The sequence below is a fragment of the Pseudomonas sp. SK genome, assembly GCF_012975065.1.
In the GTDB taxonomy this organism is placed as follows: domain Bacteria; phylum Pseudomonadota; class Gammaproteobacteria; order Pseudomonadales; family Pseudomonadaceae; genus Aquipseudomonas; species Aquipseudomonas anuradhapurensis.
In genome coordinates this window covers 631,505-688,461 of record NZ_CP051857.1, presented here as the reverse complement: position 1 = coordinate 688,461, position 56,957 = coordinate 631,505, and the positions used below count along the sequence as shown (strand labels likewise).

The following is a 56,957-nucleotide window of genomic DNA, read 5'->3' as shown; positions in this document are numbered from 1 at the left end:
CCCGGTGTCACGCGTGAGCTGTGACCCGGATCGCGCGAATGACTGGCCCGACCGTTACACTGTGGCCATTCGTCGCAGCGGCCCCTGATTGAACAAGGACTCCAATGTCGCAACTGAGCACCGATTGGCGCCATCGTCCCACCCATCACAAGGTCTGGGCACTGGCTGCGCCGATGATCCTGTCCAATGTCTCCGTCCCGCTGGTAGCGCTGGTCGACAGCACGGTCATCGGCCACCTGCCCCATGCTCACCAGCTCGGCGCTGTGGCCGTAGGCGCCACGCTGTTCACCTTCATGGTCGGCCTGATGGGGTTCCTGCGCATGGGTTCCACCGGCTTCGCCGCCCAGGCCGCCGGGCGTGCCGACGGCGCGGCGCTGCGCCAGGTGCTGGTGCAGGGCCTGCTACTGGCGGTGGCCTTTGCCCTGCTGATCGGCCTGCTCGCCCTGCCCTTCAGCCAGCTGGCGCTGCACGCCATGCAGCCAAGCGAGGCGTTGCAGCAATCCACCGAAGACTTCTTCCACACCCGCTTGCTCGGCCTGCCGGCAGCGCTGGCCAGTTATGCGCTGGTCGGCTGGTTCCTCGGCACCCAGAACGCGCGGGCGCCGCTAGCGATTCTGCTGACCACCAACCTGCTGAACATCGCTCTCAACCTGTGGTTCGTGCTGGGCCTGAACTGGGGCGTGCTGGGCTCGGCACGGGCCTCGGTGATCGCCGAATGGAGCGCCGCGTTGCTCGGCCTTGCCCTGACCCGCCCGGCCCTGCGCGCCTACCCGGGGCAGATCGTGTGGTCAACGCTCAAACGCTGGCAGGCCTGGCGCCCGCTGCTGGCGGTGAACCGCGACATCTTTCTGCGCAGCCTGGCGCTGCAGCTGGTGTTTCTGCTGATCACCGTGCAGGGTGCGCGCCTGGGTGAAGCCACGGTGGCGGCCAATGCCCTGCTGCTTAACGGGCTGCTGCTCACCGCTTACGCCCTCGATGGCCTGGCGCACGCCGTGGAGGCGCTGTGCGGACATGCCATCGGTGCACGGGACCGGGATACCTTGCGCCGCTCGCTGGTCGTGGCCTGTGGTTGGTCGTTGATCATCAGCCTGGGGTTTGCCGGTGTGTTCCTGCTGGGCGGGCACCTGTTCATCGACCTGCAGACCAATATTGATAGCGTGCGGGCGGCGGCTTATCCGTACCTGCCGTATCTGGCGCTGCTGCCATTAATTGCGGTGTGGAGTTACTTGCTCGACGGGCTATTCATCGGCGCCACCCGGGCGCGGGAGATGCGTAATGCGATGTTGCTGTCGGTGCTGATTGCGCTGCCCTTTGGGGTGGGCATGAGCGGGTTTGGCAACCATGGATTGTGGTTGGCGTTCCTCGGGTTCATGGGGTTGCGGGCGATCACCCTGGGGTGGGTGGGGTGGCGGTTGCAGGAAAAGGGCCTTTGGGCTCAGTGACGCCGAGGCCGCTTTGCGGCCCATCGCGACACAAGGCCGCTCCTACAAAGGTTCGCGGGGCGGCGTGGTATCGCGGTCATCTGTAGGAGCGGCCTTGTGTCGCGAAATGAGGGCGAAGCCCTCACCTGCAGGCTCACAGCCACACACAATCCCAATGTGGATAATCGCCAGCCCGCCGCACCAACCCAGCCCGAATGGGATTAGCAATGATGTATCGAGCAGCGGCTTTCACATCTTCCTCCCTGCGCAGAGCCCGGTCATGAAAGCCAGGCTGCCAGATATGCCGTCGCTCAGCGCCTCTGCGGTAAAGCGCACAACTGCTACGCGACTTGAAGCCGCACATGAGTTTGCCCAGGCTGCTCGGCCCAAGCTCGACCAGCCAATGCAGATGGTCTGGCATCAGAACCCACGCTAATGAGCGGCAACTACCTTCATGGTGACTCAGACGTAATTGCTGGATGGCCGCACGTGCGAACCAGAGGTTTCGGAACAGAGGTAGCCGCTGGCGAGTAATCGTGGTCAGCAGATAGAGCCGGCCTGGCTCTGAGAAGCGCCCTTGGCGTAATCGATGGTTACCGTGACGATCCATGTCGAACTCCCTTGAACATTGCATTCAAAGGTAGCCGTGGCGATGAAGGCCATCGCCAGCGAACCATTACCGGGTATGACGCGGTGAGGGCTACGCCCTCAGATCGCGACACAAGGCCGCTCCTACGACAGGCCGCATCACCCTGTCTCCATTTGTAACCGCTATCTCATGGAGCGGCCTTGTTTCGCGATTGGCCGCAAAGCGGCCCCCTGGGCTCAGGACGACAGGTACGAAGACCGGGTCAACCCCAGGCGCAAGGCATCCAGATACTGGGTCCGCTCACGCGCGCTGATCCTGGCACTGGCCACCTTGTCACGGTAATGAGTCATCAACTCCTCCGGCGACAGGTGCACGTAGCGCAGCATGTCCTCGATGGTGTCATGGGTCTCGATACCGGCGTGGTACACGCTGCCGTCGGCGTTCTGGTAGATGTTCACCGAGTCGGTGTCACCGAACAGGTTGTGCATGTCACCGAGGATTTCCTGGTAGGCACCCACCAGGAACACGCCCAGCAGGTAGTCCTCACCTTCCTTCACCGCATGCACTGGCATGCTGGTCTCGATGCTCTGCTCGTCGACGTACTGGTTGATCTTGCCGTCCGAGTCGCAGGTCAGGTCCTGCAGCACGGCCCGGCGCATCGGCTCCTCGTCCAGGCGGTGCAGCGGGATGATCGGCAGTACCTGGCCGATGGCCCAGGTGTCCGGCAGGCTCTGGAACACCGAGAAGTTGCAGATGTACTTGTCGGCCAGCTTGTCGTTGAGCTCGTCCAGCACCTGGCGGTGCGAGCGCTGGCGGGCTTTCAGCGAGTTGTGCAGGCGCCGGCACACGGCGAAATAGCACTGCTCGGCCAAGGCCTTTTCGGCCAGGCTGATCTTGCCGTCGGCGTACTGCGCGGCCACGTCACCCATGTAATGGGTGGCGCGCCAGTAAGTCTCGGTCACCATCTCGATGTCGGTCGGGCCGAGCAGGTCGACCAGCCACTGCACGGTCTCGGGCAGGGATTCCTTGTTTTCGATGGTCGGCACGTCGTCGTTGTGTTTCTCGACATCCGTTACCTGGATGACCAGCATGGCGTGATGCGCGGTCAGCGAGCGGCCACTCTCCGAGAAGATGTGCGGGTGCGGCAGGCCCTGTGCATCGCAGAACTCCTTGAGCATGCCGACGACCACGCCGGCATAGTCGTCCATGTCGTAGTTGATCGAGCTGGCATTGCGCGAGTGGGTACCGTCGTAGTCCACGCCCAGGCCACCACCGACGTCGATATGGTCCACCGGCAGGCCCAGCGCGCGCAGCTCGCCGTAGTACCGGATGGCTTCCTTGAAACCATGCTGGTAGTCGGCCAGGTTGGCGATCTGCGAACCCATGTGGAAATGCAGCAGGCGAATGCCCTGGTCCAGGCCGGCATCGCGGAAGCGCTGCACCACCGAAATCAGCTGGGCAGCCGACAAACCGAACTTGGACTTCTCGCCACCGGTGTCGGCCCACTTGCTCGAGGCCAGCGACGACAGGCGCACGCGCAGGCCTACCTGCGGCTTGACCTTGAGCTCGGCGGCTTCATCGATCACCAGCGCCACTTCCGACTCTTTCTCGATGACGATGAACACATTGTGGCCGAGCTTCTGGCCCATCAGCGCCAGGCGGATGAACTCGCGGTCCTTGTAGCCGTTGCAGACGATGGTGCCGCCTTTCGGCGCCAGCGCCAGCACTGCCAGCAGCTCGGGCTTGGAGCCGGCTTCCAGGCCGATGGAAACGTTTTGCGTGGCGATGATGTTTTCCACCACCGCTTCCTGCTGGTTGACCTTGATCGGGTACAGCGCGGTGTACTGGCTCTGGTATTCCAGGCGCGCGATGTTGGCATCGAAGGCGCCGGTCAGCTGGCGCACGCGGTCCTGCAGAATGTCGGGGAAGCGCACCAGCAATGGCAGCGACAGGCCGCTCTGGCGCAGTTCGTCGACCTGTTCGAACAGGTCGATCGGTGCGCTTTGCGGGCCGTTGGGGCGCACTTCGACGCGCCCGGCTTCATTGATGGCGAAATAACCAGCGCCCCAATGGCGGATGCCATAAACACTGCGGCTGTCGGCCACGGTCCATTGGCTACCATCGTCTTTGCGTGTGCGTCGTACGGACATTCAAGTCCCCTATAGATAAGTCGAAGACACTGCCCCGCAAGGAGGCGGGCGCAGTGTAAAAGCCAAAAATGACGATTCGTCCGTGCCCAGGGTAGACCCTGGTCACGGCAACGAGTTTAGAAAGCACTGGGCAAAAAATCGCGTGGCCGCATCAGCCGCCGGACTTTTTCGCCTTGAAACCCTGCTTGATCAGCTCGCCGATCAACAGCTCGACATGGTCGCCCTGGATTTCAATGACCCCATCTTTCAGGGCGCCACCGGTACCGCAGCGGCGCTTGAGGGTGGAGGCCAGCTCCTTGAGCTGTTCGAGCGGCAGCGGCACACCGCTGACGGTGGTCACGGTCTTGCCGCCGCGGCCCTTGCTTTCGCGGCGCACACGGGCAATGCCATCACCTTCGGGAATGGTTTGCTGCTTGCAGGTACAGGCATCCACCGGCTGGCTGCAGTCGGGACAGTGCCGACCAGCGTCGGTGGAGTAAACAAGACCGCCAAGGGCGGCGAAGGACGAAGCTTTCTTGGCCACTTTTGTTCCTCTGGGCTGAGGACAAAAACTGGTCGGCGGGAGCCGACCGCGAAGCCCCACTCTGGCAGGGGCGGCGCTACTGCCACAAGAACCGCGGCAGCCCGAAAAGGGCGCGCAGTTTAACGATAAATGCGGCTGTTGCTAAGTACCGGATTGCGGCATTTTGCGAAAGTTTTGCGACCCCGCGCGGGTACACCTGCTGCCAGCGGGATTTCACAGGCCAGGAGGCCTTCGCGGTATCTGTGGGTGCAGGTTACCCGCGAAGGGGCCGGCATGGCTCCCAGCCCTATTCGAGGCTGGCTTTATAGCGCTGCAATGCCGCCAACGAGTCCGGGCAATACGGCTTTGCCAGGCGCTCCTGCTCGACCTGCTCCAGGCCAATGAAGCGCGCCTCGATGACTTCCTCCGGCTGCAGCCGCAACGGCGCATCCGACACCGCCGAATACACCGCACACCACAAGCGGTTATCCGGCTGATCGAAGTAGAAGCGCTCGTGGAAGCGCAACTCGACACCGTCGATGCCCAACTCCTCGGCCAGCTCGCGCGCCGCCGAATCGGCATAGGCCTCCCCGGCGGTGACCATGCCGCCTGCCGCCACATCCCAGTAGCCCGGGTACAGCGCCTTGCTCAGGGTGCGCCGGTGCACGCACAGCTCACCGGCGCTGTTGAACAGCAGGATGAACGTGCACCGCCCGATCAGGCCGCGCTGGCGCAGCTCGGCGCGTGGCAAGGCCCCCAGGACCTGGTCGGCTTCGTCCACCCAGGTGACCAGCTCGCGGTCGGAAGCCGCCCGGTGGGCGGCCTCGTCAGGGCTGATAGCCATCTTCAACCCTGCGACAGCAGCTGACGCAGGTCGATCACTGCGGCGTTGGCCCGGGAAATGTAGTTGGCCATGACCAGCGAGTGGTTGGCCCACATGCCAAAGCCGCTGCCATTGAGCACCATCGGGCTCCACAAGGCTTCCTGCGAGGCTTCCAGCTCACGGATGATCTGCCGCACGCTGACCGTGGCGTTCTTCTTCGCCAGCACGTCGGCGAAGTCCACCTCGATCGCGCGCAGCAGGTGCGACAGTGCCCAGGCCTGGCCACGGGCTTCGTAGAACACGTTGTCGATCTGCAACCACGGGGTTTCCACCAGTTCTTCATCCACCTGCGGCGCCTGGCCGGCAACCACCGACTCGGTCTTCAGCGTGGTGTTGAGCTTGACCCGGCCAACGCTGGCCGACAGGCGCTGCGACAGCGAGCCCAGGCGGGTGGCCACGTCACCCAGCCAATTGTTCAGGTTGTCGGCACGGGTATAGAAGATCGCGCCCTTGTCGCCAGCCGCCAGACGGGTCTGGTAGCGGCTCAGCGACTTGATGCCCTCTTCGAACTCCGATTCGCTCGACGGCAGGATCCAGCTCTTGTTGTCGAAGTTGAAGCGCGGCTCGGCCTTGGCCAGGTCGGCGTCTTCGGTGGACTGCGATTGCGAGCGGGCGAAGTCCTTGCGCAGGGCACGGGACAGATCGCGCACCTGGACCAGCACGCCGTACTCCCAGCTGGGCATGTTGTCCATCCACAACCCTGGCGGGAAGCGGTCGTTGGAAATGTAGCCACCCGGCTTGTTCAACAAGGTGCCAGCCACGGTCTTGAGGGTTTCGACGGTGGTGTAGCCCACCACCATCTGCTGGCCAGCGCGCTCGGCTGCAGCCTGGGCGTTCTGCTGCACCGGGAACAGGGCCGGCTCCTGGCTCCAGTACCAGCCCAGGCCGATACACACCAGCAGGTACAACCCGATGAGGGTGCCCAATGCACGGCTCCAGAGGCCGCCAAGGTAGCTACGGGCGGCGGCGCCACGGCCATCGACGCGCTCACGGGGCTCGGCTTGGGCCTCGCGGTTTTTCCAGTCCAGCATGGCTTTGTCCTTAATCAGTCACGACGGTTCAGGGGCTTGGACCACAGGCCTGTGCCAGGGTGCCACGGCAAGCCCGCATGGCTGCACTATAAAGCAGACACCGCCTTACGCATAAGCGACCAATCGGTCGGCAACTGAATATTCGTTCTGCCCGCTTTGTTGATACAGAGCACTCCCGCACCGGCAAAGAACTGCTAGCATAGAGCCATCATCGCCTCTGCACCTCCCACCCCTACAAAGTAGCCAGGACATGAGCCAAGCAGTCGAGCCGAGCCCGCAGTGCCCCGCCCAACAGCTGACGCGTAGCGGCCTGCGCAAGGACGACCCGCTCGGCCAGTTGCTGCCATCGCCCATCCGCAAGCCGGTGTACATCCTGCTGCAGGACCACGAACGTGCCCAGCGCCTGGCCCAGCAACTGGAATTCTTTGGCCTGGTGGTGCAGGCGCTGGCCAGCACGTCGGCATTCCACGCCTCGATCGCCGAATACCCTCCCTCGGCCATCGTCATGGATGTCGATTTCAACGGCGCCGGCCAAGGCCTGCTGCTGGCGGCCCAGGTCCAGCAGGGGCTGGCCCGCCACATTCCGCTGCTGTTCTTCAGCCACCACGAAACCGATACCCCGACGCGCCTGGCCGCCGTGCGCGCCGGGGCCCAGGACTTTCTCACCGGTACCCTGGAAGCCTCCAGCCTGCTGGAAAAGGTCGAGCGGCTGACCAACGCCACCCCGCACGACCCGTTGCGCGTGCTGATCATCGACGATTCGCGCACCCAGGCATTGCACACCGAGAAGGTGCTGAGCAGTGCCGGCATGCTCACCCGCAGCCTGACCGACCCCATCCGCACCATGGCCGAACTGGCCGACTTCCAGCCCGACCTGATCATCCTCGACCTGTACATGCCCGCCTGCACCGGCCCCGAGCTGGCCAAGGTCATCCGCCACAGCGACCGCTACGTGAGCGTGCCGATCATCTACCTGTCTGCCGAGGATGACCTGGACAAGCAGCTGGATGCCATGAGTGAAGGCGGTGATGATTTCCTGACCAAGCCGTTTCGCTCACGCCAGCTGATCACCACGGTGCGCAACCGGGCCGCCCGTGCCAGGCACCTGAAGGCGCGCATGGTGCGCGACAGCCTGACCGGGCTGTACAACCACACGCATATCCTGCAACTGCTTGAAGACTGCAGCTTCCGCGCCCGGCGTGAGCAGCAACCGTTGAGCTTCGCCATGCTCGACATCGACCACTTCAAGAAGATCAACGATCGCCACGGCCACCCGATGGGCGACCGCGTGATCAAGAGCCTGGCGCTGTTTCTCAAGCAGCGCTTGCGAAAGACCGACTTCATTGGCCGCTATGGTGGCGAAGAGTTCGCCATCGTCATGCCCAACACCGCGCTGCACGCGGCGCACAAGGTGCTGGACGAAATCCGCCGGCGCTTTGCCGAAATTCTCTACCCGGCCCAGCCGCAGGATCTACGCTGCACCTTCAGTGCCGGGGTGGTGCAGCTGGACGACGGGCTGGATGCACTGACCATGGCCAGTGCGGCAGACGAGGCGCTGTACCGGGCCAAGCATGCCGGGCGTAATTGCGTGGTGCGGGTAGAGCCCTGAGTTGCTCATCGCCTGTACCGGCCTCTTCGCGGGCTCGCCCGCTCCCACAGGGATTACGCTGCATTCAGGACTGGTAGATAGCCTGTGGGAGCGGGCGAGCCCGCGAAGAGGCCAGTACAGGCAATACAGATACAGGCACAGTGCCACTTTTTTATCTGACACCAGCCCCTTTCGTCATCACTCCGTCACACAACCGCCATAACTTCAGCCACCGACTCTCTCCTCCCGCAGGAAGCTCGCGGCTATGCGCCTGAAGTGGCTGACCAATTTCAACACCCTGTTGCTGGTAACCGTGTGTATCGCCCTGGGCGCCACCCTGTGGTGGTCGCAGCGGGCCCTGGAGCGCCCCTATCAATTGATGGAGCACTACCTGGGCCTGTCCCAGCAGTTCCAGCACCAGACGGCAGGCAACATCCAGGCCTACCTGGCCAGCGGCGATGCCCTGCGCCACGCAGCGGCCCTGGAGGCCAACCAGCAACTGCAAGCGGCGTTGGCCGAATGGCCCGCAGGACTGGCCGACCAGCTGCGCCCCAGCCTGGACAGCCTGCAGGCCTTCACCGCCGAGGAACTGCTTGCTGCCGGCAAGCTGGCCGGCGACCCACAGGCGCTGCTGCTGCAGGCCGAGCGGGAGCTGGGGGCCAACTTCGAACAACTGGCTGATTACGTGCGTGACAGCGCCAGCGCCGACGCCAACCGCTACCTCCAGCCCCTGCTGGAGGCCACCGTGCACCTCGGTCGCCTTTCGCTGGCACGGGACAAGCTGGTCAGCAGCAGTCGCCCGGAACTGGCCGACGAAGTCGAGCGCGAGCTGCAGCGGATTCGCGCCCAGGCCCAGGTCATCGACAGCCTGCCACTGCTTGGGGTAACCCGTCCTGCCGAATCCGGCGCCGACGACTTTGCGGCCATGATGGGCCTGGAGACCCAGGCCAGCGCCCAGCAGGAAGACACCGCAATTGGCCTGAAACGTGAGCTGCAAAGCCTGCTCAGCCGCTACCCGGCCGAGCTGCAGCGCACCCGCGACCAGATCGAGCGCCGAGCAGCCCTGGCCGCCAGCACCGGTCAGCGTCTGCAAGCGGTGCAGCAGGCCATCGCCGCGCTGGAGCCAGAAGTACGCAGCCAGCACGCGAAGATCGCCGCCGAAGTACGCATCATCCAGGGCCTGATGATTGCCCTGATCCTGCTCATCGCCCTGCTGGTCGACACCTTGCAACGGCGCCTGGCACGCACCCTGACCGGCCTGGCCCCGGCCCTGTCGCGTTGGGCCGAAGGCGACTTCGCCAAGCCCATCACGCTGGGCAAGACCAACCGCGAACTGCACGACATCCAGGATTCGCTCAACCGCCTGCGCCAGTACCTGGTGGAGCTGGTCGGCACCATCCGCCACAACGCCGAACAGGTGGCCGGCAGCAGCCATGCCCTTGCCGGCATGAGTGCCGCGTTGCATGACGGTGCCGAACGCCAGGCGGGTGACACCGGGCAGATTCGCGATGCCCTGGGTGAACTGGAAGCGACCATCCAGCAGGTGGCCGGTGACGCCAGCGCCGCCGCCGACGCCAGCCGCGATGCCGGCCGCGCGGTGGAACAGGGCCAGACGGTGATTGGCCAGAGCCTGTCGGGCTTGCGCGCACTGGTCGATGAAGTGCAGGGCAACGCCCGCATGATCGAGCAACTGGCGGAAGAGTCGGCCACCATTGGTGGCGTACTGACGGTGATCCGCTCGATTGCCGAACAGACCAACCTGCTGGCATTGAATGCCGCGATTGAAGCCGCGCGTGCTGGCGAGATGGGCCGTGGTTTTGCCGTGGTGGCCGATGAGGTGCGTTCGCTGGCGCAGCGCACCACTGGGGCAACCGGCGAAATCCAGGCACTGATCGACCGCCTGCAGCAGGCCGCCAGAGGCTCGGTGGCCGGCATGCGTGCGCAGCTCGAACATGCCGAGGCCACCGCCAGCCAGGCCCAGGCCGCAGACGGGGCGCTGGACCAGATCGTCAGTGCCATCCGCACCATCGCGGATACTGCGGTGCGGATTGCCGACGTCACGGCGCAGCAGAGTGGCGCGGTAAGTGAAATTCGCGACCACAGCCAACGCATTCATGCGCTGGGCGAGGACAACCTGCAACGCATTGGCGAAGGGCGTGAGCAAGGCGAGCAGCTGCTGAGTCTTGGTGGTGAACTGAACCGGGCAGTGCGGGCCTTCAGAGTCTAGGTTGGCCTGTACTGGCCTCTTCGCGGGTAAACCCGCTCCCACAGGGATAGCGTATGGCTTGAGGTCCATGCGCTCGAGGTGGGAGCGGGTTTACCCGCGAAGAGGCCGGCACAGGCAGCAAATCAGCCAGCGGCCATGTGTCGCCCCCGCCGTCAGCATGGCCCCAACCTGCACCAACTCCGCTATCATGCCCGGCACGTTCGACCTCGCGAGTCCGCCATGCGCCGCCTGTTTTTCCTGCTGTTCCTGCTGCTGGCCAGCCCCGCCTTCGCCACGGGCCTGCTCGACAACCGCCCCAGCGCCACCCTCGGCGCCGCTTCGTTGTCCAACAACGCCGACTTCCTGCCGGTACACGAAGCGTTCAAGCTCAACCTGATCCAGGCCGATGCGCAAACCATCAAGCTGCGCTTCGTCGCCACCGATGGCTATTACCTCTACCGCCACCGTTTCCAGTTCCGTACGGAACCGGCCGACGTCGCCCTGGGCACGCCGAATATCCCCAAGGGCGAGGCCAAGCACGATGAATTCTTCGGCGATGTCGAGGTATACCATGGCGTGCTCGACATCGAACTACCGCGCAACGACCCGCGCGCCTTCACCTTGCTGGTGGGCTACCAGGGTTGTGCCGACAAAGGCCTGTGCTACCCACCGGAAACCGCACGCCTGAGCATCGATGGCGAAGCCGGTGCGAACACACCGGCCAGCACCGAGCACGGCTGGAGCTGGAAGTCGCTGCTGCTGTTCTTCCTTGCCGGGGTCGGCCTCACCTTCACCCCCTGCGTACTGCCAATGCTGCCGATCCTCTCCGGCGTGGTGCTGCGCGGCCAGGCCGGCGGCCTGCGCGGCCTGGCCCTGTCACTGGCCTACGTGTTGCCGATGGCGGCCAGCTTTGCCGTCCTCGGCGCCCTGATGGGCCTGTTCGGCGCCGGCCTGAACCTGCAGGCACGCCTGCAATCGGCCTGGGTGCTGGTGCCCTTCGCACTGTTCTTCGTGGTGTTCGCCCTGGCCATGTTCGGCCTGTTCGAACTGAAGCTGCCGCAGGCGCTCAATCAGCGCCTGAATAATGTCGCCAACCACACCCGGGGTGGCTCGCTGCTGGGCGCGGCGATACTGGGCGTGCTTTCCAGCCTGCTGGTTTCGCCGTGTGTTTCAGCCCCGCTGGCCGGTGCGTTGCTGTACATCAGCGCCAGTGGTGATGCCCTGGGCGGCGCCCTCAAGCTGTTTGCCCTGGGCCTGGGCATGGGCGCACCGCTGCTGCTGGTGGCCACCGGCGGCGCGGCCTGGCTGCCGAAAAGCGGCCCCTGGCTGAACACGGTGAAAAACGCCATTGGCGTGCTGCTGCTGGGCCTGGCCATCGGCCTGCTCAGCCGAGTGCTGCCGGGCCCGCTGACCTTGCTGCTGGTCGGTTTCCTGGCCGCCGGGGTGGCGCTGTTCCTGGGCGCCCTGGAGTTCGTGGTCAAGTCCCCGCGCCAGCGCCTGGCGCAACTGCTCGGCCTGGCTTTGCTGGTGTATGCCGTGGCCTGCTGGTACGGCGCGCTCAGTGGCCAGGGCGACCCGCTGCGCCCGCTGCCACCGCCGGCCCTTGCCAGTGCTGGCGGCAAACCGGCGGCTGCCGCGGATAGCTGGCACACCGTGACCACCCCGGCTGCACTGGACGCCGCCCTGGCCGAGGCCAAGACCGCCGGGCAACCGGTACTGCTGGACTGGTATGCCGACTGGTGCATCAGTTGCAAGGTGATCGAGCGCGAAGTGCTGACCGCGCCGCAGGTACAAGCCCAACTGGCCGGCTTCAAGTTGTTGCGTTTCGACATAACCGCCAGCAATGCCGAACAACGCGCGCTGCTCGACCGCTACCAACTGTTCGGCCCCCCTGCCCTGTTGTTCTTCGCCGCGAACGGCAGCGAAATCACCGCTGATCGGGTCATTGGCGAGCTAAACGCCAGTGAATTTGCGCAAATTCTTACACGCGTACGCGGCAAAGTCGGTCTATAACTTCTCGCGCGCGGTGAAAAACCGAAAATCAGTGACTGGATCTAGTTATCTGGTCACATATCTCGCGCGAATCTCGGACATCGTGCTGCCTATTGCCGGGAACTGGACACTCGCTGTCGCTTTGCGGCACACTCGCCGCGCTGTGTCGAATTGCCCTACAAATCCAAGGAATCGCAGATGGCAACGCTACTGGTGCTCCACGGCCCCAACCTCAACCTGCTCGGTACCCGCGAGCCTGGCCATTACGGCGCCGTGACCCTGGCCCAGATCAACCAGGACCTGGAGCAACGTGCCCGCGCCGCAGGCCACCATCTGCAATACCTGCAGAGCAACGCCGAGTACGAACTGATCGACCGTATTCACGCCGCACGCAACGAGGGTGTGGACTTCATCCTGATCAATCCGGCTGCTTTCACGCACACAAGCGTTGCATTACGTGACGCGTTGCTTGCGGTGAGCATCCCATTCATCGAAGTGCACCTGTCCAACGTGCACAAACGCGAACCGTTCCGCCATCACTCCTACTTTTCCGATGTTGCCGTAGGGGTGATCTGCGGCCTGGGCGCCAGCGGTTACCGCCTGGCCCTGGAGTCCGCGCTGGAACAACTGGCTGCCAACGCACAGCCCAAATGATGAAAACCCTGGCCTCGGGGCCAGGGTTCGAGAGAAACGTTTCAGATACGTTTTTTGTAATTTCGCCCCCTGACCGAACCTTTGGGAGTTGATGATTAATGGATATCCGTAAAGTCAAGAAACTGATCGAGCTGCTGGAAGAGTCTGGCATCGACGAGCTGGAGATCAAGGAAGGCGAAGAGTCGGTCCGTATCAGCCGCCACAGCAAGACCCCTGCTGCCCAGCAGTACTTCGCACCGGCCCCGGTAGCCGCTGCGCCTGCCGCTGCCCCGGTTGCCGCTGCTGCTGCCCCGGCCGCCGAAGCCGCTGCCGCTGCACCAGCCCTGAAAGGCACCGTGATCCGCTCGCCGATGGTCGGCACCTTCTACCGCAAGCCTTCGCCAACCTCGCCGAACTTCGCTGAAGTGGGCCAGAGCGTGAAGAAAGGCGACACCCTGTGCATCGTCGAAGCCATGAAGATGATGAACCACATCGAAGCCGATGTTGGCGGTGTCATCGACGCCATCCTGGTAGAAGACGGCCAGCCGGTTGAGTTCGACCAGCCGCTGTTCACCATCGTTTGAATCGCGGAGAGCCAACGATGTCTGGGAAGCTCGAAAAAGTCCTGATCGCCAACCGCGGGGAAATTGCCCTGCGGATCCTGCGTGCCTGCAAAGAGCTGGGTATCAAGACCGTCGCCGTGCACTCCACTGCCGACCGTGAACTGATGCACCTGGGCCTGGCAGACGAGTCGGTCTGCATCGGCCCTGCATCGTCCAAGGATTCCTACCTGCATATCCCGGCGATCATCGCTGCCGCCGAAGTCACCGGCGCCACCGCGATCCACCCGGGCTACGGCTTCCTGGCGGAAAACGCCGACTTCGCCGAGCAGGTGGAAAAATCCGGTTTCGCCTTCATCGGCCCGAAAGCCGACACCATTCGCCTGATGGGCGACAAGGTTTCGGCCAAGGACGCGATGATCAAGTCGGGCGTACCGACCGTACCGGGCTCCGATGGCCCGCTGCCGGAAGACGAAGAAGTCGCCCTGGCGATTGCCCGTGACGTCGGCTACCCGGTGATCATCAAGGCCGCCGGTGGCGGTGGTGGTCGCGGCATGCGCGTGGTGCACAAGGAAGAGGACCTGATCGCCTCGGCCAAGCTCACCCGTACCGAAGCTGGTGCTGCCTTCGGCAACCCGATGGTCTACCTGGAGAAGTTCCTGACCAACCCACGTCACGTGGAAGTGCAGGTACTGTCCGACGGCCAGGGCAACGCCGTGCACCTGGGCGACCGTGACTGCTCGCTGCAGCGCCGTCACCAGAAGGTACTGGAAGAAGCGCCAGCCCCGGGCATCGACGAGAAAGCCCGTCAGGAAGTGTTCAAGCGCTGTGTCGATGCGTGCATCGAGATCGGCTACCGTGGTGCCGGTACCTTCGAGTTCCTGTACGAGAACGGCCGCTTCTACTTCATCGAGATGAACACCCGTGTGCAGGTTGAGCACCCGGTGTCGGAGATGGTGACCGGTATCGACATCGTCAAGGAGATGCTGAGCATCGCCGCTGGCAACAAGCTGTCGTTCCGCCAGGAAGACGTGGTTATTCGTGGCCACGCGCTGGAATGCCGTATCAACGCCGAAGACCCGAAGAAGTTCATCCCGAGCCCTGGCAAGGTGAAGCACTTCCACGCCCCGGGCGGCAACGGCGTGCGCGTCGATTCGCACCTGTACAGCGGCTATTCGGTTCCGCCGAACTACGACTCGCTGATCGGCAAGCTGATCACCTACGGCAAGGACCGCGACGAAGCCATGGCGCGCATGCGCAATGCCCTGGACGAGATCGTCGTCGACGGCATCAAGACCAACATCCCGCTGCACCGCGACCTGGTGCGTGATGAAGGTTTCTGCAAAGGCGGCGTCAACATTCACTACCTCGAGCACAAACTGGCCAACCAGGAGTGATCGTGTAGTGTGATGTACCGAAACCCCGGACTTGTGCCGGGGTTTTTTATTGCCTGCAAGGACTTCGTCGCGGTCCTTGTAGGAGCGGCCTTGTGTCGCGATGGGGCGCGAAGCGGCCCCGGCAATATCTGCGGCGAAGCTGAAATCCTGGGGCCGCTGCGCGGCCCATCGCGACGCAAGGCCGCTCCTACAGAGGCCGCGACGAGGCTTAGCCTTTCATCCGCGGCATCTCGATGTGATGTTCATGCACCCGCCGGTACAAGGTCGCCCGCGAAATCCCCAAAGCCCGCGCCGCATCGGCCGGCTTCCAGCGATGGCGGATCAGCGCATCCAGCAACAGCTGCCGGGCCGGGCAGGACACCACGCTGTCAGCGCAAGCGACCGCATCGCCGCGCACCTCTTGCGGCAAGTCCTGCAGTTGCACCTGCCCGCCTTCGCTCACCGCACAGGCATAACGCAGAACCTGCCGCAGCTGGCGCAGGTTGCCCGGCCAGCGGTACAGCAACAGCGCCTGCAGCGCATCATCCGCCAGTACCACCTCGACCCCGCAGGCCGCGGCTTCCTCGGCCAGCAACTGGTGAATCAATCCCAGCCGGTCCTCGCGCTCACGCAACGGTGGCAACTCGAAGCGGGCGTTGGCCAGGCGGAAGTAGAGATCCTCACGGAAACGCCCCTCCTTGACCATCGCCGCCAGGTCGCGATGGGTCGCGCAGATCACCTGGATGTCCACCCGCTCCCGCCGCGCAGCGCCCAGCGGTGCCACTTCGCCTTCGGCCAGCACGCGCAACAGGCGGGTCTGCAGGTTCACTGGCATGTCGCCAATCTCGTCGAGGAACAACGTGCCGCCGTCAGCCTGCTGCAACAGGCCCTGCATGCCTTTGCTGGAGGCCCCGGTGAACGCCCCGGCAACATAACCGAACAGTTCGCTCTCGATCAGGCTTTCCGGAATGGCCGCGCAGTTGAGGGTGACGAACGGGCCGTCACGGCGCAGGCTCTGCTGGTGCAACTGGCGGGCGAACACCTCTTTGCCAGCCCCGGTCTCGCCCTGCACCAGCACCGCCAGGTTGCAGTCCTTGACCCGCGTGGCCAGCCGCAGGTGCTGCTCGATGCGGGCGTCCTGGGCCTGGCGCAAGGGCTGCGCGCGCTGGCGCTGCTGTGGCGCGCTGACCCGCCCATACAGCCCGCCCAGCCCCGGCAGGCGCTGGGCCGATGCGCCATTGACTCGGCGCAACTGGTCGATGTCGAACAACTCGCCAATGTGCTCGGGCAACCGCCCCAGGCGCTCCACCAGGCGCGCCCGTGCCAGGCTGTTGATGGCCTGCAGGCGGCCATCGGCATCCCAGGCCAGCAGGTAGTCGGGCTGGCTTTCCACATAGCCCGGCGTGCCATGGGCGCGCATCACCCAATGGCCCTGGGCACTGTGCATGAAGAAGGCGTTTTCGATCTCGCGCGCGGTCTGCTCGACCAGCTGGCGGATCAGGTGCTGGCTGCGGCGGTCGTCCGGTGACTGCAAGGCCGACACATCGACCACGCCCAGCAGCTCGCCCAGCGGGTCGAACACCGGCGCCGCGGTGCAGGTGAGGCCGATGAACGCAGCGCGGAAATGGTCACGCTTGTGCACCGTGACCGGCGCCTTGCTGGTGAGCACCGCGGCTACCCCGCAAGTGCCCTCCTCACCCTCGGACCAGCAAGTGCCCAGGTACAACCCGGCCTTGCGGCAGTCGTTGCGGATGGCCGACTCGACCCGGTAGTCGATGGTGCGCCCCTGGGCGTCGGTGAGCAGTACGCAATAATCGGCCCCGCGCACCCGCTCATGCAGACGCGCAACGGCATCGCTGGCGATGCGCAGGAACAGCTCGGCCCGTTCGCGGCATTCGTTGAGCAGGCTCTGGGAAAGAATACGCGGCCCCTGCTGGGAAGCGGGGTCGAGACGGTACAGCTCCATGGAACGGCGCCATGAATCGAGGATCAGCGGTGGCACCGGCGCCTGCGGTAGGCGATCGGCATTCTTCAGCACCCGGCTGACGCAATCGACATGGGCTCGGGAGTTCGCGGCAAGCATTCAGGCCCTCCGGTTCTCGTTGCTGTTTTTATCGTTGTCCGGCCATTAAGCGCCTCCGGGCATGCCCCGACAAGCACTGAGTGATTACCGGCCGGCCTGAGACGCAGCGTCTCAGCGTCTCGGCCAGGCCATTGCGCGGCTGGCACCCGGCGTCTCGCCGGCCTGGCCATGCACGCCCGCCTTGGCGCAACGAAACCGCTCTGGCCCGGCCATTCCAGCCAACTTAAACAAAACTGGCACCGCGCTTGCTCCGGCACTGGCAAACAAGAAACGAGGTGCGCCATGCCGCTACCCGTCCCGACTGTCGGGATCATTGCCAACCCTGCCTCTGGCCGCGACCTGCGCCGCCTGACTGCCAATGCCGGGCTCTATTCGAGCACCGACAAGGCCTCGGCGATCCAGCGCCTGCTCGCCGCCTTCGGTGCCACCGGTATCGGCCAGGTGCTGCTGCCCAGCGACATGACCGGCATCGCCGCTGCCGTGCTCAAGGCCAGCCAGGGCCCGGTCGCCCGCGACCAGCACTGGCCGACCATCGAGATCCTCGACCTGCCACTGACCCAGACCGTTGCCGATACCCGCCTAGCCACCCGACGCATGGTCGAACGCGGCGTGGCGATGATCGCCGTGCTCGGCGGCGATGGCACGCACAAGGCGGTCGCCGCCGAAGCCGGCGACGTGCCGCTGCTGACCTTGTCCACCGGCACCAACAATGCCTTCCCCGAATTGCGCGAAGCCACCAGTGCCGGCCTGGCCGGCGGCCTGCTCGCCAGCGGCCGGGTGCCCGCCAGCATCGGCCTACGCCGCAACAAGCGCCTGCTGGTGACAGTGCCCGAACAACGGCTTGCCGAATGGGCCCTGGTGGAGGTGGCGGTGTCGCCCCAGCGTTTCATCGGTGCCCGCGCGCTCAGCCGCAGCGAAGACCTGAGCGAAGTGTTCGCCTGTTTCGCCGAGCCACATGCCATCGGCCTCTCGGCGCTGTGTGGCCTGTGGTGCCCGGTTTCCCGGCAGGACCCGCACGGCGCCTGGGTTCGCCTGAACCCCGCTGCCGACCAGGCCCTGCTGGCACCGTTGGCGCCCGGCCTGCTGCAAGGCTGTGGCATCACCGCCAGCGGCCCCCTGAGCCCCGGTGTCGCCCATCGCCTGAGCCTGGCCAGCGGCACCCTGGCCCTGGACGGCGAGCGCGAGATCGAATTCGCCGAGCACGACAGCCCCACCATCACCCTCGACCACCAAGGCCCACTGAGCGTGGACGTCGAGGCCGTACTGGCGCATGCCGCCCGCCATCACCTGCTGGCCGTGCCCCGTGGCCACCGGCTGCACCCTGCAAACCCGTGTTGAGACAACCCCGGAGAACAACAAGATGTCCAATCAACTCAGTACCGAACAACTGCTGCATGCCTATGAAGTGATGCGCACCATCCGTGCCTTCGAAGAACGCCTGCACGTCGAGTTCGCCACCGGCGAGATTCCTGGCTTCGTGCACCTGTATGCCGGCGAAGAGGCTTCCGCCGCCGGGGTCATGGCCCACCTGCGCGACAGCGATTGCATCGCCTCGACCCACCGCGGCCACGGCCACTGCATCGCCAAGGGCGTGGACGTGTACGGCATGATGGCCGAGATCTACGGCAAGAAGACCGGCGTCTGCGGCGGCAAGGGCGGCTCGATGCACATCGCCGACCTGGAAAAAGGCATGCTCGGTGCCAACGGCATCGTCGGTGCCGGCGCACCGTTGGTGGCCGGGGCGGCGCTGGCGGCCAAGATCAAGGGCCGCGACGATGTGTCGGTGGCCTTCTTCGGCGACGGCGCTTCCAACGAAGGCGCAGTGTTCGAGGCCATGAACCTGGCGTCGATCATGAACCTGCCGTGCATCTTCGTCGCCGAGAACAACGGCTACGCCGAAGCCACCGCCTCGACCTGGTCGGTGGCCTGCGACCACATCGCCGACCGCGCTGCCGGCTTCGGCATGCCCGGCGTCACCATCGACGGCTTCGATTTCTTTGCCGTGTACGAGGCTGCCGGTGCCGCCATCGAACGTGCCCGTGCCGGGCAAGGCCCATCGCTGATCGAGGTCAAGCTCAGCCGCTACTACGGCCACTTCGAGGGCGATGCGCAAACCTACCGCGCCCCCGATGAGGTGAAGAACCTGCGCGAGTCCCGCGACTGCCTGCTGCAGTTCCGCAACAAGACCACCCGCGCCGGCCTGCTCACGGCCGCCCAGCTGGATGCCATCGACGCCCGTGTCGAGGACCTGATCGAAGACGCCGTGCGCCGCGCCAAGTCCGATCCCAAGCCACAGCCCGCCGACCTGCTCACCGACGTCTACGTCGCCTACCCCTGAGCTGCGGATTACAAGAACAACAGGAGAACCACCATGGCAAGAAAGATCAGCTACCAGCAGGCCATCAACGAAGCCCTGGCCCAAGAAATGCGCCGCGACGACAGCGTGTTCATCATTGGCGAAGACGTCGCCGGCGGTGCCGGTGCACCGGGCGAGGACGACGCCTGGGGTGGCGTGCTGGGCGTGACCAAGGGCCTGTATCACCAGTTCCCGGGGCGCGTGCTCGACGCGCCGCTGTCCGAAATCGGCTACGTCGGTGCTGCCGTCGGCGCGGCCACCCAGGGCCTGCGCCCGGTGTGCGAACTGATGTTCGTCGACTTCGCCGGCTGCTGCCTGGACCAGATCCTCAACCAGGCAGCCAAGTTTCGCTACATGTTCGGTGGCAAGGCGGTCACCCCATTGGTGATGCGCACCATGTACGGTGCCGGCCTGCGCGCGGCGGCCCAGCACTCGCAGATGCTCACCTCGCTGTGGACCCACATCCCTGGCCTGAAAGTGGTGTGCCCGTCCTCGCCATACGATGCCAAGGGCCTGCTGATCCAGGCGATCCGCGACAACGACCCGGTGATCTTCTGTGAGCACAAGCTGCTCTACAGCATGCAGGGCGAGGTGCCGGAAGAGGTGTACAGCGTGCCGTTCGGCGAGGCCAACTTCCTGCGCGATGGCGACGACGTGACCTTGGTCACCTATGGCCGCATGGTGCACGTGGCGCTGGAAGCCGCCAACAACTTGGCCCGCCAGGGCATCGACTGCGAGGTGCTGGACCTGCGCACCACCAGCCCGCTGGACGAAGACAGCATCCTGGAGAGCGTGGAAAAGACCGGCCGCCTGGTAGTGATCGACGAAGCCAACCCGCGCTGCTCCATGGCTACCGACATCAGCGCCCTGGTCGCGCAGAAGGCCTTCGGCGCGCTCAAGGGGCCGATCGAAATGGTCACCGCACCGCACACCCCAGTGCCGTTCTCCGACGCCCTGGAAGACCTGTACATCCCTGACGCGGCGAAGATCGAGGCCGCCGTGCGCAAGGTTATCGAAGCTGCAAGGAGTGCCGCATGAGCCAGATCCATACCCTGACCATGCCCAAGTGGGGCCTGTCCATGACCGAAGGCCGGGTCGACACCTGGCTCAAGCAGGAAGGCGACGCGATCAACAAGGGTGACGAGGTGCTGGACGTCGAGACCGACAAGATCAGCAGCAGCGTCGAAGCCCCGTTCAGCGGCGTGCTGCGTCGCCAGGTGGCCAAGCCCGATGAAACCCTGCCGGTCGGCGCCCTGCTGGCAGTGGTGGTGGAAGGCGAAGCCGAGGAAGCCGAGATCGATGCGGTGGTGCAACGCTTCCAGGCCGAGTTCGTCGCCGACGGTGGCGCCGAGCACGCCCAGGGCCCGGCACCGCAGAAGGCTGAAGTGGCTGGCCGGCAGCTGCGCTGGTTCGAGCTGGGTGAAGGCGGCACACCGCTGGTGCTGGTGCACGGCTTTGGTGGCGACCTCAACAACTGGCTGTTCAACCACCCGGCGCTGGCGGCCGAGCGCCGGGTGATCGCCCTCGACCTGCCAGGGCATGGCGAGTCGGCCAAGGCGTTGCAGCGCGGCGACCTGGATGAGCTGAGCGAAACCGTGCTGGCCCTGCTCGACCACCTGGACATCGCCAAGGCCCACCTGGCCGGCCATTCCATGGGCGGCGCGGTCAGCCTGAACGTCGCGCGCCTGGCGCCGCAGCGGGTGGCCAGCCTGAGCCTGGTGGCCAGTGCCGGCCTGGGCGAAGCGATCAACGGCCAGTACCTGCAAGGCTTCGTCGCGGCGGCCAACCGCAACGCGCTCAAGCCCCAGATGGTGCAACTGTTTGCCGACCCGGCGCTGGTCACCCGCCAGATGCTCGAAGACATGCTCAAGTTCAAGCGCCTGGAAGGGGTCGAGCAGGCCCTGCAGCAGCTGGCGGCGGCACTCGCTGACGGTGACCGGCAGCGCCACGACCTGCGCGGGGTGCTGGGGCAACACCCGGCACTGGTGGTGTGGGGCGGCAAGGACGCGATCATCCCGGCCAGCCATGCCGAAGGGTTGGAAGCCGAAGTGCTGGTACTGCCGGAGGCCGGCCACATGGTGCAGATGGAAGCGGCCGAACAGGTCAACCAGCAGCTGCTCGCCTTCCTGCGCAAGCACTGAGCCCTTTCCGTGAGCCTGGAGAAAAACACAATGAACGACCTGAGCCACACCCACATGCGCGCGGCCGTCTGGCATGGCCGCAACGACATCCGCGTCGAACAGGTACCCCTGCCAGCCGACCCCGCACCCGGTTGGGTGCAGATCAAGGTGGACTGGTGCGGCATCTGCGGCTCCGACCTGCATGAGTACGTCGCCGGCCCGGTGTTCATCCCGGTCGAGGCACCGCACCCGCTGACCGGCATCCAGGGCCAGTGCATCCTCGGCCACGAGTTCTGCGGCCAGATCGCCAAGCTGGGCGAAGGCGTGCAAGGCTTTGCCGTCGGTGACCCGGTGGCGGCGGACGCCTGCCAGCATTGCGGTACCTGCTACTACTGCACCCATGGCATGTACAACATCTGCGAACGCCTGGCCTTCACCGGCCTGATGAACAACGGCGCGTTTGCCGAGCTGGTCAACGTGCCGGCCAACTTGCTGTACCGGCTACCGCAGGGTTTCCCGGCCGAAGCCGGGGCGCTGATCGAGCCGCTGGCGGTGGGCATGCATGCGGTGAAAAAGGCCGGCAGCCTGCTGGGCCAGACTGTAGTGGTGGTCGGCGCCGGTACCATCGGCCTGTGCACCATCATGTGCGCCAGGGCTGCCGGAGCGGCGCAGGTGATCGCCTTGGAAATGTCTTCGGCGCGCAAGGCCAAGGCCAAGGAAGTCGGCGCCAGCGTGGTGCTCGACCCCAGCCAGTGCGACGCCCTCGCGGAGATCCGCGCGCTTACCGCCGGGCTGGGTGCGGATGTGAGTTTCGAGTGCATTGGCAACAAGCACACCGCCAAGCTGGCCATCGACACCATCCGCAAGGCCGGCAAATGCGTGATGGTGGGCATCTTCGAGGAGCCTAGCGAGTTCAACTTCTTCGAGCTGGTGTCCACCGAGAAGCAGGTGCTGGGGGCGCTGGCCTACAACGGCGAATTCGCTGATGTGATTGCCTTCATCGCTGATGGCAGGCTGGACATCCGTCCCCTGGTGACCGGGCGGATCGGGCTGGAGCAGATCGTCGAGCTGGGCTTCGAGGAGTTGGTGAACAACAAGGAGGAGAACGTGAAGATCATCGTGTCGCCGGGCCTGCGCTGATTGCCGCCAAGGCAACGTGGATCCTGTGGCAGCGGGCATGCCCGCTGCCACAGGGGAATGTGCCGGCTCATCCACTCGCTGTTTCGGGATCCCATTCTGCGGCATACTCGGCAGACCTATTGCCCGGTCCTCGCCATGCGTCTACTGCTCCCCTTCTCCCTGGTCCTGCTACTCGCCGCCTGTGGCGATGGTGAATCGCTGCTGCCGCCCGATGCGCGCTTGCCTGACGGCGGACGCTACCGGGGGCAGGTAGTCGATGGGCTGCTGCAAGGCGAGGGCCGTATCGACTACCCCAACGGCAGCTGGTACGCCGGCGGCTTCAAGGACGGCCAGTGGCACGGCCAGGGCGAATGGCACGGCCAGAATGGCGAGGTGTATCGCGGGCAGTTTGCCGCCGGGCTGTTCCAGGGGCTGGGTGAGCTGACCACCCCAGGCAGCCACTATGCCGGCACCTTCCGCCATGGCCGGCGCGACGGTGAAGGTACCCTCAAGCAGGCCGACCAGACCTACCGTGGCCAGTTCAAGGACGACCTGTACGAAGGCGCCGGCGAACTGGAACTGGCCGATGGCAGCCGCTACCAGGGCCTGTTCGCCAAAGGCAAGCCCAATGGCGCCGGGGTGCGCAGCGATGCCAGCGGCAACCAGTTCAGCGGCCGCTTCGTCAATGGCCAACTGCAAGGCAGCGGCACCTATGACAGCGTCGACGGCGAGCAGTATATCGGCGAGTTCAAGGACAACCGCCTGGAAGGCCGTGGCCGCTATGAAAACGCCGATGGCGATGTGTGGATCGGCCAGTTCAAGGATGGCGCCCTGGTCGGTGACGGCGAGCTGCTGGGCAGCGACGGCAGCCACTACAAGGGCACCTTCGTCGACTGGCGCATGTCGGGCCAGGGGAGCCTGCAACTGGCCGATGGCAGCAAGTACATCGGCGGCTTCCTCGACGATGCCTACCACGGTCAGGGCCGGCTGATTCTGCCCAGCGGCAAGGTGGAAAGCGGCACCTGGGCCAACGGCGTGCGCGTACGCGACCAGAACGGCAAGCTGCTGCCCGACCCGCTGGACCTGGCCTTGCTCAACCAGGGCCGGCTGCTGGACCAGGCGCTGGCGCAGGTGCCCCGCTCGGCGCCACCCATCCAGCTGTACAGCCTGGTGGTCGCTGGCGATGGCCAACAGAGCGTGTTCCTGCGCGAGGCCGACTACGTCAGCAACATGCTCAAGGTGCGCTTTGGTGCCTGGGGCCAGGTAACCCTGGTCAACCACCGCGACCACATGGCCACCCGCCCCATGGCCACCCGCGAGAACCTCACCCGCGCCGCCCGCACCCTGGCCGAGCGCAGCGGCCCCGAAGACCTGGTGTTCATCTACCTCACCAGCCACGGCAGCCAGGACCACCAGCTGGTGCTCGACCAGCCGCGCCTGCAGCTGGCCGACTTGTCCGCCGACGAACTCGCCAGCGCCCTGGCACCGCTGAAAGACCGCGACAAGGTAATCGTCATATCCGCCTGCTATTCAGGGGGCTACATCGCCCCGCTCAAGGATCAACGCACCGTCATCATGACCGCTGCGCGAGCCGATCGGGTGTCCTTCGGCTGCTCGGAAGAAGCCGATTTCACCTACTTCGGCGATGCCCTGTTCGCCGAGGCGCTGAACCAGACCGATGACTTGAAACAAGCGTTCGAACTGGCGCGCGCCAGTGTTGCCGAAAGAGAACAAAGGGAAGGTTTCGAGGCCTCCGAACCGCAGCTGTGGGCGCCGCCGTCGGTGCTCGAGCATTGGCAGCACCTGCGGCGGCAGCAGGCCGAAGAAGCATTACGTAATGCCGCACGGGCCAACGTGGGGGCGCAGGCGAAAACGCCCGGCAGCCACTAAGCTTGTGAGTAACGAGGGAGAGACATCATGTATTTGACGCCTCAGCATGTCCTGCTTGCCGGTGCCACGGGTCTGACAGGTGAACACCTGCTCGACCGCCTGCTCAACGAGCCCACCATCACTCGCGTACTGGCGCCTACCCGGCGGCCGTTGGCCGAGCACCCGCACCTGGAAAACCCGGTGGGTGACCCGGCGATGTTTCTTCCGCAACTGGCCGGGCGCGTTGATATCGCTTTTTGCTGCCTGGGCACCACGTTGAAGCAGGCCGGCTCCGAATCGGCCTTCCGCGCGGTGGACCTGGACATGGTGGTGGCGTTCAGCAAGCGTGCCCGCGAGATGGGCGCGCGGCACCTGCTGGTGGTCAGTGCGCTGGGCGCCGACCCGAAATCGTCGATCTTCTACAACCGGGTCAAAGGCGAGATGGAAGAGGCGCTCAAGGCCCAGGATTGGCCGCAGTTGACCATCGTGCGGCCGTCATTGCTGCTGGGCGAGCGGATCGAGCCGCGGCTGGGCGAGCGGCTGATTTCGCCGTTCTCCAAGCTGATACCCGGGAAGTACCGGGGCATCGAGGCTTGCACGTTGGCCCGGGCGTTGTGGCGCCTGGCGCTGGAGGAAGAGGACGGGGTGCGTATTGTGGAGTCGGATGAATTGCGCAGGTTGGGCAAGAAGTAATAGCCCTGCAGCTGCTGTAGGAGCGGCCTTGTGTCGCGATGGGGCGCGAAGCGGCCCCGGCAATTTGTGCATCTGCGCTGAAACCCCGGGGCTGCTTTGCAGCCCATCGCGACACAAGGCCGCTCCTACAGGGGCCGGTGTACCACCTAGAGGCCGCCGGTGGCCTGGAAGCCCACACCTGCTGCGGTCAGCAACGACAACGGCAGCAACAGGGTGTCGAGCAACATGCTCCCAGGCAAATCCAGCCCCGGATACGCCGGCGCATCAGCCCCATAATGATCCCGCGGGCAACAGCCGCCATTCATGACATACAAGTCCAACCGGGTGCCGGCATACACCACCGGCGCCCCGGGCTTGTTGGCATCCAGCGTACGCACCGTGGCGCAACCACTCAGTAGCCCCAGCGCCAGCAAGCCGCACAATGCGCGCCTCAATCATCCACCCCGTAGTGGTGCTCGCCCCAACGCGGCAACATGTCCTGGGGAATGTTCAGCAGGTTGAGAATGCGCGCCACGACAAAGTCGACCAGGTCGTCGATGGTCTGCGGCTGGTGATAGAAGCCTGGCGATGCCGGCAGGATGATGGCACCCATCTGCGACAACTTGAGCATGTTCTCCAGGTGAATGGTGGAGAACGGCGCCTCGCGCGGCACCAGCAGCAGCTGGCGACGCTCCTTGAGGGTAACGTCGGCAGCACGCTCGATCAGGTTGTTGCAGGCACCGGTGGCAATCGCCGAGAGGGTGCCGGTGGAACAGGGCACCACCACCATCGCCGCCGGCGCGCCGGAGCCCGAGGCTACCGGCGACATCCAGTCTTCCTTGCCATACACCCGGATCTGCCCGTCGGCGGCACCCGTGTATTCGGTAAGGAAGGCCTGCAGGGCCTGGGGTTTGGCCGGCAGCACCACGTCGGTCTCGGTGGCCACCACCAGTTGCGCGGCCTTGGAGATCAGAAAGTGTACCTCGCGGTCCTCGCGCACCAGGCAATCGAGCAGGCGCAGGCCATACTGCACGCCCGACGCCCCAGTCATCGCCAGTGTGATGCGTTCCGGCCCGTTCACTGCAATGCCTCGGCCAGCTTGCCGTGCAGGCCACCAAAGCCGCCGTTGCTCATGATCACCACGTGGGTGCCCGGGCGCGCCTGGCCCTTGACCCGCTCGATGATCGCCTCGAGGCTGTCGGCCACCACGCTCGGCACCTTGCACTGCGCGGCAGTCGCGGCCAGGTCCCAGCCGAGGTTGGCCGGGGCGTACCAGATCACCTGGTCGGCATCGTTGACGCTTTCCGGCAGACCGTCACGGTGGGCACCGAGCTTCATCGAATTGGAGCGCGGCTCGATCACGGCGATGACCGGCGCCTCGCCAACGCGCTTGCGCAGGCCGTCGAGGGTGGTGGCGATGGCGGTCGGGTGGTGGGCGAAATCATCGTAGATGGTCACGCCTTGCACCTCGGCGACCTTCTCCATGCGCCGCTTGACGCTCTTGAACGCACTCAGACCTTCGATGCCCATGGCCGGCACCACACCGACGTGGCGGGCCGCTGCCAGGGTTGCCAGGGCATTGGCGACGTTGTGCTGGCCGGTCAGCGCCCAGTCCACCACGCCCTGCACTTCGCCTTCGAACAGCACTTCGAAGCGCGAACCGTCCGGGCTCAGCAGGCGAGCCTGCCACTGGCCACCTTCACCGGTGGTTTGCACCGGGGTCCAGCAGCCCATACCGATCACGCGTTCCAGCGCCTGCTCGGTGGTTGGGTGAATCACCAGGCCTTCGCTGGGGATGGTGCGTACCAGGTGGTGGAACTGCCGCTCGATCGACGCCAGGTCGGGGAAGATGTCCGCGTGGTCGAATTCGAGGTTGTTGAGGATCGCGGTGCGCGGGTGGTAGTGGACGAATTTCGAGCGCTTGTCGAAGAAGGCGCTGTCGTACTCATCGGCCTCGACCACGAAGAACGGGGTGTTGCCCAGGCGTGCCGATACCGAGAAGTTCTGCGGTACACCACCGATCAGGAAGCCCGGGCTCATGCCGGCGTGCTCCAGCACCCAGGCCAGCATGCTGCTGGTGGTGGTCTTGCCATGGGTACCGGCAACGGCCAGTACCCAGCGGCCTTGCAGCACGTGGTCGGCCAGCCACTGCGGGCCGGAAACATACGGCAGGCCCTTGTTCAGCACGTACTCCACCGCCGGGTTGCCACGCGACATGGCATTGCCGATGACCACCAGGTCCGGTGCCGGCTCCAGCTGGGCCGGGTCATAGCCTTGGGTCAGCTCGATGCCCTGGGCTTCGAGCTGGGTGCTCATCGGGGGATAGACGTTGGCGTCAGAGCCGGTGACACGGTGGCCAAGTTCCTTGGCCAGCACCGCCAGCGAGCCCATGAAAGTGCCGCAAATACCGAGAATGTGAATATGCATGGTCGACCTCGCAAAACATCGAGGCAGGGTAGCGTAGGGCGAGAAAAATCGCACACGATGTTTCGCTCAATCGGCCCTGGTGATCCCGTGCTTGCGCAGTTTTCGATACAAGGTATTGCGGCTGATGCCCAAGTGCTCGGCGACCCGGGTGAGGTGCCAGTGTTTTGCCTCCAGGGTCTCCATGAGTGCTTGCCGTTCCGCATCTTGCAGGGGTGGCCTTGTGTCGCGATCGGGCTGCGCAGCAGCACTGGCGGCTTGAGCTGCGGGGTTGGGATCCTGGGGCCGCTCTGCGGCCCTCTCGCGACACAAGGCCGCTCCTGCAAGGGACGGTGTGTTGCGGACCATGGCGGGGAGATCCGGCAAGGTAATCCGGCTATCCTCGCAAAGCGCCACCAGCGTGCGCAGCACATTGCGCATCTGCCGCACGTTGCCCGGCCAGGCAAAGTCCAGTAGCGCCTGGCGCGCCCTGGGTTCGATGTCGATCAACTGCCCCTGCGCTTCCTGGCGCAGCAGAAAGTCCAGCAACTGCGCCTTGTCACTGCGCTCGCGCACCGCCGGCAACGCCACTTCCAGGCCATTCAGGCGGTAATACAGGTCTTCACGGAAACTACCCTGCTCCACCCGCTCCAGCAGGTCGCGGTGGGTAGCACTGACGATGCGCACGTCGACCGCCTGCGGTTCGCCACCGATCGGCACCACCTGGCGCTCTTCAAGTACCCGCAGCAGGCGGGTTTGCAGGGCCAGCGGCATGTCGCCGATCTCGTCCAGCAGCAAGGTGCCACCGTCGGCCTGCAGCAGCTTGCCACGCATGCCTTCCTTGCGCGCGCCGGTGAAACTGCCGCCGCGATAGCCGAACAGCTCGCTCTCGATCAGGCTCTCCGGGATCGACGCACAGTTGATGGCGACGAACGGTTTGCCGCGCCGCTCGCTGGCCTGGTGCACGGCCTGGGCGAACGCCTCCTTGCCGCAACCGGTCTCGCCGCGCAGCAACAACGGCACGTCGCGATCGAATACGCGCACGCTGCGCCGGAAGTCGTTCTGCAAGGCCGGGTCGAGCAGGCAGACAAGCGGCTCGGCCTCCCGCGCCGGCCGTGGCTGCGCGGCTGGCACCGACCATACCGGCGCGCGGGCCTGGCCACGCAGGCTGGCGAACACCTGGCGCCCGTCCAGGGTATGCAGCGGCCAGGCTGTGCTGCCGGAGGGCGTGGCCCGGCTGAACAGTTCGTCGTGGCTGCAGGCAAAGAAGCGCTCCAGCGGTTTGCCCAGCACACCGCCACGCACCGTGCCCAGCAGGTTCAGTGCGCTCTGGTTGGCCGCGCAGATGCGCCCGTCACCGTCGAAGGCCAGCAGGCCTTCGCTGAACAGGCCGACCGATTCCGCCTGCAGGTGAAAACGCAGCAGCCATTGCTGCTCGAAATGACGCAGGAAATAACAGCTCTCGATCATCTTGGCCGACAGGTTGACCAGGGCCATGGTGTGGAACTGGCTCTGCCGGGAAACATCAGGCCGCGCCGAAGACACGTCCAGCACCGCCAGCAATTCGCCATGCGGGTCGAACACCGGGCTGGCCGAGCAGGTCAGGCCGGTGTGGCGGCCGCGGAAGTGCTCGTCCTGGTGAATGGTCAGGGCCTGGCGCTCAACCAGGCACGTGCCGATGCCGTTGGTGCCTTCGCGCGCTTCACTCCAGTCGGCACCCAGCCACAGGCCGGCGCGCTCGAAGCTGCGCCGCTCGCTCGGGGCGCTGACGCAGTTGAGGATGACCCCGCGCGCATCGGTCAGCAGCACCGCATGGCCGGCCCCGGATAGCTGCTGGTGCAGGCTGTTCATCTCATGGTCGGCAATCTGCAGCACCTGGCGCAGGCGCTCGCGGCTTTCCAGCAGGCGCCCGTGCTCAAGCACTACTGGCGCCTCGATCACCGCCGGGTCGAGGTGGTAGTCCTCCAGGCAGCGTAGCCAGGAGCGGGCGATGGACGGGTCGCTAGCGCCCGCCCCGGCCCCGCCATGGGCGACGGTGTGGACTTGCTGGGCATGACGACTGAAATGATTGCTCTGCATTGTTGTAGTTCTCCGCAGATGGAGCGTCCCGCCAGCATCCTCCACCCGGGTGGCCTTTGCAATGCATCCCCGGGTGACGTGTCGCAAATGGCACAAAGTGTCACCCCGGCGCGTACCGGCGCTGGCACAACGGCGCCTGGCCAGGCCCTGGAAAGCAGGCCAAGCCATTGATTTGCCTGGCACTGGCAACGCTGGCCCAACCTTTGCTCTACGCTTTTCAACTCCCTAACAAGCACAATAGCCAGGAGACACACCATGCGTTACGCACATCCCGGTACCGAAGGCGCGAAGGTTTCCTTCAAGAGCCGCTACGGCAACTACATCGGTGGTGAGTTCGTTCCTCCGGTAAAGGGTGAGTACTTCACCAACACCTCGCCGGTGAACGGCCAGCCGATCGCCGAATTCCCCCGCTCCACTGCCGAAGACATCGAAAAAGCCCTGGATGCCGCCCATGCGGCTGCCGACGCCTGGGGCCGTACCTCGGTGCAGGACCGCTCCAACGTCCTGCTGAAGATCGCCGACCGTATCGAACAGAACCTCGAACTGCTGGCCATCACCGAAACCTGGGACAACGGCAAGCCGGTGCGTGAAACCCTGAATGCCGACATCCCGCTGGCGGTCGACCACTTCCGCTACTTCGCCGGTTGCATTCGTGCCCAGGAAGGCGGCGCCGCCGAGATCAACGAAGGCACCGTGGCCTATCACATCCACGAGCCACTGGGCGTGGTCGGGCAGATCATCCCGTGGAACTTCCCGATCCTGATGGCCGCCTGGAAGCTTGCCCCGGCCCTGGCCGCCGGCAACTGCGTGGTGCTCAAGCCGGCCGAGCAGACCCCACTGGGCATCACCGTGCTGCTGGAACTGATCGGCGACCTGCTGCCAAAAGGCGTACTCAACGTGGTGCAGGGCTATGGCCGCGAAGCCGGCGAGGCGCTGGCCACCAGCAAGCGCATCGCCAAGATCGCCTTCACCGGCTCGACCCCGGTGGGCTCGCACATCATGAAGTGTGCCGCCGAGAACATCATCCCGTCCACCGTGGAGCTGGGCGGAAAGTCGCCGAACATCTACTTCGAAGACATCATGCAGGCCGAGCCGAGCTTCATCGAGAAAGCCGCCGAAGGCATGGTGCTGGCGTTCTTCAACCAGGGTGAGGTGTGCACCTGCCCGTCGCGCGCCCTGGTCCAGGAGTCGATCTACCCGCAGTTCATGGAAGCGGTGATGAAGAAGGTGCAACAGATCAAGCGTGGCGACCCGCTGGACACCGACACCATGGTCGGTGCCCAGGCCTCGCAACAGCAGTTCGAGAAAATCCTGTCGTACCTGGAGATTGCCGAGAAGGAAGGCGCCGAGCTGCTGACTGGCGGCAAGGTGGAAAAACTCGAAGGCTCGCTGGCCACCGGTTACTACATCCAGCCGACCCTGCTCAAGGGCAACAACCGCATGCGAGTGTTCCAGGAGGAAATCTTCGGGCCGGTGGTCAGCGTTACCACGTTCAAGGACGAAGCCGAAGCGCTGGCGATCGCCAACGACACCGAGTTCGGCCTGGGCGCCGGCGTGTGGACCCGCGACATCAACCGTGCCTACCGCGTGGGCCGTGGGATCAAGGCAGGCCGGGTGTGGACCAACTGCTACCACCTGTACCCGGCGCATGCGGCGTTTGGCGGGTACAAGAAGTCGGGCGTCGGGCGTGAGACGCACAAGATGATGCTGGACCACTATCAGCAGACCAAGAACCTGCTGGTGAGCTACGACATCAATCCGTTGGGCTTCTTCTAAACCGCGTCGCGGCCTTCGCGGGCACGCCCGCTCCCACAGGTATTGCACTGCTCTTGAAACTTGTGCAGTCCCTGTGGGAGCGGGCAAGCCCGCGAAGAGGCCAGGCCTGCATACACCAAATCCAGAGCGGCAACCGCGCACCAACCGCTCTGGCTCGCTTCCTGCAACACCTATCACCATCGGCCCGGAACCCTTCCGGCCACCAAGAAAAACAACAGGTGAATCTATGCCAAGCGATCATTCCGCCGGCTCTCCGGCAGGCTCTTCCGTCGACTTCGAAAAGGTCGGCTCGGACTATTTCCAGCAACGTGAACTGAAAAAAGGCGCCGCCGGCTGGGTACTGCTGGTCGGCCTGGGCGTGGCCTATGTGATCTCCGGCGACTACGCCGGCTGGAACTTCGGCCTGGCCCAGGGTGGCTGGGGCGGGATGTTCCTCGCCACCCTGCTGATGGCCACCATGTACCTGTGCATGTGCTTCTCGCTGGCCGAACTGTCGTCGATGATCCCCACCGCAGGCGGCGGCTACGGTTTTGCCCGCAGCGCCTTCGGCCCGTGGGGCGGCTTCCTCACCGGCACGGCAATCCTCATCGAATACGCCATCGCCCCCGCCGCCATCGCGGTGTTCATCGGCGCCTATTGCCAGTCGCTGTTCGGTATCGGCGGCTGGATGATCTACCTGGCGTTCTACATCGTGTTCATCGGCATCCACATCTTCGGCGTGGGTGAGGCACTGAAGCTGATGTTCATCATCACCGCCATCGCCGCCATTGCCCTGGCTGTGTTTTTGGTGGGCATGGTGCCCCATTTTGATGCAGCCAACCTGTTCGACATCGCCAAGACGGACGCCGTGGGCGCCAGCAGCTTCCTACCGTTCGGCTACGTCGGCGTGTGGGCAGCCATCCCCTACGCCATCTGGTTCTTCCTGGCTGTCGAAGGCGTGCCGCTGGCCGCGGAAGAAACCAAGAACCCCAAGCGCGACCTGCCACGCGGGCTGATCGGGGCCATGCTGGTCCTGCTCGCCTTCGCCCTGCTGATCCTGGTGGTCGGCCCCGGCGGCGCAGGCTCCGAGGCGCTGAAGGCCTCCGGCAACCCGCTGGTCGAAGCCTTGTCCAAGGCCTACGGCGGCTCCACCTGGATGGGCGGCTTCGTCAACCTGGTCGGGCTGGCCGGGCTGATCGCCAGCTTCTTCTCGATCATCTATGCCTATTCGCGGCAGATCTTCGCCCTGTCGCGCGCCGGCTACCTGCCGCGCAAGCTGTCGGAGACCAACAAGAGCAAGGCCCCGGTCATGGCCCTGGTGATCCCTGGCATCATCGGCTTTGCCCTGTCGCTGACCGGCCAGGGCGACCTGCTGATCCTGGTGGCGGTGTTCGGTGCCACACTGTCCTATGTACTGATGATGGCCGCGCACATCACCCTGCGTATCCGCCGGCCGAAGATGGAGCGCCCGTACCGCACCCCCGGTGGCATCGTCACCTCGGGCGTGGCCCTGGTACTGGCCTGCATCGCCGTGGTCGCCGGTTTCCTGGTCGACCCACGGGTGGTGATTGGCGCCGCAGTGATCTATGCGGTATTAATTGCCTACTTTGCTTTGTACAGCCGCCACCACCTGGTAGCGGGCACACCGGAAGAGGAATTCGCCGCGATCCAGAAGGCCGAAGAGGCCCTGCACTGATCGCCGCCACCCGCCGCGGGGCAACCCGCGGCTCTGGAGAGTCTGTATGGCAAGTTTCGTACACACGGTGGGCCACCTGGTCTACCGCTTCGACAGCCTCAAGGAAGTGATGGCCAAGGCCAGCCCCGCCCGTTCGGGGGACTACCTGGCGGGTGTCGCCGCCAGCAACGACGGTGAACGCGTCGCCGCGCAGATGGCCCTGGCCAATATCCCGCTGACGCATTTCCTCAATGAAGCACTGATCCCTTACGAAGAAGACGAAGTCACCCGGCTGATCATCGACAGCCACGATGCCCAGGCATTTGCCAGCGTCAGCCACCTGACCGTGGGTGGCCTGCGCGACTGGCTGCTCAGCGATGAAGCCAACGAGGACAGCCTGCGCGCCCTGGCGCCCGGGCTGACCCCGGAAATGGCCGCAGCGGTGTCGAAGATCATGCGCGTGCAGGACCTGGTGCTGGTGGCGCAGAAGATCCGCGTGGTTACGCGCTTCCGTGGCACCATGGGGCTGCGCGGGCGGCTGTCGACCCGGCTGCAGCCCAACCACCCGACCGACGAACCGGCCGGCATCGCCGCCAGCATCCTCGACGGCCTGCTGTACGGCAATGGCGACGCCATGATCGGCATCAACCCGGCCACCGACAGCATCGCTTCGATCTGCGCGCTGCTGGAAATGCTCGACGCCATCATCCAGCGCTACGACATCCCCACCCAGGCTTGCGTACTGACCCACGTGACCACATCGATCGAGGCGATCAACCGTGGCGTGCCGCTGGACCTGGTGTTCCAGTCCATAGCCGGCACCGAAGCGGCCAACGCCGGCTTCGGCATCAACCTCAATGTGCTGCAGGAAGGCTACGAAGCGGGCCTTTCGCTGAAGCGCGGCGCACTCGGGCAGAACCTGATGTACTTCGAAACCGGCCAGGGCAGCGCCCTGTCGGCCAACGCCCACCACGGCGTCGACCAGCAAACCTGCGAAACCCGCGCCTATGCCGTAGCCCGCCATTTCAAGCCGTTCCTGGTCAACACCGTGGTCGGCTTCATCGGCCCGGAATACCTGTACAACGGCAAGCAGATCATCCGCGCCGGCCTCGAGGACCACTTCTGCGGCAAGCTGCTGGGGGTGCCGATGGGTTGCGACATCTGCTACACCAACCACGCCGAGGCCGACCAGGACGACATGGACACCCTGCTGACCTTGCTGGGCGTGGCGGGGATCAACTTCATCATGGGCATCCCCGGTTCCGACGACATCATGCTCAACTACCAGACCACCTCGTTCCACGATGCGCTGTACGCGCGCCAGACCCTGGGCCTGAAACCCGGGCCGGAATTCGAGGCCTGGCTGGCCCGCACCGGCATCTTCACCCAGGCCGATGGCCGGGTACGCTTTGGTGACAACCTGCCGCCGGCTTTCCGCCAGGCCTTGGCACAGCTTGCATAGGGATGACCATGGACCATCGCACGCCTACCCCCGACAACCCCTGGCTGGCCCTGCGCAACCTCACCCCGGCGCGCATCGCCCTGGGCCGTGCCGGCACCAGCCTGCCAACCGGCGCGCAGCTGGACTTCCAGTTCGCCCATGCCCAGGCGCGCGACGCCGTGCACCTGGCGTTCGATCACGCCAGCCTGGCTGCGCAGCTGGCTGACCGCGGCCGCGACAGCCTGGTGCTGCACAGCGCCGCCAGCGACCGCAACCAATACCTGCAACGCCCGGACCTGGGGCGGCGCCTGAACCAGGACTCGGTGGCGGCGCTACGCCAGCACGCCCAGGCCAACCCCGGCGGGGTCGACCTGGCCATCGTCGTGGCGGACGGCCTGTCGGCCCTGGCCGTGCACCGCCACACCCTGCCGTTCCTGGCCCGCTTCGAAGAGCAGGCCGCCGCCGACGGCTGGAGCAGTGCGCCGGTGGTGCTGGTGCAGCAGGGCCGCGTGGCCGTGGCCGACGAGGTCGGTGAGCTGCTGGGTGCGCGCATGACGGTGATGCTGATTGGCGAACGCCCGGGGCTCAGCTCGCCCGACAGCCTCGGCCTGTATTTTACCTACGCGCCGAAGGTCGGCCTGACCGATGCCTACCGCAACTGCATTTCCAACATTCGCCTGGAGGGGCTGAGCTATGGCATGGCGGCGCACCGCCTGCTGTACCTGATGCGCGAAGCCTGCCGGCGTCAGCTTTCCGGAGTGAATCTGAAGGACGAAGCCGAAGTCCATAGCCTTGAGAGTGAACATGGCGCCGGCCAGAAGGGCAACTTCCTGCTCGGCAAAGGGTAAAAAACCTGTAACGGAAGGCGGATTGCACTTGCGCCGCGCATTGGGCAGCATGCCCAGGAAAGCTGCTGGCAATCCGCTGTTTCCCCTAATGGACTCTGAGGGCCGCACATGCGCATCATCAAGGCAACCCTGGAACACCTCGACCTGCTCACGCCGATGTTCGTTAAATACCGTGAGTTCTACGGGCAGCTTCCCTACCCCGACAGCTCGCGCAGCTTCCTGGAAAAGCGCCTGAAGCGGGATGAGTCGGTGATCTACCTGGCCTTGCCGGATGACGACGACAGCAAGCTGCTGGGTTTTTGCCAGCTCTACCCGAGCTATTCGTCGCTGTCGCTGAAGCGGGTATGGATTCTCAACGACATCTATGTGGCCGAGGATTCGCGGCGCATGCTGGTGGCCGACCACCTGATGCGCGAGGCGAAGAAGATGGCCAAGGAAACCAACGCCGTGCGCATGCGGGTATCAACCAGCGCGGACAATGAAGTAGCGCACAAGACTTACGAGTCCATCGGGTTTCGTGAGGATAACGAGTTCAAGAGCTATATCCTGCCGATCAACCAGGATTGACTGTGCTGGTGCTTTCGCGGGCACGCCCGCTCCCACAGGGGTATCACCGCTTTCCAAGGCTGTGCCGTACCTGTGGGAGCGGGCGTGCCCGCGAAGAGGCCGGAACAGGACTACCCCTGCCGTAACCCCCCGCTACAAACTCCCCGGGCATGATCCTCACTTCGCCGTATAATGGCCCACCTGTCATGTGTGAAATTTTACCCATCGCCAGGTAACCGAGCCTACGCCCCAAGAACACAGGTGCTGTACATGGATTTCAACCCGCTGGACCTTATCCTGCATCTCGATGCCTACCTCGATCTGCTGGTCACCAATTACGGTCCCTGGATCTACGCCATCCTCTTCACCGTGATCTTCTGCGAAACCGGGCTGGTGGTGATGCCCTTCCTGCCAGGCGATTCGCTGCTGTTCATCGCCGGCGCCGTGGCCGCCGGTGGCGGCATGGACCCGTTGCTGCTGGCCGGCCTGCTGATGGCTGCGGCGATCCTCGGCGACAGCACCAACTACGTGATCGGCCGCACGGTTGGCGAACGCCTGTTCAACAAGCCCAACTCGAAGATCTTCCGCCGCGACTACCTGCAGCGCACCCACGATTTCTATGAGCGCCACGGCGGCAAGACCGTGACCATGGCGCGCTTCCTGCCGATCCTGCGCACCTTCGCGCCCTTCGTCGCCGGCATCGCCCACATGCATTACCCGCGCTTCCTCGGCTTCAGCGTCGCCGGTTCGCTGCTGTGGGTCGGAGGCCTGGTAACCCTGGGTTACTTCTTCGGCAACGTGCCATTCATCAAGCAGCACCTGTCGCTGATGGTGGTGGGTATCATCCTCCTGTCGCTGGTGCCGATGATCCTGGGCCTGCTGCGTGGCCGCCTGGGCCGTACGGCCAAGGCTCACTGAAGCTGGCCGATGTGGTCGTTCAGCGCCTGGCGGCGCAAGCGCACCCTGGCGCGCTACCCCATCGCCCCCCAGCAATGGCAGGCCGTGCGCGCGCGCCTGCCGATGCTGGACGGCATCACTGAAGCAGAAGACCGCTGGCTGCGAGAAGCCTGCATCCTGTTCCTGCTGGACAAACACCTCACCTGCCTGCCCGGCGTCGAACTGGACGACGAGCAGCGCCTGTTGCTGGCGGCCCAGGCGCAGTTGCCCCTGTTGCACCTGGGCGAGCTGAACTGGTACCAAGGGTTCCACGAGATCATCCTCTACCCCGACGACTTCAAGAGCCCCCAGCGCCACCGCGATGCCAGTGGCGTGGAACACGTCTGGGATGGCGAACACAGCGGCGAGGCCTGGCAGCAGGGCCCGGTCATCCTGGCCTGGAATGGCGTGCTGGCCAGTGGCGGCTGGGAGGCCTACAACCTGGTCATCCATGAACTGGCGCACAAGCTCGACATGCTCAACGGCGATGCCAACGGCCTGCCGCCACTGCACAACGGCATGCCTGTGGAGGAATGGGCCAGCGCCATGCAACAGGCCTACGACGACCTCAACCGCCAGCTGGACAACGACCCCGACGCCGAAACCGCCATCGACCCTTATGCCGCGGAAAACCCGGCCGAGTTCTTCGCCGTCACCAGCGAATACTTCTTTAGTGCCCCCGACCTGCTGCAGCAGGCTTATCCAAAGGTCTACCACCAGTTGTCGCAGTTCTACCGCCAGGACCCGCTGGCGCGCCTGTGCCGGCTGCAGGCCGAACACCCGGACTACCGCGCAAGCCACGCCTGACGGGGCCGCACATCAGGCCAGGCGTGGCATGCCCCGGCAGAATGTGCCTATAATCGCCGCCACTTTTTTGGTCAAACACGGGGGCACTGCCCAATGAGCTACAGCAAGATTCCGGCGGGCAAAGACCTGCCGAACGACATCTACGTCGCCATCGAGATCCCGGCCAACCACGCGCCGATCAAATACGAGATCGACAAGGACAGCGACACCCTGTTCGTCGACCGTTTCATGGCTACCCCGATGTTCTACCCAGCCAACTACGGTTTCATCCCGAACACCCTGGCTGACGACGGTGACCCGCTGGACGTGCTGGTTGTTACTCCGTACCCGGTGGCCCCTGGTTCGGTTATCCGTGCCCGTCCGGTCGGCGTGCTGAACATGACCGACGACGGCGGCGGCGACGCCAAGGTCATCGCTGTTCCTCACGACAAGCTGTCGCAGCTGTACGTCGACGTGAAGGAATACACCGACCTGCCAGCCCTGCTGATCCAGCAGATCGAGCACTTCTTTGCCAACTACAAAGATCTCGAGAAGGGCAAGTGGGTCAAGATCGAAGGCTGGGAAGGCGCCGACGCCGCCCGTGCCGCGATCACCAAGTCGGTGGCTGCCTACAAGGGCTGATACCGGTTGCACGAAGAACCCCGCCTCGGCGGGGTTTTTTTTATGCTTGGAGGCTGGCCCAGGGGGCTGTGGAGGCGGCCTGTGGCAGCTGCGACGCTTAGTAAAAAATCCTACACCGTCCTACTCCAACGCCCTACAAATCGCTGTTTTCACACAGACCTCATCAACATCCGGTTGATATCCTTGCTGGCACCGCGCCGCTACACTCGCCGCCATGAACACATCCGGTGACCGCCTCAAAGCTCTCCTCCACGAATGTGGCCTTACCCCGTCCGATTTCGCCGCCCAGCGCAGCGTCACACCCCAGCACGTCAACAACTGGTTCAAGCGCGGTGTGCCGTTGGCCCGGCTGGACGAACTGGCCGACCTGTTCTGCGTACATCGTCGCTGGTTGCGCACCGGTGAAGGGCCCAAGCACCTCAACCCGATCCCGCGCAACCATTCCCCGGCGCCAGCGCCCGGCAACCTGCCCACGCCGCTGTCGGCGCGAGGGGGCCGGGTGTTGAAGCTGCCCTTTTACGAATTGCACAGCGGCCTGCTGTCGCCCGTGCCCGGCAGGCACCTGTGCCTGCCCGCAAAAGCGCTGAGAAGCCTCGGCGTGCAAGCCGAAAACGCCATCTGCCTGGCCATGCCCGCCGGCAACATGGCCCCACTGATGCCGCAACAGGCCACCCTTGCCATCGACCTGGGCATGACCCAGGTGGTTGAGGGCGAAACCTATGCCCTGCTGCACAATGGCACGCTCCGGGTGAACAACCTCAGCCTCGGCCAGCACGGCACGCTGTACCTGCACAGCCTTGACCGGCGCAGCTACGCGGTCGAACGCTACACCACCGTGCAGCGCCAGGCGCAGGGGCTGGAAATCCTCGGCTGGGTCTTCCACTGGTCGCATTTTCGCCAGCAACGGCCTGGCTGAAACAACCTGTGCCATTTTTTGCTGGGCATCCCGCGCGCGCCCTTGTATGCTACGCCGCACATTCAGCCCCGACCGGCGCATGCCGCGGTCCAGAGGGCTCGGCGATATCCCACACGGGCATCTGCCAATTCTTTCAGGCCTTGATGGCCACACAGTTAAGGCGATTGCGGCTTACCAAAAATTAGTCGGAAGCGTCCCCGAGAAGCCGGCCACAAGCCGGCTTTTTAATGCCCTCCTGAAATTCCTTCCCTGCCTTCAAGGCTGCGCGTGCACGCCTCGCCTGCGCAAGCTGACTAAAAAGTAATGTAGCGCTCAGCCAGTTGACAGCGCGGGCCGGCTAGCCTGCAGTCTGTTGGTGCTTATCGAAAAATTATCGACTGACTGGACGCAACGGCATGCAAAGCAAAACCACGAGACGCTCCTTCGTCAAAGGCCTGGCCGCTACCGGACTGCTTGGCGGGTTGGGCATGTGGCGCGCGCCGGTCTGGGCCGTGACCAGCCCTGGCCAACCGAATGTACTGACGGGCACCGACTTTGACCTGTACATCGGTGAACTGCCGGTGAATTTCACCGGCGCCAAGCGCACGGCGATGGCCATCAACGGCTCCGTGCCCGGGCCCATTCTGCGCTGGCGCGAAGGCGACACCGTCACCCTGCGTGTGCGTAACCGTTTGCAGCAGGACACCTCCATCCACTGGCACGGCATCATCCTGCCGGCCAACATGGACGGCGTGCCGGGCCTGAGCTTCCACGGCATCGCCCCCGACGGCATGTACGAGTACCGGTTCAAGGTCCAGCAGAATGGTACCTACTGGTACCACAGCCACTCCGGGTTCCAGGAACAAGTTGGGGTGTACGGCGCCTTGGTCATCGATGCGAAAGAGCCCGAGCCGTTCAGCTACGACCGGGACTACGTGGTGATGCTCAGCGACTGGACAGACGAAGACCCTGCCCGGGTGCTGTCCAAGCTCAAGAAGCAGTCGGACTATTACAACTACCACAAGCGCACGGTGGGTGACTTCGTCAACGACGTCAGCGAAATGGGCTGGTCGGCTGCGCTAGCCGACCGGAAGATGTGGGCCGAGATGAAGATGAGCCCCACCGACCTCGCCGACGTGAGTGGCTACACCTACACCTACCTGATGAATGGCCAGGCGCCGGACGGTAACTGGACGGGCGTGTTCAAGCCGGGCGAGAAAATCCGCCTGCGCTTCATCAACGGCTCTGCCATGACCTATTTCGACGTGCGCATTCCCGGCCTGAAGATGACCGTTGTCGCGGCGGACGGGCAGCACGTCAAGCCTGTTTCGGTCGACGAGCTGCGCATCGCCGTTGCCGAGACCTACGACGTCATCGTCGAGCCTGAAAGCGAGCAGGCATACACCATTTTCGCCCAGTCCATGGACCGTACCGGGTATTCCAGGGGCACCCTGGCTGTCCGCGAGGGCTTGCAGGCGCCGGTGCCAACCGTGGATCCACGCCCCATCATCTCGATGAACGATATGGGCATGGACCATGGCGACATGGGCGGTATGGACCATGACAGCATGGCCGGCATGGACCACAACAGCATGGCCGGCATGGACCACGGCGCCATGACCGGCACAAGCGCGGCCATGCAGCGCCACCCGGCCTCCGAGACCAACAACCCGCTGGTCGACATGCAGACGATGTCGCCGACGCCAAAGCTGAGCGATCCCGGGATTGGGCTACGCAACAATGGCCGCCGCGTGCTCACCTATGCCGACCTGCGCAGCACCTTCCCTGACCCGGACGGCCGCACGCCGGGGCGCACAATCGAACTGCACCTTACCGGTCACATGGAAAAATTCGCCTGGTCCTTCGACGGCATCAAGTTTTCCGATGCCGAGCCACTGCGCCTGAAGTATGGCGAGCGCCTGCGTATCACCCTGGTCAACGACACCATGATGACTCACCCCATCCACCTGCATGGCATGTGGAGCGACCTGGAGGATGACAACGGCAACTTCATGGTGCGCAAGCACACCATCGATATGCCGCCTGGCTCGAAACGCAGCTATCGCGTCACTGCAGATGCCTTGGGGCGTTGGGCCTATCACTGTCACCTGCTGTTCCATATGGAAATGGGCATGTTCCGAGAAGTCCGTGTGGACGAATGAACTGGAGATCCGAGATGAGCAAAGCCATGAAACGAAGCGCGTTTTTCCTCTCTGCCGCGATGGCGGGCCTGCTTGCTGTCCATGCACCCTCCTCGTGGTCCGACGACACCAGCAAACAACCGGCCAATGCTGCAAACGCCAAAGGCGCACAGGGCATGGACCACGGCGCCATGAAAGGCATGGACCACGGCAATATGCAGGGTATGAACCATGACGCCATGAAAGGCATGGACCATAGCACCATTAAGGGAATGGACCATGGCGCGATGCAAGGCATGGACCACGGCAAGATGATGGAATCGCATGGCAGCGATAAAGCTAAGGCAGGGAACGATGCTCAATAGCCTGGCACGACGATCGCTACTGGCATTGGGCGTTGCCCTGGGCATGCTGGGCACTGCGCCCAGCTTCGCCGCCGGGGCAATGGACCATTCGGCCATGGGGCACGATGCCATGCCGATGGATAGCGGCTCGTCGCACGATTCGATGCCAGGCATGGACCACAGCAAGATGGACCATGACAGCATGCAGGGCATGGACCACGGCAAGATGGACCACGGCAGCATGCAGGGCATGGACCACTCGACGATGAACCACCGCTCGGCAGAGGCGCCGACGACGAGCAGCCGTACCCCGATCCCGGTATTGACGGATGCAGACCGCCAGGCAGCCTTTCCCCCGTTGGGTGGGCACCAGATGCACGACAGCGCAATCAACAGCTTCCTGCTGCTGGATCAGCTGGAGTACCAGGATGCGGACGAAGGCAGCACCCTGGCCTGGGATGCATCCGGCTGGATAGGTGGCGATATCAACCGGTTGTGGATCCGCTCCGAAGGCGAACGCACCAACGGCGTCAGCGAAGATGCCGAATTGCAGTTGCTGTACGGCCGCTCGGTCAGCCCCTGGTGGGATGTGGTTGCCGGGGTGCGCCAGGACTTCAAGCCCGAATCGCCCCAGACCTGGGCGGCATTCGGTATCCAGGGCATGGCACTGTACGACTTCGAGACCGAAGCCACCGCATTCATTGGCGAGAACGGCCAGGCTGCTGCTCGCCTGGAAGGCGACTACGACATCCTGCTGACCAACCGCCTGATCCTGCAGCCAACCGCTGAAGCCAACTTCTACGGCAAGAACGACCCTGAGCGCGGCGTAGGTTCCGGCCTGGCCAATACCGAGGTCGGGCTGCGCCTGCGCTACGAGATTGTCCGGCAGTTCGCTCCCTACATCGGCATCACCTGGAAACGTTCCTATGGCAAAACTGCCGATTTCGTCCGGGATGAGGGTGGCGATGTGGATGAAGCGCGTTTCGTCGCCGGTATCCGCATGTGGTTTTGAGACCCTGACATGAAGAAAACAATAACAACGCTTGTCATGGCTGGCGTGCTGACCAGCGCGGCAGTGCTGGGTGCCGCCTACTCCGGCCTGGTCAACGTCGGCGCCGATGACCCGCACTTCCCCGCCGTGCATGCCTTTCTGGCCATGGCCCGGGACCGTTCCATTGCGGTACGTGCCAACGACATCGAAGTACCAGACCTGCAAGACGAAGCCCTGATCCGTACCGGCGCGGGTAATTACAATGCCATGTGCATCGGTTGCCACCTGGCCCCAGGCGTGGAAAAAACCGAGCTCAGCCAGGCGCTGTACCCCTCGCCGCCCAACCTGGCCACCCGTGGCCTCGGCGGCGACCCTGCCGCAGCGTTCTGGATCATCAAGCACGGCATCAAGGCCACTGGCATGCCGGCCTGGGGCAAAAGCATGGGTGACGAATATATCTGGGGCATCGTGGCCTTCCTCGACCAGTTGCCCAAGCTCGATACCCAGCAGTACAACGCGCTGGTAGCAAGCAGCAGCGGCCACCAGCATGGCGGTGGCGAAAGCCAAATGCACAACCATGAAGGCCAGCACGGCAGCCACGCGCCTGAGCGCGCGGGCCACCACGCAATGGGCAATTCAGAAGCGCATCATCCGGCACCCGACAGCCCAGTTCCGAAGACACATATGCACCGTGATGGCAAAGCGCACGCCCATGGGAACTGAAGGCCGCTCGGTCCGAAGCAGGCCTCTCATCTCAGTGCTTCATGCCTAGCTCAGCATCATCCATCAGCGCCTTGGCCATCGCACTCAGGTAGTGCGCAGCCCAGATCATCATCGGTTTTTCATCCATCAGGCCGGTGATGGTCAACTCGCGGACATAGCCCATCAGTTCCGAGGCCTGCTCGCGGGCGTCCTCGCACGGGATGCCGGGCTCGATGCGGAACAGTGGGTGGGTGCCGTTTTCGCCTTGGTAGAAGGTGGTCTTGCCGACGGTGAATTGGGTGTCGTCGGTAGTCATTGTTGAATTCCCTGATAGTTCTCGACTCTCCGGGCCGGCCCTTTCGCGGGCTTGCCCGCTCCCACAGGTACTGTGCAAGCCTTGAGGCCTGTGGTGAGCCTGTGGGAGCGGGCATGCCCGCGAAGAGGCTAGCCCAGAAAACACATCACTAATGCCTAGTGCAAAATCCTGGGCTCTGTAGGCATCTGCACCTGAACCAGTGCCGTCTCCAGCAAAGCCCGCAGCGTCTCCAGCTCATGCATCGAGGTCATCATCAGGATCGATGCCGGTGACTTGGGCTGCTGCAGCATTGCCTGGCGCACGACGGTCGCAGCGCACAGCGCATAGTCCGTGGCCTGGATCAGGGTGTCTTCAAGGGCATGAATATCGTGGGGTGGATCGGGGACAATCTTGAGCATGGTGTAATCTCGTCTGTTCCGAAGGGACAGCCACGACATCACTTGCAGTTGATGGGTGGCGGCTACGTACGGGTCTGCAAGACCGGACAGACGATAAACCGGCAGATCCGAAGATCTCCCGCACGCAGCCACCATTGACCGAAATCGCCGGCACGCGGCAACTAGGAAAGCGGTACTGAATCGTCTGCAGGCTTGCAGGCCCGGTCGCTGATTTGGCAACGACGGGGCCAGACTAGGTCGCTGAGAACACCACCGCAATGGCGCAAAGGCGGTAGGAAGCTATTTCAGAAATGGCCTACGCGCAACGGGAAAAATCTGATTATCAGAAGTCATACCGCGCCCCAACCATCATGCTTCGCGACGGCCCGTAGAAATTGAACGTCGAGGTCGACCCCACCCGCGACAGGTAGTCCCGGTCGAACAGGTTGTTGATGTTGAAGGTGGCCGTCAGCTTCGAGGTAACCGGATAAGACAGCATTGCATCCACGGTCGCATAGCCTGGCGCGTCGATGCGCACACCGCCGTTCTCGGAATGGAAGTTGCTCATCGCCGAAATGCCGCCACCAATGGCCAGGCCGTTCAGTGGCCCTTGGCCGATGGTGTACTTGCTCCACAGCGATGCCTGGTTGCGCGGCATGATGAAAAAGGTGGTTTCGGCATCGCCCTTGAGGGTTTCGGTTTCCATCCAGGTGTAGCCGGCCAGCACTTCCCAGTTCGGCGTCAGCTTGCCGCTCACTTCCACTTCGGCGCCCTTCACACGGGTCTTGCCGGATGCAACAGAGTCAGTGGTAGCCACACCGTCGGCGTCATACACGGTGGTCGCGCGGTTCTTGTCGGTCAGGCGGAACACCGAGAGGCGCGTATTCAGGTCGCCGCCGAAGTAGCTGCTCTTGAGACCGAACTCGTACTGCTCGCCCTCACGCGGCTTGAGCACCCGGCCATTGCTGTCGGTGTCGGACTGCGGCTTGAACACCTGCGAATAGCTGGCGTACAGCGCATGGTTGTCGGTCAGGTCGTAGACCAGTCCGCCATACGGGGTGAAGTGGCCATCCACGCGCTTGCTGTCGTTGGTGGTGGCGCCACTACTGAGGGTGGTGGTGTAGAAATCCCCGCGATACCAGCTGAAGCGCCCCCCGGCGATCAGCGCCAGGCGCTCGACCGGGCGGAAGGTGACCTTGGAATACAGGCCGTATTCCTCTTCCTGCGTACCGGTCTCGGTGCTGTAGTTCGGCGCTGGCTTGGCGAACTGCTTCGGCGAGTAGGTGTTGACGTTGATGGCGCCCAGGTTGGTTGTGCCGTTGAGGTACTCGGTGTCGTAGTTCTTGTAGTCGCTGCCGACCACGAACTCGCTGACCTGGCCGAAGGTTTCGAACGGCTGGCTGTAGCTGGCGTCCAGCGAGTAGGTGTCCTGGGTGAAATCGCGGGCGCTGGCGCGCTCGGAGTTGGCGCCAGTGGTGGCGTTGGTCGCGGTGAAGGCATACAGGTAATTCGTGTCGCGGTGCGAGCCACGGGCAGCGACACGGCCATAGCCGCCATTGTCGAAGCGGTGGGTCAGCTCGGCGACCAGATCAGTGGTCTTGCCGTCGAAGTAGTTCCAGTCGGCCCCCAGGAACTTCGAGTGGCTGAAGTCGGGCACTTCGCCGGACAGCGTTGCCGGATAGCCGTTGTGCGGGGTGAGGTTCTTCACTTCATGAATCAGGCCGAACGACAGGGTGGTGGCGTCGTCCAGGTCGACGTCCAGTGCACCGTAGTAGCTGTTGCTGGTGTTGGCGTTGTAGTCGACCTCGCCATTGGTGTCGTCACGCGAGGCGATGAAGCGCCCGCGCACGCGGCCGGCATCATCCAGCGGCCCGCTCAGGTCGATTTCCTCGTGGTTGGTGTCCCAGGTGCCATAGCTGCCTTCGACGTGGCCCTGGAACTCGGCAGTCGGGCGCTTGCGCACCATGTTGACGATGCCGCCCAGTTCGCTGGTGCTGCTAAACAGCCCGGCCGGGCCACGCATGATCTCGACACGGTCGAACGCCGCCAGCGACGGTACCGTACCGAAGATGCTGGCCATGGGCGCCGGCAGGCCGTCGATATTGAACTCGCTGTACTCGTAGCCACGGGCGTAGATCGATGAGCGGCCACTGTCGTTGGTCAGGGTACGCAGGCCGGCGGTGTACTTGGCCAGGTCATCGAGGTGCACGAACCGACGGTCCTTGACGTAGTCCTGGGTGTAGACCGTGATCGATTGCGGAATGTCCTTGAGCGCTGCGGGGGTCTTGGTGCCCACAGTGGCGGCATCCACGCTGTAGCCACCAGTTTCTTCCGACGGCAGCATGTCGTACAGGCGGTTGCCTTCGATGGTCAATGCCGGCAGGTCAAGCGCGCTGTCCTCGGCAGCCGCCTGGGTCGCCACCGTCTCGGCCAGGGCCGACAATGAAAACGGCGCCAGTAGCCCCAGCATCAGCCAGCCCCGAACCCGTCGCGGGTCCCCCAACTTTTTGAAACTGCTCATGACACACCCTTTCCCCAAATGGTAGTAATTCGCAAACGAAACAAGTTGCTTTTTGCGAACGATACCGAAGGGAACCCAGGGGTGCAGCAGGATTAACCTTCTTAACACATCCAGGCGTTGCTCTCGCCCTGCCGGCAATGGGATGATTCGCAACTGATACGAATTCTCATTCAAGGCTCGCCGTGCCCACCTCACTCCTCCTCGCCGAAGACGACCAACGCCTGCGTCAGGACCTGGAAAGGCATTTCCTCAACCGCGGTTTTTCGGTGCACGCCTGTGCCACTGGCGCCCAGGCCCTGGATGCCATTCAACAGTCACGGTTCGAGCTGGTGCTGCTGGACATCATGCTGCCGGGCATCGACGGCCTCAGTCTGCTCGACGCGTTGCGCCGGCAGCAGGCGGTGCCGGTCATGCTGATGTCGGCGCTGGGGGCCGAGCAGGATCGCATCACTGGCTTTACCCGTGGCGCGGACGATTACCTGCCCAAGCCCTTCAGCCTGGCCGAGCTGGACGCCCGGGTCGATGCATTGCTGCGGCGTGTGGCGTTCGATCGCGGTACGGCGCTGCGTGCCGACGTCGGCAGGGTGATGCTCGACCAGGACCGCCAGGACGTTATCCACAACGGCAAGGCTGCCGGCCTCACCGCATCCGAATTCCGCTTGCTGGCCACCCTGCGGGCCCACCCCGGCGAAGCCTTGAGCAAACCATTTCTCTACCAGACCGTGCTGCACCGGGCCTACACCCGCCTGGACCGCGGCCTGGATGTACATGTGTGCAACCTGCGCCGCAAGCTGGCCGACATCGCTGCCCAGCACCTGCAGATCCAGGCCGTACGCGGCCAGGGGTACATGCTGGTCAATACGGAACACGCCTGATGCGCCGTCATCCCTTGCTATGGAAACTGGCCGTACTGCAGGTCGGCTTCTGCCTGTTGCTGACTTGGCTGATCTGGACCTGGGGCCTGTCGGTGGAGCGCAGTACCTACTTCCTGTCCCAAGCCGACCAGGACTACCTGGCGCGCTTTGCACAGCAAGCCGAACAGGCCTGGGAGCAAGGCGGCGCGGAGGCTGCCGAGGCCTGGCGCAGGCAACTGGAACAGGCCGAGGGCACTTGGGTGGCGCTGGTCGGGCCGCACCTGCAGAGCCTTGGCAGCACCCCACTGAGCGCTGAGGAAGCCAGCCACCTGACCTTCATGCGCAAGCTCGACTGGCCGATGAGCCGGCGCCTGCAGGATGAACTGCCCTACGTCAGCATCGAGTTTCCGCAACACCCTGAGCACGGCCGCCTGGTAATGCAACTGCCCGAGCGCCTGTTGCCCACCGGGCTTACCCCATGGACCCATGTGGTCACCCATGGCGTTGCCCCCACGCTGCTCGCCCTGCTGCTGGTTGTGGCGCTGTACCGCCACCTTGTGGTGCCACTGAACCGCCTGCGCGACCGCGCCGACGCTCTGCGTGCCGACGACCTCGACAGCCCGGCCCTGCCCCTGCAGGCGCGGCGCGATGAGCTTGGGGAGCTGGCGCAGGCCTTCGAGCACATGGCCGGGCGCCTGCGCCAGAGCCTGGAGCAGCAGCGCCTGTTGCTGCGCACGCTGTCTCACGAACTGCGCACGCCGCTGGCGCGGCTGCGCATCGCCCATGACAGCAGCTTGCCGCCGGCCCAGTTGCGCGAGCGCCTGGACCGCGAGGTGACCGACATGCAGAAGCTGCTGGAGGACACGCTGGACCTGGCCTGGATGGACACCGAACAGCCCAGCTTGCCGACCGAACCGGTGTTGATGGTTTCGGTGTGGGAAGCCTTGTGCCAGGACATCTGCTTCGAAAGCGGCTGGCACCGCGCCCGCCTGCCCTGCTCGCTCGGCACCGACTGCGTGGTGCAAGCCCACCTGGACAGCCTGGCCCAAGCCCTGGAAAACCTGATGCGCAATGCCATCCGCCACTCGCCGGCCGACGGACGGGTCAGTCTGGATGGCTGGCTCGAGGGCGACTGCTGGCACCTGCGCCTGAGTGACCAGGGGCCCGGGGTGCCGCATGCCGAGCTCGAACGCATCTTCAAGCCCTACCAGCGGCTAACCGACAGCGGCGCGGGCTTCGGCCTGGGCCTGGCCATCGCCCGCCGTGCCATCGAACTGCAAGGCGGTCGCTTGTGGGCCAGCAATGGTCACCCGGGCCTGTGCCTGCACATGACCTTGCCGATCGGCCAGGACTGTTTAGAAAGTTAATGCGCTTTACGCTCAATCAGGACTGATTATCATCTGGGCGTTCCAGCATTGCGCTCCTTGCAAAGCCCTGACGAGACACCTGATGAGCAAGATGACCCTGATGCTGGCTTTGGCGCTGGCCCTTGCGGCCCCGGCTGCCCTGGCGCAGCCCGAGCCTCAACAGAGGATGGATACCTCGCTGCTGCAGCGACAGGACCTGGCCTACCGCTTCAGCCAGCTCGACCTGGACTCGGCCGATGGCCAGCGCCATTACCGCTTGTGGGTCGGCAAACCAGACGGCCCAACGCCAGCGGCGGGTTACCCGGTGCTGTGGATGCTCGATGGCAACGCCGCGCTGGGGGCGCTGGACAGCCGGCTGCTGGGCAAGCTTGCCGCCGGCCAGGCGCCATTGCTGGTAGCCGTGGGGTACCAGACCGATCAGCGGATCGAGCGGGTCGGGCGTACCTATGACTACACCCCGGCGTTGCCTGGGCAGGCTGAGCAGTTGGACCCGCTGACCGGGCAACCGAGCGGTGGCGTGGATGCGTTCCTCGATCTGCTGAGCGAGCGCATGCGGCCGCTGGTGGCGGGTGTGGCACCGATCGACCCGCAGCGGCAGACGCTGTGGGGGCATTCCTACGGTGGCTTGGCTGTGCTGCATGCACTGTTCACCCGGCCTGGGGCTTTCAGTGACTATGTGGCGGCCAGCCCATCGCTATGGTGGCATGACGGTGCGATCGTGCATGAAGCGCAGGGGCTTGGCCAGCGCTTGGGCAGCAGCCGACCTCGGTTGTTGCTGATGCGCGGAAGTGAGGAGCCGGCCAACCCGCGCATGCCGGTGCAGGGTGATGGCGAACGGGCGGCGCGGGAGCTGCTGGCAGACCTGGCCAAGGTGCCGGGGTTGCAGGTACGGTTCGAGCGGTTTGACGGGTTGGGGCATGGGCCGATGTTACCGGCCTCGCTGAAGCAGGTGATTGAAGGGATGTCCCGATAACCCTGCACTGGCCTCTTCGCAGGTTTACCCACGAAGAGGCCGGCACAGGCGATACCCCGTCAGCCCTTCACACACACCACCTGGCGCAAGGTGTGCACCACCTCCACCAGTTCCCGCTGCGCGCGCATCACCGCATCGATGTCCTTGTAGGCCATCGGGATCTCGTCGATCACCTCCTTGTCCTTGCGGCATTCCACATGCGCCGTGGCCCGTCGCTGGTCCTCCACGGTGAAGCGGCTCTTGGCCTTGGTCCGGCTCATCACCCGGCCGGCGCCATGGCTGCAGGAACAGAACGATTCCTCGTTACCCAGCCCCCGCACGATGAAGCTCCTGGCCCCCATCGACCCAGGAATGATGCCTAGCTGCCCTTTCTGCGCCGACACCGCGCCCTTGCGCGTCACCAGCACTTCGCGGCCAAAATGCTGCTCGCGCTGCACATAGTTGTGGTGGCAGTTCACCGCTTCCAGGCTGGCCTCGAACGGTTTGCCCAGCACCTTGCGGGCTGCCCCGACCACCGCCAGCATCATCAGCTCGCGGTTCTGCCGGGCATAGTCCTGCGCCCATTCCACCGCTTCCACGTAGTCGGCGAAATGGCGGCTGCCTTCCTCGAAGTACGCCAGGTCCTTGTCTGGCAGGTTGGCCAGGTGCTGGCGCATGTCGGCCTGGGCCAGTTCGATGAACAGGTTGCCAATGGCATTGCCCACCCCCCGCGAGCCGCTGTGCAGCATGAACCAGACGCGGTCGGCCTCGTCCAGGCACACCTCGATGAAGTGGTTGCCACCCCCCAGCGTACCCAGGTGCTGGCGGTTGTTGGTCTTCGCCAGGCGCGGGTACTTGTCGGTAATGGCCTTGAACCGCCCGGCCAACCGCCCCCAGGCCTGGTCGGCCTGGGCCGGCACATCGGCCCAGGCGCCCTGGTCATGTTTGCCGAACGTCTTGCCATGCGGCACCGCCTGCTCGATGGCGCTGCGCAGGCCGTGCAGATGGTCTGGCAGGTCTCGGGCATGCAACGAGGTGCGCGCGGCGATCATGCCGCAGCCGATGTCTACCCCTACCGCCGCGGGGATGATCGCGCCAACGGTCGGGATCACGCTGCCGATGGTCGAGCCTTTGCCCAGATGCACGTCCGGCATCACCGCCAGGTGCTTGAAGATGAACGGCATCCTGGCGGTATTGAGCAATTGCCGGCGGGCGTCGTCTTCGACCGGCACGCCATCGGTCCATAACTTGACCGGCTTGCCGCCGGCAACCTGGAGAATGTCCATGGGGCTGTTCCTGAAAGGCCATGCCGGCATGATACCGCCAAAGGTCGTAGCGCCGTGGGTTGCCAGCAGGGTGGCGAGGTGCGGTATGCTTGGCCGGTCTTCAGGGCGGGGTGAAAGTCCCCACCGGCGGTAAATCGAAAGATGAGCCCGCGAGCGCCCCGGCCATGCCGGGGGTCAGCAGATCTGGTGCAATTCCAGGGCCGACGGTCATAGTCCGGATGAAAGAAGGCGTCAGGCAGGGGCCATCCGGGCGCCCCTGCGCGCGCATTTTGTTCGCCCCGAGACGTTCATCGACATTCACGAGGAGCGTTTCATGTCCACCCAGCACCACCTGCAATTCCCCAATGTTGCCGCTGCCGTCGCCGCCTTCCAGGCCGGGCGCCCGGTACTGCTGCTCGACGATGACGACCGCGAGGACGAAGCGGACATCATTGCCGCCGCCGAGAACATTTCGCTGCAGACCATGGCCATGATGATTCGCGATTGCAGCGGCATCGTCTGCCTGTGCCTGGACGAAGCCACTGTCGACGAGCTGCAGCTGGCACCGATGGTGCAGAACAACCAGGCTCGCCATGGTACCGGCTTCACCGTCACCATCGAGGCGGCCGAAGGGATCAGCACCGGGGTTTCCGCCCAGGACCGCATCACCACCATCGGCGCGGCGCTGCGCTCTACTGCCGAGCAGCGCCATATCGTCAGCCCGGGCCATGTATTCCCGCTGCGCGCGCGCAATGGCGGGGTGCTGACCCGCCGTGGCCACACCGAAGGTTCGGTGGACCTGGCGCGCCTGGCCGGCCTGCGCCCGGCGGCGGTGCTGTGCGAGCTGATGAACCCCGATGGCAGCATGGCGCGCGGCGAGCAGGTGGCGGTGTATGCACGGCAGTACAATTTGCCGGTGCTGACCATCGAGGAACTGGCGCAGTACCGTGAGGCCATGCTGGAGCTGGAAGCAGAGCCAGCCTGACCCCGCACCGGGGTCCATAACTGGCACAGTGCCTGTAGGGGCGGCCTTGTGTCGCGAAAGGGCTGCACAGCAGCCCCAGCAATTTGTGCATCTGCTCTGACATCCTGGGGCCGCTTTGCGGCCCTTTCGCGACACAAGGCCGCTCCTACACAATTGGCTGCGTTAGCCGATCGGGTGGCCGGAAGTTTGCTCCCCCCGCCCCGCTCTGCTAGTGTCGCGCCGTTCTGAATGCCACCGAGACAGTCGCCATGGCCCGCAAAAAAGCCTCCCTCGATTTCGAGCAATCCCTCGCAGACCTGCAAGCCCTGGTCGAGCGCCTGGAGAACGGCGAATTGTCGCTGGAAGAGTCGCTGGCCGCCTTCGAGCAAGGCATCGCCCTGACCCGCGATTGCCAGGGCGCCCTGGCCCAGGCCGAGCAGAAGGTGCAGATCCTGCTGGAACGCGACGGCGAGCTGGCCGCGCAGCCCTTCGACGCGGAGCCGGAAGCATGATCGGCACCTACCAGGCCAACTGCCAGGCGCGGGTCGACGCCGCACTCGAGCCGCTGTTCGTCGCCCCCACCCGGGAACTCGAGCGCCTCTACGCCGCCATGCGCTACAGCGTGATGAACGGCGGCAAGCGCGTGCGCCCGTTGCTGGCCTATGCGGCCTGCGAAGCCCTGGGCGCCCCGGCCGAACAGGCCAACGGCGCGGCCTGTGCGGTAGAGCTGATCCACGCCTACTCGCTGGTGCATGACGACCTGCCGGCCATGGACGACGACGACCTGCGCCGGGGCCAGCCAACCACTCACAAGGCCTTCGACGAAGCCTGTGCCATCCTCGCTGGCGATGGTTTGCAGAGCCTGGCCTTCAGCGCCCTGCTCGACCCACGCCTGAGCCCGCAGGCCGACAGCATCCGCCTGGCCATGGTCCAGGCGCTGGCCAAGGCCGCCGGCCCGGCCGGCATGGTCGGCGGCCAGGCGATCGACCTCGGCTCGGTGGGCCTGAAGCTGGACCAGCAGGCGCTGGAGTCCATGCACCGGCACAAGACCGGTGCGCTGATCGAAGCCAGCGTGCGCCTGGGCGCCCTGGCCAGCGCCCGCGCCGAACAGGCGCAACTGGATGCCTTGCAGGCCTATGCCCAGGCCATCGGCCTGGCGTTCCAGGTGCAGGACGACATCCTCGATGTGGAAAGCGACACCGCCACCCTTGGCAAGCGTCAGGGCGCCGACATCGCCCGCGACAAGCCGACCTACCCGGCGCTGCTGGGCCTGGAGGCGGCCAAGGCCTATGCCATCGAACTGCGCGACCAGGCACTGCTCGCACTGGATGGTTTTGGCGAAAAAGCCGAGCCGCTGCGAGCCTTGGCGCGCTATATCGTCGAGCGCCGCAACTGATTTGATTGGGGCCGCGGTGCGGCCCATCGCCGGCAAGCCAGCGGCCACAGACGCCTCAGTGGCTAGAAAACTGAATACCCTGTGCGTGCTGGCACGCCGGCGATGGGCTGCAAAGCAGGCCCATGCGACACCCGTCTGAATGGGCAGTATTTCCTACAATGGGGTAAACTGCCGCGTCTTACACACCTATAACGACTCGCCTGATGCCCACGACGTTTCAAGAGATCCCCCGCGAACGCCCGGTCACGCCGTTGCTCGACCGCGCTGACACGCCTGCCGGCCTGCGCCGGCTGGCCGAAGCCGACCTGGAGACCCTGGCCGACGAACTGCGCCAGGAACTGCTCTACACCGTGGGCCAGACCGGTGGGCATTTTGGTGCCGGCCTGGGCGTCATCGAGCTGACCATCGCCCTGCACTACGTCTTCGACACCCCGGACGACCGGCTGGTGTGGGACGTCGGCCACCAGGCGTACCCGCACAAGATCCTCACCGGGCGCCGTAAGCGCATGCTCAGCCTGCGTCAGAAAGACGGCATCGCCGCCTTCCCGCGCCGCAGCGAGAGTGAGTACGACACCTTTGGCGTCGGCCACTCCAGCACCTCGATCAGCGCCGCGCTGGGCATGGCCATTGCCGCCCGTCTGCAAAACAGCGCGCGCAAGTCGATCGCGGTGATTGGTGACGGCGCGCTGACCGCCGGCATGGCCTTCGAGGCGTTGAACCACGCCCAGGAAGTCAACGCCGACATGCTGGTGATCCTCAACGACAACGACATGTCGATTTCGCGCAACGTCGGCGGCCTGTCCAACTACCTGGCCAAGATCCTCTCCAGCCGCACCTACGCGAGCATGCGCGAAGGCAGCAAGAAAGTGCTGTCACGCCTGCCAGGCGCCTGGGAAATCGCCCGCCGCACCGAGGAATACGCCAAAGGCATGCTGGTGCCGGGTACGCTGTTCGAAGAGCTGGGCTGGAACTACATCGGCCCGATCGACGGTCATGACCTGCCAACCATGATCGCCACCCTGCGCAACATGCGCGACCTCAAGGGCCCGCAGTTCCTGCACGTGGTCACCAAGAAGGGCAAGGGCTTCGCCCCCGCCGAGCTTGACCCGATCGGCTATCACGCCATTACCAAGCTGGAACCGGCAGACAAGCCCGCCGCGCCGAAAAAAGCCAGCGGGCCCAAGTACTCCGCCGTGTTCGGCCAGTGGCTATGCGACATGGCCGCTGCCGACAAGCGCCTGGTGGGTATTACCCCGGCGATGAAGGAAGGTTCCGACCTGGTCGCTTTCAGCGAACGCTACCCGGAGCGCTACTTCGACGTGGCGATTGCCGAGCAGCATGCCGTGACCCTGGCGGCGGGCATGGCCTGCGAGGGCAGCAAGCCGGTGGTGGCGATTTACTCCACCTTCCTGCAGCGCGCCTATGACCAGCTGATCCACGACGTGGCGGTGCAGAACCTCGACGTGCTGTTCGCCATCGACCGCGCCGGCCTGGTCGGCGAAGACGGCCCGACCCACGCGGGTAGCTACGACCTGTCGTACCTGCGCTGCATCCCGGGCATGCTGGTGATGACCCCGAGCGACGAGAACGAGCTGCGCAAGATGCTCAGCACCGGCCACCTGTACAACGGCCCGGCGGCGGTACGCTACCCGCGCGGCACCGGCCCCAACGCGCCGATCAGCGGCGACCTGGAACCGCTGGAGATCGGCAAGGGCATCGTGCGGCGCCAGGGCGAGAAAGTCGCCTTGCTGGTGTTCGGCGTGCAACTGGCCGAGGCCATGCAGGTGGCTGAGCAGATCAACGCCACGGTGGTCGACATGCGCTTCGTCAAGCCGCTGGACGAGGCGCTGGTGCTGGAGCTGGCTGCTAGCCATGAACTGCTGGTGACCATCGAAGAAAACGCCATCATGGGCGGTGCGGGGGCTGCCGTCGGCGAGTTCCTGGCCAGCCAGGCAATCGTGAAACCGCTGCTGCATCTGGGGCTGCCGGACATCTACGTCGAGCATGCCAAGCCGGCGCAGATGCTGGCTGAGTGTGGGCTGGATGCGGCCGGGATCGAGGCTTCGGTGAAGGCTCGGATGGCCAGGCTCGGGCTGTAATCCCCTGGGGCCGCTTTGCGGCCCATCGCGACGCAAGGCCGCTCCTACAGAATGAACTGCGCCCCTGATGTTGGACATCTGTCCACCATCGGGGCGCAGCTCACATTCCTGTAGGAGCGGCCTTGTGTCGCGATCGAGGGCGCAGCCCTCGCCGAATCTCACCTGGACGCCGACGCGCTAGCACACTGGCGCACCATCGCTTCGAGCATCTGCCCAGCGGGCCAGGCAGCAGGCGTCAGCCGAGCTGGCGCGGAATGCGGTAGAGGTAAAACACCACCACGGTGGACAACGCCAGCAGGATCTGCGGCACCGCCTCAAGGCCGACCAACACCGACAGCGCAGCGACCCAGGCCGGGAAGCAGGCATACAGCATGGCCAGGCGCCGTACCCGCGCCAGCTCGATCCAGGCGGCGGGCTCTTCGCCAGTGCCCAGCACCTGCGAGGTGGCAATCAACGCGCGCTTGTAGGCCGCGAAGCGCGGCAGGCTGAGAAACATGGTCGCCGCGCCGCCAATGAACAGCGGCATGGCCAGCACCGGCACCAGCGCATCACCACCGCCAAAGGCCCAGGCCATGACCGGCAGCGGCACCAGGCCCACCGCCAGGTATTGCCACCACGCCAGCGCCAGACGCCGCTTGACCTCGGCGCGGGTCACGCCTGGGGCACCTCGCCCTGGTGCTCGTTACCCAGCATGTGACCGAGCTTGCCGGCCTTGGTCGCCAGGTAATAGCGGTTGTGCGGGTTGTGCCCGGTGTGCAGCGGCACGCGCTCGGCGACGACGATGTTCATGTCGGTCAGGGCTTTGACCTTGCGCGGGTTGTTGGTCATCAGGCGCAGCGACTTCACGCCCAGGTGCTCCAGCATCGGCAGGCACATGGCGTAGTCACGCTGGTCGGCGGCGAAGCCCAGGCGCTCGTTGGCCTCGACGGTATCGGCGCCGCCATCCTGCAGTTCATAGGCGCGGATCTTGTTCAGCAGGCCAATGCCACGGCCTTCCTGGCGCAGGTACAGCAGCACGCCGCGGCCCTCGCGGGCGATGGCCTGCAACGCCGCCTCCAGTTGCGAGCCACAGTCACAGCGCTGGCTGAACAGGGCATCGCCGGTCAGGCACTCGGAGTGCAGGCGCCCCAGCACCGGCTGGCCGTCCGCGATGTCACCCAGGCTGAGCACCACATGCTCACGGCCCGTGGCTTCGTCGAGGAAACCATGCATGGTGAAGGTCGCGAAGGGAGTCGGGAGTTTAGAGGCGGCAACAAAGACGACGGGCACGTTGTGCTCCTGGAATAAGTAGGAAATTTCTCGTGGGCCGATTGTATCAGCAGGTTGAGAGCTGTGCGCTGGCTGAATACCGTGGGGTAAGATCGAAAAGTTCGATGCTTAGCAGGGAGCAGCCATGATGCTGAGCCGCTCTGCCTCGGCGCTATTGCGGCTTGCTGCCCGGACCGAACGGATACGGCTGCTGCCAACGTTCGAAAATCGGTTTCAGTTCACCGTTGCGCACCAGCTCGGCCA

At 64.7% G+C, this 56,957-nt stretch carries 51 protein-coding genes and 1 riboswitch (1 of these 52 cut by a window edge); of the genes, 34 read left to right on the top strand and 17 right to left on the bottom strand.

Translation table 11 applies throughout. The features are described 5' to 3' along the window. Positions 1–104: 104 nt before the first annotated feature. Positions 105–1,442, top strand: coding sequence for an MATE family efflux transporter (locus HG549_RS03080; protein ID WP_170028105.1), 1,338 nt, complete (start codon positions 105–107; stop codon positions 1,440–1,442). Between the two features lie 133 nt (positions 1,443–1,575). Here HG549_RS03080 and HG549_RS03075 read toward each other — a convergent pair whose 3' ends face one another. The 5 genes from HG549_RS03075 to HG549_RS03055 form a co-directional block, all read right to left on the bottom strand. Beyond that, entirely contained in the window at positions 1,576–2,031 is a 456-nt protein-coding gene (locus HG549_RS03075) for a transposase (RefSeq protein ID WP_170028104.1), read from the bottom strand. 215 nt (positions 2,032–2,246) lie between these two features. After that, on the bottom strand, positions 2,247–4,160 hold the full coding sequence (gene speA, locus HG549_RS03070; RefSeq protein ID WP_170028103.1) for an arginine decarboxylase: 1,914 nt from the start codon (positions 4,158–4,160) through the stop codon (positions 2,247–2,249). A 151-nt stretch (positions 4,161–4,311) separates the two neighbouring features. Then, positions 4,312–4,683 (bottom strand): translation initiation factor Sui1, encoded by a 372-nt coding sequence (locus HG549_RS03065; RefSeq protein WP_170028102.1) that lies wholly within the window; start codon positions 4,681–4,683, stop codon positions 4,312–4,314. 286 nt (positions 4,684–4,969) lie between these two features. Further along, positions 4,970–5,506, bottom strand: coding sequence for an NUDIX hydrolase (locus tag HG549_RS03060; protein ID WP_170028101.1), 537 nt, complete (start codon positions 5,504–5,506; stop codon positions 4,970–4,972). A 2-nt stretch (positions 5,507–5,508) separates the two neighbouring features. Then, the gene (locus tag HG549_RS03055) at positions 5,509–6,576 is read right to left on the bottom strand and encodes a DUF2333 family protein (protein ID WP_170028100.1); all 1,068 of its coding nucleotides are present in this window, start codon (positions 6,574–6,576) and stop codon (positions 5,509–5,511) included. Between the two features lie 250 nt (positions 6,577–6,826). On the opposite strand from HG549_RS03055, the gene HG549_RS03050 reads away from it, so the two are divergent. The 6 genes from HG549_RS03050 (at position 6,827) to accC (ending at position 14,952) form a co-directional block, all read left to right on the top strand. After that, the gene (locus HG549_RS03050; RefSeq protein WP_170028099.1) at positions 6,827–8,185 is read left to right on the top strand and encodes a diguanylate cyclase; all 1,359 of its coding nucleotides are present in this window, start codon (positions 6,827–6,829) and stop codon (positions 8,183–8,185) included. A 244-nt stretch (positions 8,186–8,429) separates the two neighbouring features. Next, entirely contained in the window at positions 8,430–10,391 is a 1,962-nt protein-coding gene (locus HG549_RS03045) for a methyl-accepting chemotaxis protein (protein ID WP_170028098.1), read from the top strand. A 219-nt stretch (positions 10,392–10,610) separates the two neighbouring features. Next, positions 10,611–12,383, top strand: a complete 1,773-nt coding sequence (locus HG549_RS03040) for a protein-disulfide reductase DsbD (protein ID WP_170028097.1) — start codon at positions 10,611–10,613, stop codon at positions 12,381–12,383. A 177-nt stretch (positions 12,384–12,560) separates the two neighbouring features. Beyond that, positions 12,561–13,016, top strand: a complete 456-nt coding sequence (aroQ, locus tag HG549_RS03035) for a type II 3-dehydroquinate dehydratase (protein WP_003255330.1) — start codon at positions 12,561–12,563, stop codon at positions 13,014–13,016. 98 nt (positions 13,017–13,114) lie between these two features. After that, positions 13,115–13,579 (top strand): acetyl-CoA carboxylase biotin carboxyl carrier protein, encoded by a 465-nt coding sequence (accB, locus tag HG549_RS03030; RefSeq protein WP_170028096.1) that lies wholly within the window; start codon positions 13,115–13,117, stop codon positions 13,577–13,579. A 17-nt stretch (positions 13,580–13,596) separates the two neighbouring features. Further along, positions 13,597–14,952: an acetyl-CoA carboxylase biotin carboxylase subunit gene (accC, locus tag HG549_RS03025; protein ID WP_170028095.1), complete on the top strand. Its 1,356-nt coding sequence runs from the start codon at positions 13,597–13,599 to the stop codon at positions 14,950–14,952. Between the two features lie 208 nt (positions 14,953–15,160). Here the strand turns inward: accC and HG549_RS03020 are convergent, their stop codons facing one another. Further along, a complete protein-coding gene (locus HG549_RS03020) occupies positions 15,161–17,014 on the bottom strand; it encodes a sigma-54-dependent Fis family transcriptional regulator (protein ID WP_170028094.1) in 1,854 nt (617 codons plus the stop codon). 282 nt (positions 17,015–17,296) lie between these two features. Between HG549_RS03020 and HG549_RS03015 the strand changes: the two genes are divergently transcribed. From HG549_RS03015 to HG549_RS02985, 7 genes are all read left to right on the top strand, one after another. Beyond that, positions 17,297–18,352 carry an ATP-NAD kinase family protein gene (locus tag HG549_RS03015; protein ID WP_170028093.1) on the top strand — a complete coding sequence of 352 codons (1,056 nt, stop codon included), beginning with the start codon at positions 17,297–17,299 and terminating at the stop codon, positions 18,350–18,352. A gap of 22 nt (positions 18,353–18,374) precedes the next feature. Next, positions 18,375–19,352, top strand: coding sequence for a thiamine pyrophosphate-dependent dehydrogenase E1 component subunit alpha (locus HG549_RS03010; protein ID WP_170028092.1), 978 nt, complete (start codon positions 18,375–18,377; stop codon positions 19,350–19,352). Between the two features lie 33 nt (positions 19,353–19,385). After that, on the top strand, positions 19,386–20,408 hold the full coding sequence (locus HG549_RS03005) for an alpha-ketoacid dehydrogenase subunit beta (protein ID WP_170028091.1): 1,023 nt from the start codon (positions 19,386–19,388) through the stop codon (positions 20,406–20,408). Beyond that, positions 20,405–21,511, top strand: a complete 1,107-nt coding sequence (locus HG549_RS03000; RefSeq protein ID WP_170028090.1) for an acetoin dehydrogenase dihydrolipoyllysine-residue acetyltransferase subunit — start codon at positions 20,405–20,407, stop codon at positions 21,509–21,511. The genes HG549_RS03005 and HG549_RS03000 overlap by 4 nt, the downstream gene beginning before the upstream one ends. Before the next feature lie 54 nt (positions 21,512–21,565). Beyond that, positions 21,566–22,630 (top strand): 2,3-butanediol dehydrogenase, encoded by a 1,065-nt coding sequence (locus tag HG549_RS02995; RefSeq protein ID WP_225931952.1) that lies wholly within the window; start codon positions 21,566–21,568, stop codon positions 22,628–22,630. Between the two features lie 135 nt (positions 22,631–22,765). Then, positions 22,766–24,499: a C13 family peptidase gene (locus tag HG549_RS02990; protein ID WP_170028088.1), complete on the top strand. Its 1,734-nt coding sequence runs from the start codon at positions 22,766–22,768 to the stop codon at positions 24,497–24,499. Between the two features lie 27 nt (positions 24,500–24,526). Continuing rightward, positions 24,527–25,171, top strand: coding sequence for an oxidoreductase (locus HG549_RS02985; RefSeq protein ID WP_170028087.1), 645 nt, complete (start codon positions 24,527–24,529; stop codon positions 25,169–25,171). A gap of 146 nt (positions 25,172–25,317) precedes the next feature. Here the strand turns inward: HG549_RS02985 and HG549_RS02980 are convergent, their stop codons facing one another. The 4 genes from HG549_RS02980 to HG549_RS02965 form a co-directional block, all read right to left on the bottom strand. Then, positions 25,318–25,605 carry a YceK/YidQ family lipoprotein gene (locus HG549_RS02980; protein WP_170028086.1) on the bottom strand — a complete coding sequence of 96 codons (288 nt, stop codon included), beginning with the start codon at positions 25,603–25,605 and terminating at the stop codon, positions 25,318–25,320. Beyond that, entirely contained in the window at positions 25,602–26,231 is a 630-nt protein-coding gene (ubiX, locus tag HG549_RS02975; protein WP_170028085.1) for a flavin prenyltransferase UbiX, read from the bottom strand. Before ubiX ends, HG549_RS02980 begins: the two co-directional genes overlap by 4 nt. Next, positions 26,228–27,577 carry a UDP-N-acetylmuramate:L-alanyl-gamma-D-glutamyl-meso-diaminopimelate ligase gene (gene mpl, locus HG549_RS02970; RefSeq protein ID WP_170028084.1) on the bottom strand — a complete coding sequence of 450 codons (1,350 nt, stop codon included), beginning with the start codon at positions 27,575–27,577 and terminating at the stop codon, positions 26,228–26,230. Before mpl ends, ubiX begins: the two co-directional genes overlap by 4 nt. A gap of 66 nt (positions 27,578–27,643) precedes the next feature. Continuing rightward, on the bottom strand, positions 27,644–29,632 hold the full coding sequence (locus tag HG549_RS02965) for a sigma-54-dependent Fis family transcriptional regulator (RefSeq protein WP_170028083.1): 1,989 nt from the start codon (positions 29,630–29,632) through the stop codon (positions 27,644–27,646). A 255-nt stretch (positions 29,633–29,887) separates the two neighbouring features. On the opposite strand from HG549_RS02965, the gene HG549_RS02960 reads away from it, so the two are divergent. The 13 genes from HG549_RS02960 (at position 29,888) to HG549_RS02900 (ending at position 43,355) form a co-directional block, all read left to right on the top strand. Continuing rightward, entirely contained in the window at positions 29,888–31,408 is a 1,521-nt protein-coding gene (locus HG549_RS02960) for an aldehyde dehydrogenase family protein (protein WP_170028082.1), read from the top strand. 226 nt (positions 31,409–31,634) lie between these two features. Further along, complete coding sequence (eat, locus tag HG549_RS02955) at positions 31,635–33,083, top strand: ethanolamine permease (protein ID WP_170028081.1); 1,449 nt, start codon at positions 31,635–31,637, stop codon at positions 33,081–33,083. Between the two features lie 46 nt (positions 33,084–33,129). Next, the gene (locus HG549_RS02950; protein WP_170028080.1) at positions 33,130–34,524 is read left to right on the top strand and encodes an ethanolamine ammonia-lyase subunit EutB; all 1,395 of its coding nucleotides are present in this window, start codon (positions 33,130–33,132) and stop codon (positions 34,522–34,524) included. 8 nt (positions 34,525–34,532) lie between these two features. After that, positions 34,533–35,351 carry an ethanolamine ammonia-lyase subunit EutC gene (gene eutC, locus HG549_RS02945; RefSeq protein WP_170028079.1) on the top strand — a complete coding sequence of 273 codons (819 nt, stop codon included), beginning with the start codon at positions 34,533–34,535 and terminating at the stop codon, positions 35,349–35,351. Positions 35,352–35,459: 108 nt separating this feature from the next. Next, the gene (locus tag HG549_RS02940) at positions 35,460–35,918 is read left to right on the top strand and encodes a GNAT family N-acetyltransferase (protein ID WP_170028078.1); all 459 of its coding nucleotides are present in this window, start codon (positions 35,460–35,462) and stop codon (positions 35,916–35,918) included. Positions 35,919–36,167: 249 nt separating this feature from the next. Next, entirely contained in the window at positions 36,168–36,815 is a 648-nt protein-coding gene (locus tag HG549_RS02935; protein ID WP_170028077.1) for a DedA family protein, read from the top strand. 9 nt (positions 36,816–36,824) lie between these two features. Continuing rightward, positions 36,825–37,640 carry a zinc-dependent peptidase gene (locus tag HG549_RS02930; protein WP_170028076.1) on the top strand — a complete coding sequence of 272 codons (816 nt, stop codon included), beginning with the start codon at positions 36,825–36,827 and terminating at the stop codon, positions 37,638–37,640. Between the two features lie 93 nt (positions 37,641–37,733). Continuing rightward, positions 37,734–38,261 (top strand): inorganic diphosphatase, encoded by a 528-nt coding sequence (gene ppa, locus HG549_RS02925; RefSeq protein WP_003255365.1) that lies wholly within the window; start codon positions 37,734–37,736, stop codon positions 38,259–38,261. Positions 38,262–38,475: 214 nt separating this feature from the next. Continuing rightward, a complete protein-coding gene (locus HG549_RS02920; RefSeq protein ID WP_170028075.1) occupies positions 38,476–39,177 on the top strand; it encodes a helix-turn-helix transcriptional regulator in 702 nt (233 codons plus the stop codon). Positions 39,178–39,572: 395 nt separating this feature from the next. Then, positions 39,573–41,318, top strand: a complete 1,746-nt coding sequence (locus HG549_RS02915; protein WP_170028074.1) for a copper resistance system multicopper oxidase — start codon at positions 39,573–39,575, stop codon at positions 41,316–41,318. Further along, positions 41,315–41,662 (top strand): hypothetical protein, encoded by a 348-nt coding sequence (locus HG549_RS02910; protein ID WP_170028073.1) that lies wholly within the window; start codon positions 41,315–41,317, stop codon positions 41,660–41,662. The genes HG549_RS02915 and HG549_RS02910 overlap by 4 nt, the downstream gene beginning before the upstream one ends. Then, positions 41,652–42,653: a copper resistance protein B gene (locus tag HG549_RS02905; protein ID WP_170028072.1), complete on the top strand. Its 1,002-nt coding sequence runs from the start codon at positions 41,652–41,654 to the stop codon at positions 42,651–42,653. Before HG549_RS02910 ends, HG549_RS02905 begins: the two co-directional genes overlap by 11 nt. 9 nt (positions 42,654–42,662) lie before the next feature. Continuing rightward, entirely contained in the window at positions 42,663–43,355 is a 693-nt protein-coding gene (locus HG549_RS02900; RefSeq protein ID WP_170028071.1) for a cytochrome c, read from the top strand. A 31-nt stretch (positions 43,356–43,386) separates the two neighbouring features. Here HG549_RS02900 and HG549_RS02895 read toward each other — a convergent pair whose 3' ends face one another. The 3 genes from HG549_RS02895 to HG549_RS02885 form a co-directional block, all read right to left on the bottom strand. After that, complete coding sequence (locus HG549_RS02895) at positions 43,387–43,650, bottom strand: DUF3077 domain-containing protein (RefSeq protein ID WP_170028070.1); 264 nt, start codon at positions 43,648–43,650, stop codon at positions 43,387–43,389. A gap of 155 nt (positions 43,651–43,805) precedes the next feature. After that, entirely contained in the window at positions 43,806–44,048 is a 243-nt protein-coding gene (locus HG549_RS02890; RefSeq protein ID WP_170028069.1) for a hypothetical protein, read from the bottom strand. 322 nt (positions 44,049–44,370) lie between these two features. Continuing rightward, positions 44,371–46,548 (bottom strand): TonB-dependent siderophore receptor, encoded by a 2,178-nt coding sequence (locus HG549_RS02885; protein ID WP_170028068.1) that lies wholly within the window; start codon positions 46,546–46,548, stop codon positions 44,371–44,373. Between the two features lie 182 nt (positions 46,549–46,730). On the opposite strand from HG549_RS02885, the gene HG549_RS02880 reads away from it, so the two are divergent. From HG549_RS02880 to HG549_RS02870, 3 genes are all read left to right on the top strand, one after another. Next, positions 46,731–47,423 (top strand): response regulator transcription factor, encoded by a 693-nt coding sequence (locus tag HG549_RS02880; protein WP_170028067.1) that lies wholly within the window; start codon positions 46,731–46,733, stop codon positions 47,421–47,423. Then, positions 47,423–48,769: a sensor histidine kinase gene (locus HG549_RS02875; RefSeq protein WP_170028066.1), complete on the top strand. Its 1,347-nt coding sequence runs from the start codon at positions 47,423–47,425 to the stop codon at positions 48,767–48,769. Before HG549_RS02880 ends, HG549_RS02875 begins: the two co-directional genes overlap by 1 nt. 82 nt (positions 48,770–48,851) lie before the next feature. Further along, positions 48,852–49,742, top strand: a complete 891-nt coding sequence (locus tag HG549_RS02870) for an alpha/beta hydrolase (RefSeq protein ID WP_170028065.1) — start codon at positions 48,852–48,854, stop codon at positions 49,740–49,742. A 59-nt stretch (positions 49,743–49,801) separates the two neighbouring features. On the opposite strand, the gene HG549_RS02865 is transcribed toward HG549_RS02870, so the two are convergent. Further along, positions 49,802–51,007: an RtcB family protein gene (locus HG549_RS02865; protein WP_170028064.1), complete on the bottom strand. Its 1,206-nt coding sequence runs from the start codon at positions 51,005–51,007 to the stop codon at positions 49,802–49,804. A gap of 92 nt (positions 51,008–51,099) precedes the next feature. Then, positions 51,100–51,241, top strand: a riboswitch (FMN riboswitch). Positions 51,242–51,320: 79 nt separating this feature from the next. On the opposite strand from HG549_RS02865, the gene ribB reads away from it, so the two are divergent. The 4 genes from ribB (at position 51,321) to dxs (ending at position 55,445) form a co-directional block, all read left to right on the top strand. Next, entirely contained in the window at positions 51,321–51,971 is a 651-nt protein-coding gene (gene ribB / locus HG549_RS02860; RefSeq protein WP_170028063.1) for a 3,4-dihydroxy-2-butanone-4-phosphate synthase, read from the top strand. A 248-nt stretch (positions 51,972–52,219) separates the two neighbouring features. Next, on the top strand, positions 52,220–52,462 hold the full coding sequence (locus HG549_RS02855) for an exodeoxyribonuclease VII small subunit (RefSeq protein WP_003255380.1): 243 nt from the start codon (positions 52,220–52,222) through the stop codon (positions 52,460–52,462). Continuing rightward, positions 52,459–53,346 (top strand): (2E,6E)-farnesyl diphosphate synthase, encoded by an 888-nt coding sequence (gene ispA / locus HG549_RS02850; protein WP_170028062.1) that lies wholly within the window; start codon positions 52,459–52,461, stop codon positions 53,344–53,346. Before HG549_RS02855 ends, ispA begins: the two co-directional genes overlap by 4 nt. A 203-nt stretch (positions 53,347–53,549) precedes the next feature. Continuing rightward, on the top strand, positions 53,550–55,445 hold the full coding sequence (dxs, locus tag HG549_RS02845) for a 1-deoxy-D-xylulose-5-phosphate synthase (protein ID WP_170028061.1): 1,896 nt from the start codon (positions 53,550–53,552) through the stop codon (positions 55,443–55,445). A 235-nt stretch (positions 55,446–55,680) separates the two neighbouring features. Here the strand turns inward: dxs and HG549_RS02840 are convergent, their stop codons facing one another. From HG549_RS02840 to HG549_RS02830, 3 genes are all read right to left on the bottom strand, one after another. Beyond that, entirely contained in the window at positions 55,681–56,100 is a 420-nt protein-coding gene (locus tag HG549_RS02840; RefSeq protein WP_170028060.1) for an MFS transporter, read from the bottom strand. After that, positions 56,097–56,714, bottom strand: a complete 618-nt coding sequence (gene ribA / locus HG549_RS02835; protein WP_003260612.1) for a GTP cyclohydrolase II — start codon at positions 56,712–56,714, stop codon at positions 56,097–56,099. The genes HG549_RS02840 and ribA overlap by 4 nt, the downstream gene beginning before the upstream one ends. 151 nt (positions 56,715–56,865) lie before the next feature. Next, a protein-coding gene (locus tag HG549_RS02830; RefSeq protein ID WP_170034014.1) for an ABC transporter substrate-binding protein crosses the window boundary here: on the bottom strand, positions 56,866–56,957 show its final stretch. Its footprint extends 625 nt past the window's final position; only the last 92 of its 717 coding nucleotides appear in the window; the start codon falls outside the window, past its right edge — the gene reads right to left on this strand; it ends in the stop codon at positions 56,866–56,868.

Coding starts and splice junctions, on each gene's coding strand:
- HG549_RS03080 (WP_170028105.1), top strand. CDS start 105: ATGTCGCAACTGAGCACCGATTGGCGCCATCGTCCCACCCATCACAAG.
- HG549_RS03075 (WP_170028104.1), bottom strand. CDS start 2,031: ATGGATCGTCACGGTAACCATCGATTACGCCAAGGGCGCTTCTCAGAG.
- speA (WP_170028103.1), bottom strand. CDS start 4,160: ATGTCCGTACGACGCACACGCAAAGACGATGGTAGCCAATGGACCGTG.
- HG549_RS03060 (WP_170028101.1), bottom strand. CDS start 5,506: ATGGCTATCAGCCCTGACGAGGCCGCCCACCGGGCGGCTTCCGACCGC.
- HG549_RS03055 (WP_170028100.1), bottom strand. CDS start 6,576: ATGCTGGACTGGAAAAACCGCGAGGCCCAAGCCGAGCCCCGTGAGCGC.
- HG549_RS03050 (WP_170028099.1), top strand. CDS start 6,827: ATGAGCCAAGCAGTCGAGCCGAGCCCGCAGTGCCCCGCCCAACAGCTG.
- HG549_RS03045 (WP_170028098.1), top strand. CDS start 8,430: ATGCGCCTGAAGTGGCTGACCAATTTCAACACCCTGTTGCTGGTAACC.
- HG549_RS03040 (WP_170028097.1), top strand. CDS start 10,611: ATGCGCCGCCTGTTTTTCCTGCTGTTCCTGCTGCTGGCCAGCCCCGCC.
- aroQ (WP_003255330.1), top strand. CDS start 12,561: ATGGCAACGCTACTGGTGCTCCACGGCCCCAACCTCAACCTGCTCGGT.
- accB (WP_170028096.1), top strand. CDS start 13,115: ATGGATATCCGTAAAGTCAAGAAACTGATCGAGCTGCTGGAAGAGTCT.
- accC (WP_170028095.1), top strand. CDS start 13,597: ATGTCTGGGAAGCTCGAAAAAGTCCTGATCGCCAACCGCGGGGAAATT.
- HG549_RS03020 (WP_170028094.1), bottom strand. CDS start 17,014: ATGCTTGCCGCGAACTCCCGAGCCCATGTCGATTGCGTCAGCCGGGTG.
- HG549_RS03015 (WP_170028093.1), top strand. CDS start 17,297: ATGCCGCTACCCGTCCCGACTGTCGGGATCATTGCCAACCCTGCCTCT.
- HG549_RS03010 (WP_170028092.1), top strand. CDS start 18,375: ATGTCCAATCAACTCAGTACCGAACAACTGCTGCATGCCTATGAAGTG.
- HG549_RS03005 (WP_170028091.1), top strand. CDS start 19,386: ATGGCAAGAAAGATCAGCTACCAGCAGGCCATCAACGAAGCCCTGGCC.
- HG549_RS03000 (WP_170028090.1), top strand. CDS start 20,405: ATGAGCCAGATCCATACCCTGACCATGCCCAAGTGGGGCCTGTCCATG.
- HG549_RS02995 (WP_225931952.1), top strand. CDS start 21,566: ATGCGCGCGGCCGTCTGGCATGGCCGCAACGACATCCGCGTCGAACAG.
- HG549_RS02990 (WP_170028088.1), top strand. CDS start 22,766: ATGCGTCTACTGCTCCCCTTCTCCCTGGTCCTGCTACTCGCCGCCTGT.
- HG549_RS02985 (WP_170028087.1), top strand. CDS start 24,527: ATGTATTTGACGCCTCAGCATGTCCTGCTTGCCGGTGCCACGGGTCTG.
- mpl (WP_170028084.1), bottom strand. CDS start 27,577: ATGCATATTCACATTCTCGGTATTTGCGGCACTTTCATGGGCTCGCTG.
- HG549_RS02965 (WP_170028083.1), bottom strand. CDS start 29,632: ATGCAGAGCAATCATTTCAGTCGTCATGCCCAGCAAGTCCACACCGTC.
- HG549_RS02960 (WP_170028082.1), top strand. CDS start 29,888: ATGCGTTACGCACATCCCGGTACCGAAGGCGCGAAGGTTTCCTTCAAG.
- eat (WP_170028081.1), top strand. CDS start 31,635: ATGCCAAGCGATCATTCCGCCGGCTCTCCGGCAGGCTCTTCCGTCGAC.
- HG549_RS02950 (WP_170028080.1), top strand. CDS start 33,130: ATGGCAAGTTTCGTACACACGGTGGGCCACCTGGTCTACCGCTTCGAC.
- eutC (WP_170028079.1), top strand. CDS start 34,533: ATGGACCATCGCACGCCTACCCCCGACAACCCCTGGCTGGCCCTGCGC.
- HG549_RS02940 (WP_170028078.1), top strand. CDS start 35,460: ATGCGCATCATCAAGGCAACCCTGGAACACCTCGACCTGCTCACGCCG.
- HG549_RS02935 (WP_170028077.1), top strand. CDS start 36,168: ATGGATTTCAACCCGCTGGACCTTATCCTGCATCTCGATGCCTACCTC.
- HG549_RS02930 (WP_170028076.1), top strand. CDS start 36,825: ATGTGGTCGTTCAGCGCCTGGCGGCGCAAGCGCACCCTGGCGCGCTAC.
- ppa (WP_003255365.1), top strand. CDS start 37,734: ATGAGCTACAGCAAGATTCCGGCGGGCAAAGACCTGCCGAACGACATC.
- HG549_RS02920 (WP_170028075.1), top strand. CDS start 38,476: ATGAACACATCCGGTGACCGCCTCAAAGCTCTCCTCCACGAATGTGGC.
- HG549_RS02915 (WP_170028074.1), top strand. CDS start 39,573: ATGCAAAGCAAAACCACGAGACGCTCCTTCGTCAAAGGCCTGGCCGCT.
- HG549_RS02910 (WP_170028073.1), top strand. CDS start 41,315: ATGAACTGGAGATCCGAGATGAGCAAAGCCATGAAACGAAGCGCGTTT.
- HG549_RS02905 (WP_170028072.1), top strand. CDS start 41,652: ATGCTCAATAGCCTGGCACGACGATCGCTACTGGCATTGGGCGTTGCC.
- HG549_RS02900 (WP_170028071.1), top strand. CDS start 42,663: ATGAAGAAAACAATAACAACGCTTGTCATGGCTGGCGTGCTGACCAGC.
- HG549_RS02895 (WP_170028070.1), bottom strand. CDS start 43,650: ATGACTACCGACGACACCCAATTCACCGTCGGCAAGACCACCTTCTAC.
- HG549_RS02890 (WP_170028069.1), bottom strand. CDS start 44,048: ATGCTCAAGATTGTCCCCGATCCACCCCACGATATTCATGCCCTTGAA.
- HG549_RS02885 (WP_170028068.1), bottom strand. CDS start 46,548: ATGAGCAGTTTCAAAAAGTTGGGGGACCCGCGACGGGTTCGGGGCTGG.
- HG549_RS02875 (WP_170028066.1), top strand. CDS start 47,423: ATGCGCCGTCATCCCTTGCTATGGAAACTGGCCGTACTGCAGGTCGGC.
- HG549_RS02870 (WP_170028065.1), top strand. CDS start 48,852: ATGAGCAAGATGACCCTGATGCTGGCTTTGGCGCTGGCCCTTGCGGCC.
- HG549_RS02865 (WP_170028064.1), bottom strand. CDS start 51,007: ATGGACATTCTCCAGGTTGCCGGCGGCAAGCCGGTCAAGTTATGGACC.
- ribB (WP_170028063.1), top strand. CDS start 51,321: ATGTCCACCCAGCACCACCTGCAATTCCCCAATGTTGCCGCTGCCGTC.
- HG549_RS02855 (WP_003255380.1), top strand. CDS start 52,220: ATGGCCCGCAAAAAAGCCTCCCTCGATTTCGAGCAATCCCTCGCAGAC.
- ispA (WP_170028062.1), top strand. CDS start 52,459: ATGATCGGCACCTACCAGGCCAACTGCCAGGCGCGGGTCGACGCCGCA.
- dxs (WP_170028061.1), top strand. CDS start 53,550: ATGCCCACGACGTTTCAAGAGATCCCCCGCGAACGCCCGGTCACGCCG.